Here is a 57,671-nt window from a genome sequence, read left to right on the forward strand (position 1 = left end):
CAGTTTGGTGGCACGAAAAAAGACCAGCAGCAACGCGAACGACACACTAACCAACATACCGAGCACGAAACTCGGAATCGCCAGCGCAAGGCTCGGGCCGATACGTTGGCGAATTTCATAGCCAATGTCTCGGCCCCCGTCGGAAAAGCCGAAATCGAATAGCAACAACGGTGCCGACCGTTCATAAAAAACGGTGTCCGTCAGTGTCCGCACGCCTTGAGCCGACGCGTTATAAAACAACGGTTTGTTATAGCCCCGTTCTTCTTTCCATTGTTCAATTGCATCTGGGCTTACGCGTTGACCGCCAATGGCCATGCGCGCCATGTCGTCGGGCGTGTTAACGGCAAAGAACAGCACGAACGTCAGCAAGTTCACGCCGATGAGCACAGCAACACCGTAAAACAAACGACGAACAATATAAGCAGTCATAAGCCACGCCTTCCTTTCATGTGATCCAGCGCGGTGGCACGTTCACGACGTTGAATAACCCGCCATGCCGGCCAGACACCTATTAGCAATACCGCCAGAAGCAGCCAAAGCGGCCACCAACGTGGCTCATTCCATTTTTTTACGCCGGCAACCCGCTGATCTGGATCCACCCGTAAATATTGCAGGGTATTACGAACCATTTGTGTGGGTTTGGCATTGGACACCCATGCCTGATACGCCCCGCCGGACTTCGGATAAAACCCGAACATCCAAGGCATATCGCGCTGCACAATTTCAACCATGCGTGCTACGACACGGTCTTTTTGCGGCCCATCATCAAGGAAACGCAATTGCTCAAACAAGTCGTCATATTCAGGGTTGTGATAATTGGCTGCATTTTCACCACCGGTTTTCGCTTTGGCATTCGCACCGTACAACAAGAACAAAAAGTTTTCCGCATCCGGGTAGTCGGCCACCCAACCCCACATAAACATTTGCGCGTTGCCCTGACGCATTTTGTCTTGAAAACGGTTGTAATCCGTGGCTCGAATCTCCAGCTCGACATTCAGTTTCTTCAGTTGCCGCCGCATCCAGTCGAGCGTGGCGTTTGACCCCATACCGGCAGCCGAATCAAAGTGCAAAATTAAAGGTTCACCGGTATCTGCGTCCCGCCCGTTTGGATAGCCCGCCTGGGCAAGCAACTCCCGGGCCTGCTCAATAGGTCGCCGAACCGCACGATCATCCTTCCAGGTATAAACGTGCTTGTTCAGCCCAGCCGGCAAAGGCTGATACCCCGGTACGCCTGGGGGTAACGGCCCCTGCGCCACCTGCCCCTGGTCGTTCAGGAAAATAGATACAAATTGCTCCCAGTCGAACGCAATACTAATCGCCTGACGCAACTTGCGGTTGCGCGCTTGCTGCTCGGGGGTGTCACCGCGCCCCACGACAGGATCGAGCCAATTAAATCCAAGATAGGTGATTTGCGGTTCGGTGGAAGATAACAACTGCAGCCCACGGTCGGCATAAAGTTCAGCTTTCTCGGCTGAATCACCCGCCGCCACTTGCATGGCCACGCCGTAACTGCCGCCGTCAACTTCGGGAACATCGTAATAACCCTGCAAGAATTTGCCCATTAAAGGCACGCTTTCCTTTTCCAAAGAAAATACAACGCGATCAATAAACGGGGTGGGCTTACCGCAATCAACCAGCAACCCCTGCGCTTTGTCTTGCGGCTCTCCCTCACAAGGATAGGGAGACGGCCTGAAATGCGGGTTGCGCACCATGACATGCTGTCGATTCTGAATTGATGTTTCCAGCATATAAGGCCCGGTGCCGGCAGGCCACGTATTCAACGACAAATTACGTTGTGCCATACCAGGTTGATGGTAAAAGCGATCGGCCTCCCACGGGACAGGCGCAGTGAAGGTCATGGCAAGCCAATACTTGAACTGCGGATATTTTCCTTTGACACGAATACGCAAGGTGTGGTCATCCAATGCCTGCACGCCATTAAACCCATATTCACGCAAATCAAGCCATTCCGGGCTGTTGCCTTGTTCCTCCCACTGTTTCTCCAAAGCTTGCAGCTCTTGGGCATATTCGCGCAAGCCTTCAATATGAGAAGACAAAACCCCAAACGCCGGCGAGACCACCCTGGGGCTGGCCAACCGCCGAATACCATAAACGTAATCATGTGCCGTTAATTCACGCGTGCCCACTTCGCTGAAATCCGTTAAGGCGTATTTATTCGCTAGCGCGCCCGGTTGCAAGGGCCAATAGTGATAATTGCCGTTCTTATTGCGGGCAAAAGCCGGATGAGGGGCGAACTGAATACCTTTCCTGATCGGAATGTCGTACACGCTCACTGCAATATTTTCCCCCGGCGCATTATCGGGCAAGACATTGCCATTTTCGTCATAATAACGGGGGCTGATCACCGATTCGGCGGTCCGGGGAATCAGTTGATAGGGGCGCTTTAAATAGTGGTAACCGTAAAGCGGCTCATAAATGGAATAGGTAAAAGGCGTTTCATCGGTGGAATAAGAACTGGCAGGGTCGAGATACTTGGGAGAACGCTGAGAAAACGCCGTAAACAGCGTGTTTTGCGCCAATGCGCCTTCCTCGTAGGGGCTATTTATGGGCTCCGGCGAGCAGCCGGCCAAAATAGCGGCAGCCCAAACAATTACCCACACTCCCACCATGTTCCGGAACCTGTTTTTCACGCAAATACCATTTCCCATATTGATTGAATCCGCCATCCGGTCGGATCCCGCTTGAGCGGGTTGCGGCTAACATGATATACAAATTGAACCAGCGCAGGCCATGCCTGCAAACCCGCAGGACAAAAAATGACGGAAAGACAACTTGTTATAGTAGGTGCGCTCATGATGTTGATTGGCGTGGGTGCAGGCGCGTTCGGTGCCCACGGCCTGAAACGCGTCCTTTCAGCCGACATGCTGGCCATATGGCAAACCGCAGTGCTGTACCAATTGATTCATGCGCTGGGCCTGTTGCTTATTGCCGCACTTAGCACCCGAATTGTCGGCCCCTTGCCGGGCTGGTCGGGCCTGATGATGCTTGCCGGCATCATCCTGTTCAGTGGCAGCCTTTACATTCTGGCGCTAAGCGGCGTGAAATGGCTGGGGGCAATTACCCCACTGGGCGGCGTAGCCTTCATTGTGGCTTGGGCCTTGTTAATGTTTGCCGCATGGCGTCATTTGTAATGCCGTACTTCGAAAAAGCACAACCTGGCCGCCAAACAAAACGCACTTAATTTGAATACTCTTTATTGCACCGGAATTAAAGTTGGAAAAGAAAATGATTGATCCGAAATTAAATGAATTTATTGTTGCTTTACCGAAAGCCGAATTGCATTTGCATATTGAAGGCACCTTGGAACCGGAACTCATTTTTGAGTTGGCCCGTCGCAATAACATTAAACTGAATTACGCATCGGAAGGCGAGCTGCGCCGGGCCTACGCCTTCAAAGACCTTCAGTCGTTCCTGGATCTGTACTATGCAGGTGCCAGTGTGCTCATTACCGAGCGTGATTTCTACGACATGACCATGGCCTACCTTAAGCGTGCGCAAGCCGACGGCGTATGCCATACCGAAATCATGTTCGATCCACAAACCCATACGGAACGTGGTGTTGCCATTGAAACCGTATTTGCAGGCATTGCCCGCGCCGTACGCGAAATGCAACAACAAGCCGGTCTCACCAGCTATTTACTCATGAGTTTTTTGCGTCATTTGTCGGAAGAGTCCGCATTCGAAACGCTGGAAGCCGCCTTGCCGCTGCGCGAGCAATACAAGGATATCTGGGTCGGCATTGGTCTTGATTCCGCCGAAGTAGGCAACCCACCGGATAAATTCCAACGTGTCTTTACCCGTTGCAAAGAGCTGGGGTTCCGTTTGGTGGCGCACGCAGGTGAAGAAGGCCCGCCACAATACGTGCGCGATGCGCTGGACCTATTGCACGTTGACCGCATTGACCATGGCGTGCGTAGCGAAGAAGACCCCGATCTGGTCAAACGCTTGATTCGTGAACAAATTCCGCTAACCGTTTGCCCGCTGTCGAACCTCAAACTTTGCGTGGTGGACGATATGCAAGACCACAACATTGCCCGGTTGCTGCGTCAGGGCTTGGTCGTGACGGTTAACTCCGATGACCCAGCCTATTTCGGCGGCTACGTAGGCGATAACTACCGTGCCATCGCGACGTCGCTTAAACTTTCCAAAGCGGAACTGGCCAAACTGGCAGACAATAGTCTGGTTGCTTCGTTCTTGCCCGGCTACCGCAAAAACCAATTACGTCAACAGCTTCAAGCCATGTTATGAACTTCAGGGGCACACAGTGCCCCTGCTGATTCCTCGCGCGGCTACTGCGCTTGCTCCCAATCCACCCAGGGTATGTTGTGTGTCCTCAAATAACTTGACACCGCAGCCAAGGCCCGCTCCTGGAACAACTCGGCATTGGCGAAAAACAATGGCGCATCCCAACGAAACAGCACCAACCCAGGTATTCGTCTGCCATGCGGATAACGGCTGACATCATGATAGCCCTTTAAGTTGTCCACCCTGACCAGCACAGCAGAATACGGACGCCAGCTTTCCCAAAGAAACGAGATCAGCGCCACCAGCACCGCCAGGCCAATTCCCTGTATCGGGCCCAACACCACAATGCCGGCCGAACATCCCAGCGACAACCAAAACTCCGCCGGTCGCATGCGATAAATTCGCCCCACAGAGCGAATTTCCATTAAACCGATCATCGAGGCAATGACAACGGCAGCCAACACGGTATCCGGGAGATAATGCAGCAATTCAGGTGCGTAAACCAACAAAACCAAAACCAACAAAGCGCCCACCACATTCGCCAACTGCGAGCGCGCGCCTGCGGCTTGCGCAACAGGCGTACGTGATGCGCTACTGCTGATGGGAAATCCCTGGAAAAATCCCGTTGCCAGATTGGCCATCCCCAGGCCCACCATTTCACGGTTGGCGCTCACCTTATCACCCGTTTTGGTGGCATAGGCCCGTGACAAAACGCTGGTTTCCGACACCGCGAGCAATGCCGCAACCACACCCCCGACAGCCACCTGAAGGACGTCCGAAACAGGTATCACAGGAAATGCAAACGACGGGAAGCCTTGCGGCAATAAGCCCAGCACCGCCACGCCGATCAGCAAAGACCAAAATTGAGTTTGGCCATTCAGCAAAGCCTGAAGAAATTCCCAGGCCCTGGTCGGCGTGCCACCACCATCCACCGTGAAACCAAACAGCACCGGCAATTGACTGACGATAACCACCAACGCAATCCCGTTCATGTACCCATAACGAATGGGCTTGGATAATAAATCGGTAATAAACCCCAGCCGTGCGAGTCCGGCCAGCAGGCAGGTGAACCCCGCCGCAACGGCCATAACCCCCGCCAGCGCAACCGCTTTTTCGGGACTGCCGCCCGACAAAGGCACGACAACCGCGAAAATCACCGCTGCCAAAGCCGAATCAGGCCCCAGCACCATAATACGACTGGGGCCAAACAAGGCATAAGCAAACAGCGGAATGATGGTGGCGTACAAACCATAGACGGGCGGCAAACCGGCGGCAACTGAATAAGCAATACCTACCGGCACCAGAATGGTGACTAATACAATGCCGGCAATAATATCGTCTTTAAGCCAATGTATCGGATACTGCCGCACAACACCCAAGCCGGGAATCCAAGCAACCGTCTTTGTCCACCAGGTCTTGGGAGCGTTGGGGTGTTCGACGGTGTCGGTATCATTATCGGCGTCCATGTCTGCGCATTACCCGTTCAACGGCCACACCCAGAGCAACATGGGTATCGCAGTGGCGATAACCAGCAGATCCAACGGCAGGCCCATACGCCAATAATCTCCGAAGCGAAATCCGCCCGGCCCTAAAATAAGCGTATTATTCTGATGCCCGATAGGCGTCAAAAACGCGCACGACGCGCCAATCGCCACCGCCATCAGGAAAGTATCGGGGTTCACATCGAGCTGATTCGCCACACCCAATGCAATGGGAGCCAGCACCGCCGCCGTGGCGGCATTATTCATTAGGTCGGTCAGTATCATGGTGGTTAACAAAATAACCACTAACGCGATCACCGCATTACCCTGCGCAAAATAGTCGAGCAGGAAACCGGCCACCAACCCCGCCGCTCCGGTTGACTGCATCACACCTGCCACCGGCAGCAACATCGCCAACAACACAATTACCGGCCAGTCGACCTGTTCATAAACCGACCTTAAATTCACGGTTCGCAATGCCATAGACGCCAACACGCCGGCGGCAAACGCCACCGCCGCCGACACCCAACCAGAGGCTGCCAGCAAAACAGCCCCCAACATAATGCCGGCAGACAAAATAACATTGCGCTGATCGGGAATACGCACCTTGCGTTCGGCCAGAGGCACTGCGCCCATGTTCGAACCAAAACTGGATAAAGCGTCGGGCGGCCCCTGCAAAAGCAAAAGGTCGCCCGGTCGTAACTTGATCGCCCTAAGCCGGGACATCAAGCGTTGCCCCTGGCGCGACACCGCCAGCAAATTAATGCCATAGCGTGTACGCAACAGCAGGTCGCTGGCCGACCGGTTTTCCAGAATGGACGACGGCATAATGGCTAATTCCTGCAATATGATTTCGTCGTTTGTTTCTTTGTCCGAATCAGATGTTGGCGCCTCCTCTTCTTCTTCGAGTTCAAGACCAAAAGTTGAAAGGACGTCCGCCAATGACTCAGCATCGGTTTCAATGACCAGAATATCGTTTGGGCGAATGACCCGGGCTGCGCTGGGCGCCATCATGCGTACCTCATTACGCACCAACCCTATAATTTGCGCGTCGAGCTCGTCCATTTCATCATCGAGCTCACGAAGCGAGCGGCCCACCAGCTTGCTATCTTCCGGCACTCGGGCTTCGGTCATGTAAGCTTCCGTCTCAAACCCTTCGATACCTGCTTTTTGGCGTGCCGGTACCAGCCGCCACCCAATCAAGGAAATAAATACCACCCCAACCAACGCAACGGCAACGCCGGTCGGCGTAAAGTCGAACATTCTGAACAGACCCAACCCAGCCGATTCACGAAAACCCGAAACAATCAGGTTGGGCGGTGTACCGATTAAAGTTGTGGTTCCACCCAGAATAGATCCGAACGCCAGAGGCATAAGTACCTTCCCGGCCGGCAAATCAAGCCTGCCGGCAATTTGAATGGCAACCGGCATTAGCAATGCCAGCGCCCCCACATTATTCATAAAGCCCGACAAAATAGCCGCCAAGGCCGTGAGCGCTGCAATACTTAATGTGGGGCCCGCTTTCGAGGGCAGAATAAATCGGGTCAGAACATCGACGGCGCCTGACGACTGTAAAGCACTGCTTAGTATCAAGACGCAAGCAACCGTAACCACCGCGTTATGGCCAAACCCCAGAAAAGCATCAACCGGCTGAATAAGCCCCACCGCCACACAAGCCAGCAACGCGGCGGCGGCAACCATATCATGACGCCACTTCCCCCAAAGAAACATGCCCACGGTGACAGCCAGAATGGCCAAAATCATTGTTTGTTCTAAATTCATGGAATGGGTCAATAAAGTAGAATCAAAGGAAATGTCGCGCCACTATAACGCCGCATTTATGCTATTTTTACACTTCACGCAAAGGAGTTACAGATGTCAAACGAAGGCTATCACGAACCCATATCAGAACTTTCAGATGAAACCCGCGACATGCATCGCGCCATTGTGTCGCTCATGGAAGAACTTGAAGCCGTCGACTGGTACAACCAACGCGTCGACGCCTGTAAAGACCCAGAGCTGAAATCCATTCTGGAACACAACCGCGACGAAGAAAAAGAGCACGCGGCCATGACGCTTGAGTGGATTCGACGCAAAGACCCCAAGTTCGACAAAGAACTGCGCGACTGGCTGTTTACCGACAAAAGCCTGGATCACCATTAAGCATTCACGGTTCATTCAGCGAAAAATCATCCCGGCGCCCGCCGGGATTTTTCATGCCCGACGCAAAATCGAGGCATCAACCTTGTTAATATCGTTATGACCGCAAAAAGCCATCGTTAAATCCAACTCTTTGGCCAACATTTGCAGGCATTTCGTTACCCCAGCCTCGCCGGCAGCCCCCAGGGAATACAGGAAAGAACGGCCAATTAACGTTCCTTTCGCCCCCAACGCAACCGCCCGCAGCACATCTTGCCCGGAACGAATGCCGCCGTCCATCCAGACTTCAATATCTTTACCCACTGCGCTGACAATGTCGGGCAACACCTTAATTGAAGACGGGGCGCCATCCAACTGACGCCCACCATGATTCGACACCACCAACGCATCTGCGCCCGATTCAGCCGCCATACGCGCATCCTCGGGCTCCATTACACCCTTAAGCACCAGCTTGCCGCCCCACAACTCTTTGATGCGTTTCACGTCATCCCAATTTAAGCGGGGGTCAAACTGCTCGGCCGTCCAGGCCGCCAATGAGGACACATCGGTCACACCCTGAGCATGACCGACAATATTGCGAAACGTACGCTTTTGTGTTTGAGCCATCTGCCAGCACCAATAGGGCTTTGTGGCCAGATTAAGCAAATTACCCAATGTAGGCTTGGGCGGCGCGCTTAGCCCGTTCTTGATATCGCGATGGCGCTGCCCCATCACCTGAAGGTCGAGCGTGACAACCAGGGCTGAACAGTTCGCCTGCTGCGCACGACGAATCAGATTCTCCATAAACGTTTTGTCGCGCATAACGTAGAGCTGAAACCAGAACGGTGCTTGTGTATGCTGGGCCACGTCTTCAATCGAGCAAATACTCATGGTAGACAACGTAAACGGTATCCCGAACTTCTTGGCTGCCATTGCCCCATGCATCTCGCCATTGGCATGCATCATTCCCGTAAGGCCGGTTGGTGCAATAGCGACAGGCATGGCAACGTCTTCGCCCAGCATACGTGTGCGAATAGAACGGTGCTCGATATCCACCGCCACACGCTGACGAAACAGCCATTCCTGTAAATCCTGCTCATTCGCGCGCAATGTCGATTCCGTCCAGGACCCGGAGGCCGCATAATCGTAAAACATACGCGGCATTCGGCGCCGGGCCAGCCGATGAAAGTCTTCGAAACACGTAATTTTGTTCAAATCAGCCAAACCCGGCCTCCTGTTGCAAAAATGAACCACTCAATGGGCTGTTATATTCAACTTCCCGCATTTGGCTGTCAACTGAACAATGAAAAATGACAACCAAAAATTTATGTGTTATAGTTCTGCTTCTTTACGCGGCTGTAGCTCAGTTGGATAGAGTACTTGGCTACGAACCAAGGGGTCGTGGGTTCGAATCCTGCCAGCCGCGCCAGATAAATCAAGGGGTTACAGCTCACAAGGTTGTAACCCCTTGTCCGTTTTGGAACGTCAGGGGTAAACAGCCCTACCGTTTTATCGTGTCACAATTAAACCGCCATTACTCGATACGGGTTTAGCAGGCGCTCATAGGTTGTGTTGGCATATAGTGGTCGCTCACCCTGTCGCTCACGATTCGCATACAAATCACCCACCTGAAGCAATATAGCCGCCTGTACGGGTGCCGGCACCGGGTTGGGCAATTCGTCCATGTTCAAGTAATCCAGTGCTGCCGCCGTTGCTGCATCAATCATTGCGGTAATGGCTGCATCTTCGTCGTCATGGTCAACACGCAAATGTAATTTGGCTTGCTCTAGAGTAATCATCCTTCATTCACTCCCGATTCACACATTAAAACGGTGGCTTCGGTTGTTGTTGGGCAAAATGGCTTTAATGTTAAACACCACGCCATCCCAAACGATTCGCCATTTTGGGGAAACGGTTTGGTAGTGCAAAGTAATACGCCATGTGGTTGCAGATTGTTCAGCGCTGGCCGCCAGAAATTCCCTGCCGTTCACACCCTCGACACTTGCCCATACTTCACGTAGCGCCACCCACTCTTTGGTAATCGCCCCTGTGTTGGGGTCTTGTATTTCTTGCTGTTCTTGCAACTCCAAGCGGTGTCGTAGTCGTCCTATTTTCATATCGCCCTCATTTAATTAGTGGTGGCCACCGATTTAATAAAGCCCTCAATCACTAAAAGAGCTTTATTCACCGCGCCACCTCTGGGGGTTTTGCTGAAACGGCGGCACTCACCCAGTAATCCGCCTCTGCCTATATCCGGTTTACCCGGCCCCTTGGCAGTCAGGGGTTCATACAAAATCAAATCAAAACTATCCACTACAAGCTCTTGGCTAAGTCGTCTTCTAGCCAGACGTCATAAAAATGTGGCGACGGTTGCATTGGCCAATAGAAATGCACGCATCGTCTGGGCCCTATTGGCACATGACAGGGAGTACCGGGCTGATTACGCTTGGACGTAATCAGCCCGGGCCAGAAAAACAAGGAGTTGATTAAAGTTAGCCTCACCGATTGCTAAAGCAATTAACGTTGATGGTCAACAGGTCAGACCGTGGTTGGCAAAGCCCGGAATCCCCCCTGCGTTTCAAGCGCGTTTTACTGATTGGGGCACCAACCAGCACATTCCATCAGGGACAGAGTTCAAAAGCTCGATGAAAGTCCGAATGTACGGGTGCAATCTTGACCTCAAGACTTCATGTGTTGAAAGCTTGGCAAACAGGGAGCGTCCATGTAGGGGGGATTACCCCTCCATCTCCGCCAAGTTAAAAACCGCTGACTTTTAATGGGCTATCCCTAAGTCAACGGTTTTTTTTTTGCGTGTGAACTATATGATTTGGCCTTTAAACACCGTTGCGACGCGAGGGTTGAAGCCAATTGCGTAGGCAAGGTCGCCAGGACGGTCGATGCGCCAAAGGGCGAAATCGGCTGAGTGCCCAATTTGCAGCGTACCTGTTTCCTGATGTAAGCCCAGGGCTTGCGCGGCCGTTCGCGTAACCCCGGTTAGGGCTTCCAGGGGAGTCATCCGGAACAGTGTACATGCCATGTTCATGGTGAGCAGCAACGACGTTAGTGGTGATGTACCGGGGTTGCAGTCGGTTGCCAGTGCAATTGGAACGCCATGCTCACGTAATTTATCCATAGGGGGTAAGCGGGTCTCCCTTAGATAATAAAAAGCACCTGGCAGCAGCACAGCAACGGTGCCGCTCTTGGCCATGGCATGAATGCCTTGCTCGGAGAGGTATTCGAGGTGGTCGGCAGAGAGCCCTTGGTATTGGGCAACCAAAGCACTGCCATCTTGGTCAGACAGTTGTTCGGCATGTAGTTTCACGGGCAGGTTGTGTTGCTTGGCTGCCCGAAATACGCGTTCGGTTTGTTCACGTGTAAAACCAATCCCTTCGCAAAAAGCATCAACCGCATCAACCAGTCCTTCTGCAACCAGGGCGTCAAGCATATCGTGGGCGACCAAGTTAATGTAGTCGTCGGTACGCCCTTTGAATTCGGGTGGAACAGCATGGGCACCGAGAAAGGTTGTTTTTACGCGGACTGGGCATTGCATTCCGATTCGTCGAGCAACACTGAGCATTTTTGCTTCAGTCTCAGTATCCAGCCCGTAGCCTGATTTAATCTCTAACGTGGTGACACCTTCATTCAATAGTGCTTGTACGCGCGGAAGACTCGCCTCAAAGAGTTCTGTTTCGGTGGCCTTGCGTGTGGCGTGTACTGTGGACACAATACCACCACCTTGACGCGCAATTTCCTCGTAAGGTACGCCATTGAGCCGTGCTTCAAATTCATTACTGCGATTCCCTGCGTAGACAATGTGCGTATGACAGTCAATAAGACCCGGCGTAAGCCAGCATCCTTGGCCATCGTGTTGACGTTTTACTTGTACTTTTTCAAGTAGTTCACTTTGTTTGCCCAGCCAAACGATTCGCCCGTTTTTTGTTGCGATCGCGCCGTTGCGAATCTCTCCATAGCCTTCACCGGAAACTAAGGTGGCCAAGTGAACATTGATCCAGAGATCGTCCCATTCTGGTTGTACGTTGCTTGTCATAAGGGTGCCTTCTGCTGCGCGTTGGATAGGGTGGGTCTTAATGATTTATTTAAGCTTATCAGCCCAATTCAACATTTCTGTCAAAAATGCTTTGAGTGTTGGCCTTACTTTTTGCGCCAAAGTTTCATCGAAGGGGTAGGGGTGGGTTTCTTGCATGTAGGTCGCTTCGGACAGTTCGAGCTGCACAGCATGAATGTTTTGTGAGGGTTGCCCATATTTACGCGTGATGTGCCCACCTTTAAAGCGGCCATTTACCGCCCAGGTATAACCCGATTTTTGGGCGATAGCTTGTAGCGCATTTTGCAGTTCCAGGTTGCACGAACTGCCGTTTGCGGTACCGATGTTGAGGTCGGGTAATGAGCCTTCAAAGAACCGCGGAACGCGCGAACAAATGGAATGGGCATCCCATAACGGGGCGACCCCGTGTGCTTGCTTTAGGCGATCTAGTTCAGCATTGAGTTGCTCGTGGTAGGGGGTCCAATAGGCTTGAACTCTACGGGAAATCTCATGGCTGTCGGGTTGGTAGCCATTTAAATAAACTGGATCGCGGTGGAAAGTGTCGATAGGGCATAAGCCCGTTGTGTCTTGCCCTGGATACAAATTGGCATTGTCTTTAGGGCGATTCAGGTCGATCACATAACGCGAGTGAGTTGCCACGATGACCGAGGCACCAAGCGCGTCAAGAAAGTCATAAAGTGTTTCAAGGTGCCAGTCAGTGTCTGGTAAGCGCAAAGCGGCTTCGCTCATATTCTCACGGATATCGTTGGGAATATGGATTCCCGTGTGAGGCATGGACACTAATAGCGGCGTGGTGCCGCGGCGAAATTTAAATAGGGGTTCTGAGGCGGTCATAGTTTGCTCGATGAAAACTGGTGTTAAGCCAGAAGGGAAGTCATGGCGGTTCTGTAGGCTTGGGCAATGTTGGCTTCTTGCTGATGCGCACCATTTTGAATACGCCATTGACCACCGACTAAAACGGATTGAATCAACGGATCGCCATGCCTTGAAAACACAAAGCTGTCGAGAATCTGGTTCTTTTGTTTGCCGAATAAATCAGGGTGTGATGCATTTAAAACCAAGGCGTCGGCACGTTGCCCGGGGGCGAAACCCCTGATTGGGCGCGCGCTGGCTTGTGCACCTCCAGCCAAGGCTTGCGTATAAAGGTAATGGCCTACCGAGCTTTCTGAATTAGACGCTAAAACATTGCGTTGTCGTCGCGAAAGCCTTTGCGAGTATTCGTAGAGTCGCAGTTCTTCAGCGACATCAACGGTAATATGGCTGTCGGACCCGATGCCCCATGCGCCATTGGCATTCAAATAATCAACGCCGTTGAAAATGCCATCACCCAGATTGGCTTCCGTACTTGGACAAATACCAACAATGGCCCCGCTTTTTGCGACGTTGCGGGTTTCCTGTGGGGTCATGTGTGTGGCATGAACCAGACACCAGCGCTCGTTAACATTGAAGTGGTTGAGTAACCATTCTACGGGTCGTTGATTCAGGTGCGTTAAACAATCTTCAACTTCTTTTGTTTGTTCTGCAATATGGATATGAATGGGCGCTTGAGCACTCCATTTTGTTAACGCATTAACGAGCGTTTGCAATGTAGGTTCACAAACCGCGCGCAAAGAGTGTGGGGCAACACCATAACGCAAGCCCGCATGTTGTGGAAATTGAGTTTGCAGACGATCCAGCAATGACATAATCCAATGCGGGTCATTGATAAATCGCTTTTGTCCTTCGTGCGGGGGTGTTTTTCCAAACCCACTATATTCATACATAACGGGTAAGAGGGTCAGGCCCATCCCCACCTCATTTGCCGCTTCAATAAGGCAGGTGGAAAGCGCTTCCGGTGTGGCGTAGGGCTGGCCGTTTGGTGCATGGTGGATATAGTGAAACTCGCATGTTGATGTGTAGCCCGCTTTCAACATTTCGAGATAAAGCTGGCTTGCTACAGCTTTCAGCAGTTCAGGATTGAGCTTTCGCGCGAAGGCATACATGAGCGTTCGCCAACTCCAGAAACTGTCTTCAGCTGAGGATCGATATTCTGTTAAGCCTGCCATAGCTCGCTGGAAAGCGTGCGAATGCAAGTTTGGCATGCCGGGGATCAATAACTCAACGGACGGCAGGTTTTCGGGTGCAGAGTGATTGTTCGCCGATACCTTGGTGAGTATGCCGGCAGCATCCCATTGCATGTGAACATTGTGCGCCCACCCGTTTGGTAAAAGTGCAACTTGAGCAAAGAGAGCATTCATTCTGTGTGGGCTCCTGGTTGAATGGTTGCGACCAATACGGCGCTGTCTGCGGTAACGGGCTTAAGCGATACTTGGGTTAACGACAAATCAAAACGCAGGTAGTCGAGCGCATTCAGTTCCCAAACGCTGCTTTGTTTATTGGTTTCGCTTTTAACTTGCCAATGCCCTGTTGGGCAGAATAGCCAGTAAAAACAGGTTGGGTCACACGCTATTTCTGTGGCTTCGCGTACGCTAATGAGAGAGCCAGACACATGCTTGCGGCTCATCATGAGGTTCAAGTCTCTGACACCACCCTGATGCAAAACGGCTTTCAACTTGTGCTCACCCTTGAATGGGAACGGCTCGAAGGGTTTCAGCAGGTGTTGTTGGCCATGATCGAAATTTAACGTTATGTCGTTGCCATGAATTAACGTAATAATGCGATCGACACCGTTGAACTCAGAAAAGTCTGCGTTTTCGTCGATGTCTGCCACACTAACCCGCCATGCAAAGTCTTCCAGTGTGGCAGATTCGGGCTAGATATCGAGTTCCCTCGTGTACCCACGCCCGTTCTTCCATTTGCTGGCAACGATTTGATCGGCGTTCAAGCGTTTCATATTTAAATCATAGGCAGTTTTAGGCCATGCTTTTTGGCGCAGGCAATTGCGGTTTCGTAGCCTGCATCAGCATGACGCATTACGCCTGAACCGCAATCGTTAATCAATACCCGAGCTAATCGTTTTTCTGCCGCATCGGTGCCGTCGGCAACGATCACCATGCCCGCGTGCTGGGAATAGCCCATGCCTACACCGCCGCCGTGATGGAAGGATACCCAGCTGGCCCCACCTGCGGTGTTGAGCAGAGCATTGAGTAATGGCCAGTCAGAAACGGCGTCAGTGCCATCTCGCATACTTTCCGTTTCCCGGTTCGGGCTAGCCACCGAGCCTGTGTCAAGGTGGTCTCGGCCAATGACAATAGGGGCTTTAAGCTCACCTTTACGAACCATTTCATTGAACGCAAGGCCCGCAAGGTTGCGTTCGCCCAACCCCAACCAGCAAATACGGGAGGGTAAGCCCTGAAAGGCAATACGCTCTTTGGCCATGTCGAGCCAGCGTGCGACCGATTTGTTTTCCGGAAAAAGTTCTTTGATTTTTGCGTCGGTTTTGTAAATATCTTCTGGGTCGCCTGAAAGTGCTACCCAACGGAATGGACCTTTGCCTTCACAGAAAAGTGGGCGAATGTAGGCAGGCACAAAGCCGGGAAAATCAAACGCATTTTTTACTCCGGCATCAAAAGCGACTTGGCGGATGTTATTGCCATAATCAACTGCGGGAATACCCATTGAGTGGAAGTCTAGTATGGCTTGTACATGATCTGCGCATGATTGGGTTGCCTGACGCGTTAATTCTGCATGTTGAGTGGGGTCTGCCTGAGCGGCTTTCCATTGTTCAACTGTCCAGCCTTTAGGCAGGTAACCATTCACAAGGTCATGAGCCGAAGTTTGGTCGGTGACCAGGTCAGGTTTGATTCCGCCCGCTTTTGCTCGACGCACAAGCTCTGGCAGAATGTCTGCAGCATTGCCTAATAACGCAATGGAAACGGCCTCCTTGCGTTCAGTGTGATGCTTCACCATGGCTAACGCTTCATCAAGGTCTTTGGCTTGTTTGTCGACATAGCGTGTACGCAAACGGAAGTCGATGCTGCTTTGTTGGCATTCGATGTTAAGCGATACGGCACCAGCCAAAGTGGCGGCTAAAGGTTGTGCACCACCCATACCTCCTAAGCCAGCCGTCAGAATCCAGCGCCCCGACCAGTCACCATTAAAGTGTTGGCGGCCTGCTTCGACGAAGGTTTCATAAGTGCCTTGAACAATGCCTTGACTACCAATGTAGATCCAGCTTCCAGCGGTCATTTGGCCATACATGAAAAGGCCTTTCCGGTCGAGCTCGTTGAAGTGTTCCCAATTTGCCCACTTCGGAACCAGGTTGGAGTTGGCTATCAATACACGGGGCGCATCGGGGTGCGTTTTAAAAATACCTACTGGTTTGCCAGATTGAATGAGTAATGACTCATCATCCTCGAGGTTTTTGAGAGAGTCTAAAATTTGATCGAAACAAGCCCAGTTTCGCGCCGCGCGACCAATACCACCATAAACAACCAGGTGTGTCGGATTCTCTGCTACCTCGGCATCAAGGTTATTTTGAATCATGCGGTACGCAGCTTCGGTTACCCAGCTTTTGCAAGTTTTTTCACTGCCGCGCGGTGCACGAATGACACGGCTTGGATCGATACGAGAATCTTGAGTCGCGAGAGGGGAGGTAATAGTATTCACGATGTTTGTCATCCCTTTTAGGTCACGTTGGTGGCGGACGATCGTTTAAAGAAAGTCACTTTTCCAGAAAAACACCTTTTGATTGTATATACAAGTCAAGTGACTTTCAATACAATTGAATAGAAAATTGGAACCCTTGATTCCTCATAACACCCTTATTCAAAATTTCTCTAATTAAGCGGGATGTCTATGACTACAAACACCATGATGAATGTTCAAAGCCCAAAATTATTTTCAGACCCTTATGTAGCACTAAATCATTGGGCCGCTGAACGACCCAACGACGAGGGCATGGTGTTCCCGTTGCCTGGAAAACGGTTAAGTTTTGCGCAATGGCTCGTCGAGTCGCAAAAGTTGGGTTCAGCTTTACAGGGTTTGGGGGTAAAGAGGGGAGACGCCGTTGCGATATGGGCGGAAAACCGTTACGAGTGGTTGGTGAGTCAGGTTGCTTTGGCGGCGATCGGGGCGGTAATGGTGCCAATTAATACGCATTTTCGCGAGAATGATGTTTCGTACGTGCTGGCACGTGGTGATGTGGTTGCTATTCTTCTATCTACAAAGTTCCGCGCTAATAAGTATTTGAACATGGTGCAGAGCCAGCGAGCTAATTTGCCTAGCTTAAAGCATGTTATTTCATTTGATTCATTTGACGATCATTTGACTAACCAGGGCGTGTTGAGCTATCAGGAACTGCTTGAATCGAGCCTCCTTCCCCTGGCTGAAAGTTCATTAGGGCCCCGTGAGGTTGCCAGCATTCAGTTTACGTCTGGAACAACTGGTAATCCCAAAGGCGCGCAGTTGTGCTACGAGGGGATGATGATGAACTCATATGCGACAGCGGTCAGGTTAGGCTTGAGCCCGCAAGACAAATGGACCTCAATTATTCCGTTGTTCCACTGCGCGGGCTGCATTATGAATGTGATGGGTTGCCTTTCGGCGGGTGCTACCTACGTGGGGGTGCCCGCGTTTGATGCTGAAAAAATGCTGCAAATTATCCAACAGGAGCGTTGTACGGCATTAACGGGCGTTCCAACCTCTTACCTGGCGATGCTTGATCATCCGAGCAGGGCCTCTTACGATCTAAGCACCTTGCGCACTGGTACTTGCGGTGGCGCCGACTGTGATCCGACTATTCTTGAGCGGTGCGCCGAACAGTTTCCGATGCCCGGTTTGGTGCAGGTTTATGGGCAAACGGAATCCAGCACACTGATTGCGCTTGATTGTCCTGATAGCCCCGCTAGGTGGGCAACAGCAGGCCTACCGCTGCCCGGTATGGAGGTGCGTATTACCGATCCTAATAACGGTGAGCCGGTTGGCGTTGACACTGTAGGCCAAATTGAGATTCGGGGGCCAATGGTGATGCTGGGCTATCACAATCAACCTGAAGAAACGGCTAGGGCGATTAGTAAAGATGGTTGGATGCAAAGCGGTGACTTGGGTTATTTGCGCGCAGATGGCAGGGTTGCGATTGCTGGCGGCCGTTTGCGAGACATGATCATTCGGGGCGGTGAAAACATTTATCCGGTGGAAATTGAGAATTTATTACGACAACATCCTGCGGTTGTCGAGATTGCTGTGTTTGGCGTGCCAGATCGCTATTATGGTGAAGTTGTCGCGGCTGCGGTTCAATTGCGGTCAAGTGCGACGGCCGCCGATTTACAGGCGTTTTGTCATGGCAAAATAGCCAAGTTCAAGCATCCGGTTAAGTTCTATCAGGTCAATGAATGGCCCCTTACATCAAGCGGAAAAATTAAAAAGCGAGACTTACAACAAGCGGTTAAAGAAACGGGGCTTGAGGAGTTGCTATGACAGAGATTCGAATTGGGTTAGAGGCCGAACATCGTGTCGTGCCGGGTAAAGCCGCCACCGCTGAAGCGATTGGCAACGATGGCGTTAACGTCGTTTCAACGCCTTATGTGATTAGTTTGCTGGAAGAAACTAGCCATCGGGCCATTCGTGACTATTTCCCACCAGGCCATGCCAGCGTGGGCACGAAAGTGGAGATCAGGCATCTTGCCCCAGCTTTCCCCGATACCGAGCTGGTCGGACGAAGTAAAGTGGTGAAAGTTGAAGGCAGGAAAATTGGCTTCGAAGTCACTGCGATGCAAGGCGAAAGCGTGATCATGGAGGGCTATCATGAGCGGGCGTTGGTTAACTTAGAAAAATTTCATCTGAGCAAGCCTGCTTTAGAGCCATCGCCAGCGTTAGGGACGATTGATTTTTATTTTGATTACCATAGCCCGTGGTGTTATTTGGCCGCTTTAAGAATAGAGGCTGTTGCGGCCAGATGTGGGCGAAGTGTTGTTTGGAAGCCTTTGCATTTAGCCAATTTGATCGAGCAAATTGATGGTCGTCGGCCGCTTGATGCCAACCCCGCTTTTGTGAGGTGGTTCAAGCAGGATATGCAAGATTGGGCTAATTTAATGGGTGTGCGCATTGCCTATCATCCTAATTTTCCGCTCAGGCCATCGCGTGCGCTCAGGGCGTCGGCCTATGCACAACAACAGGGGTGTGCGCCTGAGTTCGTTAAAGCAGTCATGAAAGCGTATTGGTCAGATAACCTTGATATTAGTGATTTGCAAGTTCTTGGTCAGATCGGTAATGAAGTGGGGTTGGAAAGTTCGAAGGTTGTTGAGGCAGCGGGCAGTGAAATGTTCAAACGTGTTATTGAAACGAATACGCAAGAGGCGATTGCCCGCAGTGTATTCGGTGCTCCAACGTTTATTGTGGATGATCAGTTGTTTTGGGGTAATGATCGAATCGACGTAATGGAAATGTTTTTGTCGGGCAAAATTGTTCGACGTGCCGTCGTGTAGAAAAGTCGGCTTGCACTGGCGAAAGCAACCATATCGTTAAAAAAGAAAGGGTGCGGCTCTTGAGAGCCGCACCCATTTGTTTTCAATCGGAACGATTGACTTAGGTCATGGCAGCGATCTGGATGTCCAGATCATGCCATATGTTGTCGAAATATTCGTTGAATTTGGGTGAGCGGCGCAGTGAGACTTCGTCGCCGTCGTCATGGCCGAGGTCAATGGTGTGAATTGATTTGACTGAGCCAGGACGATTGCTCAAGACTAATACCCGATCAGCCATGCTAATGGCCTCACCAATGTCGTGCGTTACCAAGATTGCCGATTTGCCGCGGCTGCGGATGATTCGTTTAACATCGGCTTGTAATATCAGGCGTGTTTGAAAGTCGAGCGCCGAGAACGGTTCGTCGAGCAACACAACTTTTGGGTCAAGCGCTAGCGTTCTCATGAAGGCAACGCGTTGACGCATACCACCAGACAGCGATTTTGGCTTGGCATTCTCAAAGCCCGCAAGACCATAAGTGCGAATCAAATCCATTGCCGTACTTTTAGCCTTTTGGGTGTCGTGCCCCTGAACTTCGAGGCCAAGCATGACGTTGTCGAGAACCGATCGCCAAGGCAGTAGAAGATCTTTCTGGAGCATGTAACCCACATGCCCCTCTGCGCCGCTGACAACGGTACCGTCAACATAAACAGCCCCCGATGTTGGGGTTAATAGGCCTGCGATGACGTTGAACAACGTGGACTTGCCGCACCCCGAAGGGCCCACAATTGCCAGTATTTCTCCAACATGAAGCTCGAAACTGATCTCGTTAAATGCGACGACTTCTTTGGATGTTCCTTGATTGAAAACCATGCCGACCTTGTCGGCAACCAAGGCATTCCCTTGATTGGCTGGGGTCTGATCAGCGCTTACCATTTGAACTTCTCCTCAACTTTGATCAGGATGTAATCAAGCAGCAGCGCAAGAAACATCAGACCGAATATACCGACGAAGACAGCGTTCAAATCATAGACTGCCCCAGCGTTGTAAATGAAATAACCAATACCCTGTTTGGCTGAAATGTACTCACCCACTACAGCACCGATCATGGCAAAACCAATATTTAGTCGCAACGTTGACATAATCCATGGCACCGACCCGGGGATAATGACTTTTTTCCATACCGTGCGGTTGCTGGCCCCTAACGAGCGCATCAGTTTGATGAGGTCAATGTCAATTTCCTTTGTGCCTTGATAAACCGTGATGAGCGCCACGATGAAAGTTAAGCTTGCCGCAATGGCAACTTTCGCGCCGATGCCCACGCCAAACCAGACCACAATCAAAGGAGCCAACGCAATTTTTGGAACGCCGTTAATTGCAACAATAATCGGACGAAAAATTCGGGCAGCCGTATCAGAGAGCCAAAGCGCCAAGCCACATAAACTACCGAGCGTCGTACCGATGATGAAGCCGGTAATTGCTTCAAAAGCTGTTAAGCCAAGATGAGTCAGTAGTTCGCCTTCTTGTAACAGGGTGATCGTTTTTGTGTAGATCCCGGATGGTTGACCATAAAGATAAACCGGAGCCCACTCCATGCTAACCGCCAGTTCCCAGACGGCAAAAAACCCGCAAATAAACAAAATTTGATAAACAAGAATACGCGACCGGGAGGCTGGGCCTGATGGTTTTGTGGCGGCGCTTGGTGCTGCATGGCTCACTGATTCGGTTGCCGACATGTTACCCCTCCAGCCCGAATTCTTTGGTTGCTTTTTCTGCGAACTGATTATCAACCATCTCTTCAAAGCTTAACGTCTTACGAACGGTGCCCGCCAGTTGGTCGTGCTCCATGATGGTGTCCCATTCTTGTTTCGTAATAATTGGGTTGATAGGTACAAACCCGGGGGTAGAGAGTAGGCGCTTGCAACCCGCATCAAGAACCGATTGTTCCAAGTTTGGAAACTCTTTCGCCATTGCTTTTACATAGACGCTATTGTCGTCGCGAATGAGTTTCATTGATTCGGCTAGTGCATTGCAGAATCGTTGAACGGTGTCGGCATTTTCTTTGGCATAGCTTTCTTTGACCATGACAGATGTCAGTAGCACTGGGCCCATTTGATCTGCGAAGGCATAGCTGATTTGCAAATCGTTTTGCGCGGTTGCAATACTTGCATCCCATTCAAATACAACGCCCACATCCGCGCGACCGTCACGCACCGCACCAATAATGGATCCTGGTGGGCCCTCGACAAACTCGACACCCGCTTCTTTCGCATCGATGTTGGCGAATTTTTTCATGGCAAATGTGGGCGACGTGACCGTGTTGGAGGGGAACCGCATGCTTGCGACGCGTTTGCCTTTGAAGTCGGCAAGGGAATCGAATTTTGTGCCTGGTTTGCTGATAATCCACATACCCAAAGCGCCGCACATCTTGGCAATGACTTTCATGCGGCCACCCTCGATGGTCGAGTTCACCGCCATCCCAGAGCCGGTAGCGGCAAATTGCCCGCGACCTGACAAGGCGATAGAAATGGGTTCAGCAACCGAGCCCCCAGTTTCAACGGCCATACTTAGCCCGTGTTTTTCGAAAAGCCCTTGTTGTGCTGCAACGTAGATAGGCCCATAGTTGGCAAGTTTCAGGCCGGTGGTCAGTACCACTTCGATGCTGGTTTTAGCGTATGCATCGCGAATGATTAAAGGTGATAGTACCGTCGACATTCCTACTAAACCTGCAGCTTTTAGTACTGAGCGACGCTGTTTGTTTGCCAGCCTGGACTTCATATCGATTCTCCTTAAGAATACCTGCAACGAACCGTTGCTTATTTAGCTGTTTTGCCTTTCTTTCCCAAGCGCCACCTGAAAGCCATTGAAAATAAAGGCTTTTAACTTGCTGGGTTGTATAGACAATTGAACATTAGCATATCAAAATATCGTTTACAAGCATGGAAAACACTGTATATCTTGGCCAGTCAGTTTATGGTTCGTGTCGTTGAATCACATGAGATAGCAATATGGCAAGCAATCTGAAAACCACAGCGCGTTATGCGCAGATGAAAGAAGAAATTAGAAAGTTCATTGTTTCAGGACAGTGGAAGCCTGGTCAGCGGGTGCCGTCTGAGCATGAGCTGACGGTGCAATACAACGTTTCCAGAATGACGGCGAACCGGGTGTTACGCGAACTGACAGCAGAGGGGTTTATTGAGCGTAAGCAGGGGGTTGGCTCGTTCGTTATTGAGCTTTATCCCATCTCTTCTTTTTTGCAGATACGAGATATTAAGGAAGAGATTCTGGAACGTGGGCACCAGCATGAAGCGAAGGTTTTAACGTTGCGTTCATTTCAATGCGATGCCAGCTTAGCAGAAGCGTTGCGACTAAAGCCTGGTGCCGATGTGTTTAGTACTGAGCTGATTCATTTTGAGAATCATCGGCCGATTCAGTTGGAGCATCGTTTTGTTAACCCAGCGGTCTGTCCGAATTTTTTGAGTCTTGATCTGAGCACGGCAACGCCTTCGCATTACCTTTTTGAACATGCTCCGCTTACCGAGGCAGAGCAGATTGTTGAAGCTATTTTGGCGTCGAAGGTTGTCGCGGAGGCACTGGAAATACGCCGAGGTGCCCCCTGTTTGCTAATTAACCGACGCACTTTCAGCGGTAAAGAAGTGGCTTCTGTGGCACGGCTGTATCATCCGGGTGACCGCTATCGTTTGATGGGTAAATTCAAGCCATAGTGGACTGACCAGTGAATTGCACGCACTTCTGGCCTATGATTGTGTCCACTTAAATATCGTGGACACGATCATCTCTTAGGTGGTGCGGCTAACTCAATGCGGGTTCACCGGACGGATACCGAATGTCCGCTGCTGGCCGATTGCAAACGTCTCGGTTATATCATGTAACATCTGGTCTGGCACTCCCCCTGCAAATGCAAGGATATTGGGTAGTAAGCAGTCAGACGCATTTCAAGGGCATCGAATGGGTAACATTCAGACCCGAAGCGGAGGTTCTGAGCCAGTTAACTTGATCAATGCGCCAGTTCAGAACGTCGGTGGCTCGACTTTAGGCGGCGGTTTGGTCGGCGTGACTGGTGAGGTAGTACAACTACCTGGGTATGAAAGTCCACGAATTGCTGTTGAAACGCGGACAATCAATGCAGCTTTTATGCCCGTCATAAATTTATAAACGCGATGCAGGTAATACTTATTGCTCGCACAATTTCAAGTTGGGATAATTGTGGACACCGTAAACGATTAATAACGTCTCTGAGAGTCGAGTAATTACAATCAATATGGAGAAGCAAATGGGAAATGATCAGCACTGCAACGAATGTCAAAACTACAAGCAACAGGGGCATAATTTTTGTCGCATGTGTGGGAATCACCTGACAAAAGGCTATGTCCCATACGCCCGGCTTGCTGCTGCGTACCAGGTCGGTGAGAGTTTTTGTGGTTACTGCGGCGGTCCGAAGCGCCAATGTGATTGTGTCAATGATTAATTAAGCATATAGCACTGCAAATGCGGTTGTTGGGTACGTATCAAGGGCATGCCCTTCAGGAGCATTATCACGGCGTCTGGCCGATTTCAAATCAAACTGCAGCAGGAGGTCTTGGAAGCTCGCTAAATACCAGTGGTACGCAACCATCAAATACAAACAAAATAGTTTCCGGCAACTCTTCAGAAGAAACCCGTTCTGTAAATACGGCGCTCTTGCCCACTATAAATTTATAACGGGCATGAATGCTGCATTGACTGAACGCGTTTCAACCGCAATCCTTGGGCTTTCATACCCAGGCAGTTGTACTACCTCACCAGTCACGCCGACCAAACCGCTGCCTAAAGTCGAGCCACCGACGTTCTGAACTGGCGCATTGATCAAGTTAACTGGATCAGAACCTCCGCCTCGGGTCTGAATGTTACCCATTCGATGCCCTTGAAATGCGTCTGACTGCTTACTACCCAATATCCTCGCATTTGCAGTGGAAGATACTCTGCAATTTGATACCTAATCACGTGTATGGTCCAGACTACTGTCGTTCTTACTTGAATCGATCTTTATTGTCCTGCAACCGAAGCCCAACACTCTTTGGCTGTTCAACATCGACAGTAAGTCGCTCCTTATTTAGTTCTGGAGCTACAAGGAAATACGTTCGATCGATACCATATGCGATAGAGAAATGGCCAATCATAGTCAAAAAGAGTAAAAATGCGATCCCGTTAAAGAGCGCGACCAACTAGGTAAGCGGCACGGCACTTGAGTAATTAGTGGACTTTTACAAGCGTTCACTGCTTTAACGACAAACCATGCCCAGGACACGGCCTGGCACGGAGCGTACCGTCGTTTTCACGGTCGGGCCACCCCTCGAATGCGTCTTCAACAATGGGGAACTCCTCCAGTAAAAGCACGCCATTGAAAGTTCCCGCCAAATGAACGAACAATCCTGGCAAGAAATGGGGCGCAACCGTTACGCCTTTGAGCGCGGCCATGTGCGCCACTTCCAGACACGGCGTTAAACCGCCTGCCATCGCAAGGTCGGGCTGAATCACCCCCGCAATCTCATCCTCCAGCGCCACCACAAAACGATCAAAACCCTGATAGTGCTCACCAGCAGCAATTTTCACTGCATTTTTTTGCCGGGCAAGTCGCCGATAACCCAAGACATCATCCGACGGCAGTGGCTCCTCGATGAAATCCAGGGTGTATTCAATTGCCTGGGCCAGCAATCGGGAAGCGGATTCAAGATTTCCTTTTTCATTGGCGTCGGCCATTAACCGGGCATCAGGCCCAATAGCGTCACGCACTGCGCGCAAAACCTGCTCATCACCGTCATCGGCATTAACGCGCGGCTTAACGCCGACATACCCCGACTCAACGTACTTCGCTGCAAGTTCTGCGCTTTGTTCGGGCGTAGCCTTGGGGCTGAAGCCACCGCTGGCATAAAGCGGCACTGAGCCAATGTCTCCCCCCAGGGTTCGCACCAGCGGCTCGTTATTGCGTCGCGCCGTCAAATCCCACAACGCCACATCCAATGCGGCAAGCGCCAGCATGTTCGGCCCATCGCCTGTTCGATTGAAGCTCTTCCTGATCTGCGCCCAATGAACGGCAGGCGCTTGCAATGGCTTGCCGTCGAGAAACCGGGCGGCTTGTGCTTGTGCAAGCTGTGCAATGATCGCGCCACCCCCGCCAATCACGTAGGAAAACCCCAAGCCCTGCGCACCATCCGTATCGCGTAAAGTGGCAACAATGATGTCCACTCCGGTTACACCGGAGCCACCAATAGGCTTGTCGAATTTCTTTTCAATCAGTTGAATTTGTGTTGATTTGATCTGCGTCATTGTGAAATAGCCGAAATCGCTTGGTTTAAAGAATCATGTCGCCATGTCCAGGAGATCACCAGAATATAATCGAGTACCTCTGCTCTTGCCATACTATCAATTGCGCAGATAAATATTCCTTCTATGAAAAAAAGCCGTCTCGTTTCACCTTCGAATCTGTGCCCTTGCGAAAGCGGAGCCGCCTACGAAGCTTGTTGCAAGCGCTGGCATCACGGTACGCAACACCTGATGGCGCCCGATGCGCCCACGCTGATGCGATCGCGATACAGCGCATTTGTGCTGAACGAACTGGGTTACCTGCTGGACACCTGGCACCCCGATACACGTCCACCCCATTTGGAACCCAACCCGCCAGGCTTGAAATGGCTGGGCCTTGAACTGCGCAATCATGCGCAACAAGACGCCGTTCATGCCACCGTGGAATTTATTGCGCGCTCGCGCTTGAACGGACAGGCAAACCGATTGCACGAAGTCAGCCGATTCGTACGTGAGAACAATCAATGGTTTTATGTAGACGGCTATTTCGTTCAAAAGCCCGGTAAAGAACGCTGATCACTCGCGTTTTGCACACCTGATTTAACCATCTGCAGGCACACCACAGGCAATATCCTTTACACTGATACTCACGCAGGGGTACTCGCCGGTTTTTTGGCGGGTTGAGAAAGTCCCTTCGTACCAGTACGGATAATGCCGATGCTGGGAGCGCACTCGCTGGCATCGTTTGGCCTCACGTCACCCGATACAGCGGGTTTCTTCCCTATCGGCTCCATAGTTATTTTTTTGGAGCACATCTTGAGTACCAATTCCACTTTTTCAGCAGCCCGCGCCGAAGTCGACGCCGCGGCCATCGCCCCTCTTCCCCGCTCACGAAAGGTTTATCAGCAAGGCTCGCGCCCCGATATTCGCGTGCCATTTCGCGAAATCTCGCAAGGCGATACACCCACCATGTTCGGTGGTGAAAAGAACCCGCCGCTGACCGTTTATGACACCAGCGGCCCCTACACCGACCCGTCGGTGAAAATCGACATCCGCAAGGGTCTGGCTGCCATGCGTGGCAGTTGGATCGCGGAACGCGACGACACGGAACAACTGGAGGGCGCCAGCAGCAAGTACGGCCAGGCCCGGCAAAAAGACGCCGCGCTTGACGCGTTGCGTTTCGAATTGAAGCGCCAGCCGCGCCGTGCCAAAGCAGGTAAGAACGTAACGCAAATGCATTACGCGCGCCGCGGCATTATTACGCCCGAAATGGAGTTTGTCGCGATCCGTGAAAACCTGCAGCGCGAACGCTACATCGAAATGTTGCGCGCAACGGGTCCCGACGGGGAAAAAATGGCGGCACGCTTGCTGCATCAGCATCCGGGCCAGTCATTCGGCGCCGCAATTCCGAACCTGATCACACCCGAGTTTGTACGCGACGAAATAGCCAGGGGCCGGGCGATTATTCCGGCAAACATCAATCACCCGGAAAGCGAACCCATGGCAATCGGCCGCAATTTCCTGGTCAAGATTAATGCCAATATCGGCAATTCGGCCCTAAGCTCAAACATCAGTGACGAAGTTGAAAAAATGACCTGGGCAATTCGCTGGGGTGGCGACACCGTAATGGACTTGTCGACCGGCAAGAACATCCATGAGACCCGGGAATGGATCATCCGAAACTCGCCGGTACCCATTGGCACCGTGCCTATTTATCAGGCACTGGAGAAAGTGGACGGCAAAGCCGAGGAACTGACTTGGGAGATATTTCGAGACACACTCATTGAGCAGGCCGAACAAGGCGTTGATTACTTTACGATTCATGCCGGTGTCAGACTCCCCTTCATTCCCATGACGGCCAACCGTTTAACAGGCATTGTGTCGCGCGGTGGGTCGATTATGGCGAAATGGTGTCTGGCACACCATAAAGAAAGCTTTATTTACGAACACTTCGAAGATATTTGCGACATCATGAAAGCGTATGACGTGAGCTTTTCCCTGGGCGACGGGTTAAGACCAGGATCGGGGTACGACGCCAATGACGAAGCCCAATTTGCCGAACTCCAAACGCTGGGGGAATTAACCCAAGTGGCCTGGAAACACGATGTGCAAGTGATGGTGGAAGGACCCGGCCATGTACCCATGCACCTCATCAAAGAAAACATGGACATGCAATTGAAGCATTGTCATGAAGCGCCCTTTTACACGTTGGGGCCGCTAACAACCGATATTGCGCCAGGCTACGATCACATTACGTCGGGCATCGGCGCCGCCCTGATCGGCTGGTACGGAACGGCCATGCTTTGCTACGTTACGCCCAAAGAACACTTGGGTCTACCCAACAAAAAAGATGTAAAAGACGGCATCATCACGTACAAAATTGCGGCACACGCGGCCGACCTGGCCAAGGGCCACCCGGGCGCCGCCATACGCGACAATGTGCTGTCCAAAGCGCGATTTGAGTTTCGTTGGGAAGACCAATTCAATTTGGGTCTTGACCCCGACACTGCCAAAGACTTTCACGACGAAACTCTGCCGAAAGACTCGATGAAAGTTGCCCACTTTTGTTCAATGTGCGGGCCGCATTTTTGCAGTATGAAAATTACGCAAGACGTACGGGAATATGCCAAACAAAATGGCTTGCAAGAAGCCGAAGCCTTGCAGCTGGGCATGCAAGAAAAAGCGATGGAATTTGTAAAGAAAGGGTCGCAAATTTACCACCAAAGGTAAATCGCTTGCCACGCTTCAAATGCTGAGCCCAGCCGGCGCAAGCCTTAAGCCTTGCGCCGGCTTAACTTACGCCCACCATACTCAGCCAAGCCAATACCTGCAAAAATCAACACAAGCGCCGCTGCGTGATACAGATGAAATGTTTCACCAACCAGCGTTACGGCCAGCAATGCGCCCCAAATCGGCAACAGATTAATGAACAGACTGGCCCGGTTCCCACCAATCAACTCCACCGCTCGAATGAAGAAAACCTGACCCAAAAGAGATGGGAAAATAATAATATAGGCAACCGCCAGCCAACCTTGGGCATCAGGCAGTTGGGTAGCCCCTTGTACGGCCTCAATAAACAACAAAGGCAATGAGGCTAATGTGGCGCCCAAACACAGCACGAACATCAGGCTTGTCCAGTGAATACTGGGTTTGCTGCGCAGTGCGGCTGTATAAACACCATAGGAAAGAATCGCAAGAAGCATCAGGGCGTCGCCAAAATTAATATTAAGCGCAAACAAATTGGCCGGCTCTCCCTGCACGGCAACAATAATTACCCCGATGAATGACAAAATAAATCCCAGTGCCTGTTCTTTAACAATACGGCTTGAGAACAAGATGAAACTGGCTGCAAACACAAATAGCGGTGTACCGCCCTGCATGATACTGGCGTTAACCGCGGTGGTATAGATAAGTGCATAAAACAACGCAACACTAAACCCGGTAAAGCCAATCGCCCCCAGAATCAACAAATACGACAGCCGCGGGCGAATCACCGCCCAATCGGCTGCAATTTGATCTTTCTTAAATAGATACAACGCCACCATCACGCTGGCCCAGCGAATCGTGACAATGATCATGGGGGAGACATGACCCACCGCGAACTTGCCTGCAATTGAATTCGCCGCCCAGAAAAGCGTTGCTAATGCCAGTAGTGCGTAAGCTTTATAAATAACCATTCCTTTTTAACGCTTTACCCAATTTCCCTGCGAATAATAACCCGGCAGTCCTTCCATCAGTTGCCGTCGCTTCCATAGTTCAGACCATAACGAAAACCGACACAACCTTATACCAAGCCAAACAACAAGGTCGAAATCAAGTTGTATCTGCTGCTAATCGAGATCAATTAACTGCTCCGCCCGCGTAAAGAAGCGCTTGCGATACCAAATGGTTACCAACACTGACGTAATCGCGGTGGCTGATGTGAGCATGAACATAACGATCAGTTGATAATGTACAGCTTGTGTCGGGTCGGCTCCCGCCAAAATTTGACCCGTCATCATGCCGGGCAACGACACAATCCCCACCACCGCCAAAGCATTAATAGTAGGAATCAAAGCCGCCGTCATCGCCAAACGAACCGCACGAGCTGACGCCTGTGCCGGGCTGGCGCCCAACGCCAGTCCAGCTTCGATCTCCTCTCGACGGCTTTCAAATTCCGAACGCACCCGCTCGGCCGCCAGCGCGGCACCATTCATGGCATTGCCGACAATCATCCCAAAAATAGGAATTAAGTAGCGCGGATCATACCAAGGGTCAATATTAACGACCACCAAATCGAGGTAGGCCATGGTAACTGCTGAACCAATTAGAATTGCGCCCCCGCACAAAAACCGAAGCGACATGCGCGAGCCAATTTGCTCGAGCCTATTCGTGGCTGCAAACGTAGCGGCAATCACCATTACCAGCAACACACCCAACACCAAATACCATTTATTGGTGGTGAACAACCACACCAATACCTGACCAATAAGCAATAGCTGCACGGTTGCACGCACAGCGCCGATAAACAGACTTTTTCCCAAACCCAAACGTTGCCACCACGACAAGGCCATGGCAACCATCACAAGCGGAACGGCCAGTGCCAGATTGAACCAGTCCAAGCTCAGCGCAGTTTCATTCGACATGAACGGCTCCGGTTTCATTGCCGGAAGTTGCATCGCGATGCTCAACCACGCGCCCCGCTTCGAACACAATGGTGTCTCCTCCCAGCGCTTCACCCTCCTCCAGCCGATGAGTCGCCATAATCACCGTCACCCCTGAATGAACCAATTTTTTCAAAGCCTCAACCAGACGCGCACCTGACTTGGGATCTAATGCCGATGTCGGTTCATCCAGCAAAAGCACCTCGGGCTTAGTCATTAAGGTGCGCGCCAAGGCAACGCGCTGTTTCTCTCCGCCCGAGAGCTGATCTGCCTCGCGGTCGGCGTAGCTTTCATTCAAGTCGGCCAGGATCAGCACTTCATTTACACGATCGTGATCAGCTTGAGTGATTTTGCCATTGGCAAAACGCGCCGCCGTCAGCAGGTTGTGGGATACCGTACCCTCGAACATCGCTGGTGCTTGAAACGCAAACCCCACCCATGTTCTAAGTTGGCGAACCGGGTACTGCTCAATCGGCCTGCCTTTAAACAGAATCTCGCCGGAAACCGGACTTTCCAGACGATTCAGCAAACGCAAAAACGAGGTTTTACCGCTGCCGCTGCTACCAATCAAACAGGTTGGCCGGCCCGCGCGCAACTTCAGCGTGATGTTGTGCAGTACGATCCGTTTCTGGCGTTCGTGCACCACATCACGCAATTCAAAAGCGAATTCACTCATGGAGTTACACGTTACGGCGCCGGGTTAGGGTATTTCAGGTGGATTGCGTCGATTTCGGCCAACACGTCGTCGGTTAAGGTCACGCTCAAGCTATCAATATTTTCCTTGAGCTGCCCCAGCGAAGTTGCACCCACCAAATTACTCACCGTAAACGGCCGCGTATTTACAAAAGCCAACGCCAATTGTGCCGGGGTCAAGCCCGCCTTCTTGGCCAACGCGACGTACGCCGAGGTCGCTGCAACTGCTTGCGGATTGGTGTAGCGAACAAAGCGCTCGAACAGAGTAATACGGGCCCCTTCCGGGCGTGCCCCACCCTCATACTTGCCGGTTAGCGTACCAAAGCCCAAAGGAGAATACGCCAATAGCCCCACTTTGTCGCGATGCGCAAATTCCGCCAGCCCCACTTCAAAAGTACGATTCAGCAGGTTATAGGGGTTCTGAATGGACACGATGCGTTCCAAACCAAGTCGTTCAGCCGCACTTAAGAACCGTGCCACGCCCCAGGGGGTTTCGTTGGACACCCCAATATGGCGAACCTTACCTTGTTTCACAAAATCACTGAGCACCTCAAGGGTTTCCTCAATGGGGACGGTATGGGGCTCATCCTCCCAAGGATACGTATGACGGCCGAAGGTAATGGTGCTGCGATCAGGCCAATGCAACTGATACAAGTCGACGTAATCTGTTTGCAAACGCTGCAAACTATCGTTCAGCGCCTCGGTTAAGTTGGGGCGGTCGAACTGGTTAGTCGCACCGCGAATGTGGCTGGGGCGCCCCGCCTGACGCGACGGCCCGGCAATTTTGGTTGCCAGAAAAATTTTGTCGCGTAAGCCTGTTTTCTTTAACCAAGTACCAATATAGCGCTCGGTGCTGCCCTGAGTATCAGCTTTGGGTGGGACAGGATACATCTCTGCCGTGTCGAACAAGTTCACGCCCTGTTCGAACGCATAATCCATTTGTTCGTGTGCCTGCGCTTCATTGTTCTGCTCGCCCCAGGTCATCGTACCCAGGCCGATTGCACTCACTTCAACATTTGTTTGTCCTAGCTTGCGATACTGCATTGCAACTCCCAAGAGAATAGTCATCTACAAAAAGATGCCAATGTTATAGCGCGTTCTGACCAAGCTTGCATGGGTCGTCCCATTCTTACACCCCTTAGATCCTGCCTTCAAACTGATATCGACTCCCGGGATACCACATTGTGGCAACTGATGCGACCTGATCTAATGCGTAGGTCGTTCGATAAAGCACCAAACATGCCTCGTCTTCTGGAACGGCCAAATACCGGGCAATTTCTGACGGTGCATTCACCGCCTCAATACTGTATTTAACCCCCTGCAAGGGCGCGACCCGCATTAAGTACTCATTTGGTGTCGATACCGAGAAATCCAGATCCATGTAACCAGGCGCCACCTTAGCGTTAACCCAACGATCCTCGTATTGAATGGGAACCTGATTATCGAAATGCACAATTATCGAATGAAATAACAAATGTCCGGGCTCGACTTCAAATTGCATTATGTGTGCATCACGTGCCTCACCGCGCTCAAGTCTTAATAATTTACTACTGTGCCGATGACCGCGCCCCCGAACCTCATCCGCAATATTTTTAATCGCCACCAGCGTGGCTTGATATTTACGAGGGGCAACATATGTGCCGGAGCCTTGAATGCGTTTCAGCACACTTTCCGCTGTCAGTTCCCTTACGGCCCGGTTAACCGTCATTCGGGAAGCACCAAATTGGCGCGCCAAAGCGTTCTCAGAGGGAATCACCTCCCCCTCTTTCCACCGACCATCCTGAATCTCCTTCAAGAGATAGTCTTTTATTTGTTGGTAAAGCGGCTGCGCAGTTTGCGGCATACAAATTACTCCGTCCCAAAGGGACACTCTCATCATGGAAAAGGCAAATGATTAACCAGAAACAATTTTCTGTGCAAATTCTCTTTGCAAAGTTGTATAGACATATTATGATATTAAAAAAAAGCAGCACAAGTACTTTTTATAACCAAGGAAACCAGCATGAAAAATCACGCCTTATCACATAAGTTTGCAGCAGCTTTTGCTATTTGCGCCGCTTTTGCCTCGGGCTCCGCTCTAGCCGACATAAAAATCGGTATAAACGTACCGCTCACGGGCTTTGCTGCGGCAGACGGCAATTCGGCACTTACAGGCGCAAAGCTGGCAGTCAAAAAGGCGAACGCAAATGGAGGCATTAACGGCGAACAAATCGAGCTCGTTATTTATGATGATCAAGCGTCGGCCAAAGATGCCATTCCGGCGGCAACAAAACTGATTGAAAAAGATGAGGTGGTCGGCGCAGTGTCCGGGTCCTACTCGGCTGCCACACGCGCCGCTGCAGGGGTTTTCCAAAATGCCCAGGTTCCCTACGTCGTTGCTTACTCGATCGACCCTAGCATCACCCGCACTGGTGACTATATGTTCCGAGTCTCTTCAATGGGTGAGGTGCAAGGTCGGGCCGGCGCCAAACTGGTCGACAACCTGGGGAAAAAGCGTGTTGTATTGGTTACGCTAAACAATGATTTCGGCCAGGCTCTGGCAAACGGTTTTAAAGATGCCGCACCGAAGTTTAATTTGGATATCATTAATGAATATGAGTACGGCATCAAAGATCGCCAGTTCGGGCCGTTAATTGCAAAAATCAAAAGCGACGACCCTGAAGTGATTTACGCTTCAGGATATTTTTTCAATGCAGGTCCTTTAGTTTCTCAAATTCGCGCTGCCGGGATCACCGTTCCAATTATTGGTCAGGAAGGTTACGACAGTGACAAATTCATTGAAATCGCCGGCCCGGCTGCCGAGGGCACACTTGTTACTACTTCACTCGATCGTGACTCGGAATCCAAAGTCACACAAGCTTTCCTGAAAGAATTTCGTGAAGAAGCAGGTTTCGGTGCTGATATGGTTGCCGCTTCGACCTACAGCGCGACGGCCATCCTGCTGGACGGCCTGCGTGAGACCGGGGGCAAAGGTGGCGCTGCTTTACGCGATGCCATTGCTAAGGGAACCTATGAAATGCCGATCGGCAAGCTCCAGTTCAACGATCTGCATGAAGTAAACAAAGATGTCCAAGTGCAAACGATTAAAGATGGCTACTGGGCTCGACACTCCGTTATTCACGACCCCGAATTGCTGGCGGCACCAACCAAAAACAGCAAATAAAGTGGTCGGCCCCATCGATCGGGTGGGGCCCCTTTCTTTTTTATTTTAGATACCGGAGTCAGCATGCTCTTTGTCGAGCTTGTCGCCCAAGGATTGGTGCAGGGCAGTCTTTACGCACTTATTGCACTCGGCCTTACGCTGGTCTATGGTTTACTGCGAATACTTCACGTTGCACATGCCGCATTGTTTACGTTAGGCGGCTATGTCAGCGTCCTGGTATACAACAGCACCGGTAGCCTGCCACTGGCATTTGTCGCCGCCATGGTGCTGGCCGGCCTGATCGGCGTGGCCATGTATCGCCTATGCTATGAACCGATTCTAAAGCAGCCACCCTATGTCGCATTGATTGCATCCATCGGTCTTTACATTGCATTCGAAGAAGCCTTTCGGATTCTTTTCGGAGCGATGGGCCTATCTTATGACTCTCCCCCACTGCAAGAACATGTTGCGCTTTTTGGCGGCCTGCAGTTCTCACAGGCGGAAATTCTGGCAACCATTAGTACCGTGGCCATTATCGGGGTATTAGGATTGTTGCAAATCAAAACACGTATTGGCGTGGCCTGCCAGGCTACCGTCTCAGACCCTCAAATGGCTGAATCTTTTGGAATCCGCCTCCGCACCGTACGCGATTTGAATTTTTTCGTCGGTTCTGCATTAGCCGGTTTTGCCGGCGTTTGGATGGGCATGCTAAACAATTTAGTGGAACCCACCATGGGTAGCGTGCCATCTTATAAAGGGTTGGCCATTATCGTGCTAGGCGGAATGGGATCGGTGCGGGGTACGTTATTAGCTTCATTGGTTTTGGGCGTCACGGAAGCGTTCGGCTCTATTTACCTCAGTCACTATATCGATCGCGATGCCATTGCATTCGCCTTCCTGATATTGGTTCTAATGCTGCGCCCCCAGGGCCTGTTTGCCAAACGCTAAGGAAACTAATATGGCTTACGAAATTTCCTTAATTACATCAATGGCAATCAGTGTACTGTTTGCCCTTTCGCTTAACCTCATCACCGGCTTTTGCGGGCAAATCAGCCTGGGACATTCCGCCTTTCTGGGTATTGGCGCTTATACATCCGTCATGCTGCTCAACGCAGGTGTCCCATTTTTAATCACTCTGCCCATCTCCATGCTCCTGGCGGGGATTATTGGCCTTATTGTTGGTTTGGCCAGCTTGCGCGTGCGCCATGACTTTCTTGCCATTACCACAATGGGAGTCGTATTTCTGTTCGTTGGCCTTGTTCGTAAACAAGACTGGTTAGGCGGGGAAATGGGGTTATCCGGCTTCCCCACCTCTGGCATGTCCAAACCACAATTCATGCTATTTGCCGTTTTTCTGGCTGCCTTGGTTGCCGTGTTCTGCATTTATATCAAACGGTCGTGGATGGGACGTGTTTTTAACGGTATTGCGGAAGATGAAGACACTATGCGTGTTTTAAGTATCGACGTCCCGCGCTACAAGCTTGTCGCTTTCGCTATGGGAACGAGCCTGGCAGGTCTGGCGGGGTGTCTTTATGCGCAACACTTTAACTATATCGGCCCCGACAGCTTCGGCTTTATCGAGTCGATCACGGTTCTTTCAATGGTGGTGTTCGGTGGGATCGGTTCGGTACCGGGGGTCATCTTCGGAGCAGCGGTCCTCTCCGCACTACCCGCTTGGTTTCAAATCATTGGCGACTACAAATTGCTGGTTTACGGAGGGCTCTTGTTTCTAATGATGCGTTTTTCTCCTAATGGCGTTGCCGGCATAGTGACTTCGGCAAAAGCACGTTGGCGCCGCCCCGCTCAAGGAGGAGCGTCATGAGCCCAGACAATGCGCTTCTTGAAGTCAACGATATTACCGTCCAGTTTGGCGGCCTGGTTGCCGTGGATCATGTCACATTCAGTATTAACAACGGTGAACTGTTAGGCTTAATCGGTCCGAATGGCGCTGGAAAAACCACCGTCATGCGCAGCATTACCGGCGTTGTCAAGCCCACCTCAGGCCGCGTAACACTCAACGGACAAGACATCAGCAATCTTGCTACTCATCAGCGAATTCGTCGGGGTTTATCACTGTCGCAACAACTCGTTCGCCCCTTCCGTGAAATATCTATTCTTGACAACGTGGCACTGGCCGCCGGCAACACTCATACAGTCTCTCCCCTCAAAGCCCTCATGCATGTCTCCATTCAGGAGGAGCGCAAAACAGCAATGCATATGCTGGAGCGGGTTGGCATAGCCCATTTAGCCAACCAAATGCCCGGAATCCAGCCTTTGGGCGTATTAAAGCGTATGGAAATGGCACGCGCCCTGGCGCTAGAGCCATCGTTACTGTTGCTCGACGAGCCCCTTGCAGGGCTTAATTCAAACGAAGCACGCACATTGGCCGACACTATCGCGGAAATTAATCAGCAAGGTGTCACCATCATATTAATTGAGCACAACCTCACAGAAGTATTACGCATCTGCCAACGGTTGGTCGTACTCGACAACGGACGAAAAATAGCCAGTGGACTGCCGCGCGAAGTGATGCAACAACCTAACGTCCGTGCAGCCTATCTGGGTATGGAACAATCCTCTGCACAGCCAATACAAACAGGAGATGCTTACGATGCTTGAAGTCAAAAACCTCTCTTGTGGCTATGGTGCGTTCGAAGCCGTCCACGGCATTTCTTTGTCTCTGCAGCCCGGTACCATTACCGGCTTGCTAGGCGCCAATGGCGCAGGCAAGTCATCAACCCTCATGTGCCTGGCGGGTCATGTCACGTTAAACAGCGGCCAAATTCTTTTTAATCAAGAGGACATCAGCCGGCTGCCCCCTTATGAGCGTGTCAGAAAAGGTTTGGCCATTTCCCCGGAAGGCCGACGCCTGTTCAAAGATCTCAGCGTAGAAGACAACCTGCGAGTGGGAGGGCTAACGCAACCAAAAGACAAATTCACAAAAGATCGCGACTATGTCCTTAGCCTGTTCCCACGTTTGGGTGAGCGCCTCCATTCATTGGCAGGCAATCTGTCAGGCGGCGAACAGCAAATGCTGGCCATTGGCCGAGCACTGATGGCGCAGCCCAAAGTCATTCTCATCGACGAGCTCTCGCTGGGCCTGATGCCTAAAGTTATTGATTTGTGCTACCAAGCGCTTGAGGCACTTAAAAACAAAGGATTAGCCATTCTTTTAGTAGAGCAGAACACCGACCGGGTGCTAAATATTGCCGACGATATCTGTGTCCTGGAGTCCGGTCGCACTGTCTGGCAGGGTACAGCCAAAGCCGCCGCCCAAGACCCGGATCTGGTTTCAGCCTATTTGGGCATGCACTAAGCAACGCTCATTGGCCAAAAAACAGTTTTTATCGATTCAGAAGGGACGCTTGAAATGACTACTTTCACCCACTCACAAACAGAACTCGACCCTCGCTTTGATCCTAATCGCATTATTCGTGCCCCGCGAGGTAGCGAAAAAACATGCAAGAACTGGGTCACCGAAGCAGCGTTCCGTATGATCCAGAACAATCTGGACGCCGAAGTCGCGGAAAACCCAACACACTTGGTGGTTTATGGCGGCATCGGTCGTGCAGCACGCAACTGGGCTTGCTTCGATCAAATTCTGGAATCGCTCAGGTCCCTTGAAGAAGACGAATCGCTGCTTATTCAATCCGGTAAACCGGTCGGTGTTTTCAAAACTCACCCCGACGCGCCGCGGGTGCTCATTGCCAATTCCAACCTGGTACCAAAATGGGCCAACTGGGAGCATTTCAACGAACTCGACCGAAAAGGCTTGTTCATGTATGGCCAAATGACAGCGGGCAGCTGGATCTACATTGGTAGCCAAGGCATCGTGCAAGGAACATACGAAACCTTTGTCGAGGCAGGCCGGCAGCATTACAAAGGTAACTGGGAGGGTCGCTGGATTCTAACGGCCGGCCTGGGTGGCATGGGCGGCGCCCAACCCCTGGCGGCAACGTTGGCCGGTGCCGTTTCGCTGAACATTGAATGCCAACAAAGCAGTATCGACTTTCGGCTAAGAACCCGCTACGTCGACAAACAGGCCAAAGACCTTGATGAGGCTTTGGACATGGTGAAACACCACACCGGAAAAAATGAGGCGGTTTCCATAGCGCTTCTTGGTAACGCCGCAGAAATTTTGCCTGAACTGGCCCGCCGTGCCAAAGCGGGGGAAATCAAGCCGGACCTGGTGACCGACCAAACATCTGCGCATGACCTCGTTAACGGATATTTGCCTAAAGGCTGGACAGTCGAAGAATGGAAGGCCGCCCAAAAAGATCCTGCTAAACATACCGAACTCACCCGGCAAGCCACGCGCTCCTGCGCAGAACATGTACAAGCCATGCTCGACTTCCATGCCATGGGCATTCCCGTGGTTGACTATGGCAACAATATCCGACAAGTGGCTTATGATGCCGGCGTCGAAAACGCCTTTGATTTTCCCGGTTTTGTACCAGCCTATATTCGCCCTTTATTCTGCGAAGGCAAAGGGCCGTTTCGTTGGGTTGCCCTTTCGGGAGATCCTGAAGACATCTATAAAACCGATGCCAAGATCAAGGAATTGTTCCCCGAAAACAAATCTGTCGCGCGGTGGCTCGACATGGCAAAAGAACGCATTGCGTTTCAGGGTTTACCGTCGCGCATATGCTGGCTGGGTCTGGGTGAACGCAACCTGGCAGGCCTGGCATTCAACGAAATGGTGCGCAATGGCGAGCTTAAAGCGCCAATTGTCATTGGTCGAGATCACCTGGATACAGGTTCGGTGGCAAGCCCCAACCGTGAAACTGAAAGCATGCGAGACGGCACGGACGCCGTATCCGATTGGCCGTTACTCAACGCCCTGCTCAATACCGCAGGCGGCGCCAGCTGGGTTTCTTTTCATCACGGTGGTGGGGTGGGAATGGGTTATTCACAGCATGCGGGAATGGTTATCGTGGCAGACGGTACAGACGCCGCTGAGAAACGTCTTGCCCGGGTACTCATCAACGATTGCGGTTCAGGCGTGATGCGCCATGCCGACGCCGGCTACGAAACAGCCATAGCATGCGCTAAGAAACATGGGCTCAAACTGCCAATGATTCAGGCATGAAACATGTAAATGCGGCTCAAGTCCCCGCCCACCTGTGGAAAAACGGGCGCGGCCGTACTCGGGAACTCGATATCTATCCCGAGTCGGCTGAGCTGGATAACTTCATTTGGCGCGTCAGCGTGGCCGACATTGATGAAGATGCCGACTTTTCAGAATTCAACAATATTGACCGAATCATTACCCTTATCCAGGGTGAAAGCGCCATTTTGCAATTTGATAATGGCCATCATCACACACTTGAGCCGTGCCGTCCGTTTCGCTTTCAAGGGGAGCAAAAAGTCAGGGCGACTCTGCCTCACGTGAGTGTGAAAGACTTGAATCTCATGATGGATCGTCGCCGTGCCTCGGGCTGCGTTCTATTCCAGTGCGAAGCAGCCGAAATTTCCTGTGACCCGGAGTCACTCTATTGGCTGTTTTGCCCGAACGGCCGATGGCACATTAAAACCCAAAATGCACAGTCAACAGACGTCTGGGAATTGGGATTGCATGACTATCTAAGGTTCGATCCGTCGCTAATACGTTTGTCTTTCAAGCCGGAAGTCACCGGCAGTACGCTTTTGATCGCCCAGGTTCAACACGGAGCCTCAGCCTTATGAACGCTGTCTTTGCCAAAATTGCGCTTTTACCAACAGGTTGGGCGAGCAATGTCTATCTGCAGTGGAACGATAAAGGAATCCTGACATCCGTCGCTGTAAATAAAACCCATCCATCCAACACGCCATCTGTTGAGCTGTTGCTCCCTGGAATGCCCAATCTCCATTCGCACGCCTTTCAACGTGCGATGGCCGGATTAACAGAGTATCGCTCATCAGTCGACGACAGTTTCTGGAGCTGGCGCACACTCATGTACGCATTCGCACAAAAACTGAATCCCGACTTGCTTAAAGCGGTTGCAAGCCAGTTGTACCTGGAAATGTTGAAGGCCGGTTATACATCAACCTGCGAATTCCATTACATTCATCATGACCAAAATGGGCGTCCCTACGCCCCAGTTGAAGCACTCTCAAGCTGTTTGATTGAAGCCGCCGAACAAGTTGGCATTGGCCTGACATTACTTCCAGTCATGTATGAATATAGTGGTTTTGGGCAAACACCGCCGCATGCCGGCCAAGCTCGATTCATCAATTCACCCGACTGGATACTGTCTCTATTGGACCGTCTGGCAAAACAGTTCCCGGAACATGAGGGTCTTCGCTACGGCGTCGCACCCCATTCCCTGCGTGCCGTTTGCGAACCCACGCTTAGAGAACTGCTTGAAAATTTAACCCACTGGAATCCGCTGGCACCGATTCACATCCACATTGCGGAACAAACCAAAGAAGTGGAAGACTGCCTGGCCCATTACGGTCAACGGCCAGTTGAATGGCTGTTGAATCATTTTGACGTTAACAAGCGCTGGTGCCTGGTGCACGCTACTCACATGACTCAACAAGAAACCATCGCTGTCGCAAACAGCGGTGCCGTGGTTGGCATATGCCCTTCTACCGAGGCGAACCTGGGCGACGGCATTTTCAATGGACCCGAATATTTGAAAGCAAACGGAACTTGGGGCATTGGGTCCGACAGCCACATTACGGTCGATGTTGCCGAAGAGCTACGTTTATATGAATACTCACAGCGGCTGGCACGACGCCAACGAAACATACTGGCTTCTGATTCACAGCATTCTGTAGGCCATTATTTATATACGCACGCCTTAGCCGGCGGCGCACAAGCCAGCGCACGCCCCATCACCGGACTGGCACCCGGGCAACGAGCGGATGCCCTGTCGTTGAACGTGTCACACCCCGACCTGATAGGGAAAGGCGGCCATCAAATACTCGACAGTTTTGTTTTTTCGCGCCACGGTGGCGCATTAATTGATTCCGTACTGGTTGCAGGACAATGGCGTGTTCAAAATGGCTTCCATGCGCAAGAAATCGCAATTCTGCAAGCCTATCAACGTGCCATGACAACCCTTTTGGCTTAAACGCCCCAAAGATCAAGGTTAAACCATGAGTTCACTTGAACCTGTTTTTAAATTTCATCGCGGTACCACCCCTTTACTGGTTTCCATGCCACACACGGGTGTGCATATTCCAGACGCCATTCGCGAAAACCTTACTGACGCTGCACTGCGTTTGCCCGACACAGACTGGCATCTTGAGATGTTGTACAACTTTCTTCACGAAATGGGTGCCTCCGTCATCATTGCAACACACTCTCGATACGTTATCGATTTGAACCGCCCAAGAGACAATGCAAATTTGTACCCAGGACAAGATACGACAGGCCTGTGTCCGCTTGACACCTTCCACCGCGATCCAATTTACATCAATCACGCCGAACCCGGTCCGGAAGAAATTTTGCAGCGCGTACAAAACTACTGGCTGCCCTATCATGAACAATTAAACGCCGAGTTAACGCGCTTGAAACAAACGCATGGCATCGCGCTGCTATGGGATGCGCACTCTATCTGCTCGCGCGTGCCGCGCTTTTTCGACGGTGTATTGCCGGATTTCAACATTGGAACCGCCAACGGCACATCATGTAACCCAGGCCTACAAGACGCGCTACAAAAAATCGCTGAAGAGTCCGGCTATACATGGGCGGTTAACGGCCGTTTCAAAGGTGGTCACATTACACGACATTATGGTCGCCCCGACCAACAAATCCACTCAGTTCAACTGGAATTATCGGAAGCAACATACATGCAAGAAGACTTTCCTTATTCTTTCGATAATACGCGCGCTGAACGCGTCCGCCCTGCGCTAAAGGCGTTCCTTGAGCAAATGGTTCAATGGGCAGGCAAACAATCAAAACGCACACAATAGCTACACCGTAGCCCTTAATTCCAGCATAACAAGGACTTCATATGACCGATGACACCAGACCCCAATGGGATGACCTATGGACCAACGTTCATCTGGCTACCCTTGCGCCAGGAACGGGCTATGGGGAAATCCGAAATGGCGCAATTGCGGTGAAAGACGGCCGCATCGCCTGGCTGGGCCCGCACGCAAATTTGCCGTCAAAAGCTCAGGTACAACGCGAACATAACGGGCAAAACTGTTGGCTCACACCGGGTTTAATCGACTGTCACACCCACATTGTTTACGCGGGTAACCGCAGCAATGAGTTTGAAGCCAGGCTTAACGGCGTGCCATATGAGGAGATTGCGCGCCAGGGTGGCGGCATCATCTCGACTGTTAAAGCAACACGGGAAGCCACCGAGGAAGCATTGCTTAAGTCCAGTCTGCCTCGTGTCCAGGCCTTGCTAAACGAGGGCGTAACAACATTGGAAATCAAGTCGGGGTATGGGCTAGATATAGCCACCGAATCGAAAATGCTACGCGTTGCAAGGAAAATTTCAACCCTGTTTCCTGTGCGCGTAAAAACCACCTTTCTGGGTGCACACGCTTTACCGCCCGAATACAAAGGCCGGGCAGACGACTATATTGATTTGGTCTGCTCGGAAATGCTCGACACGCTGGTTGGCGAAGAATTGGTTGATGCGGTGGATGCGTTCTGCGAAAACATCGGATTCACACGCGCACAAACCGAACGTGTTTTTCGCGCGGCACAAAAACACAAGCTTCCGGTGAAACTGCATGCCGAACAATTGTCCGACCAAGACGGCAGCTCACTAACCGCCCAGTATAACGGGCTCTCCGCTGATCACCTGGAGTACCTCTCAAGCAACGGTGTTCGTGCCATGGCCCAGGCGGGTACGGTGGCGGTTTTGCTGCCAGGCGCATTTTATTATTTGCGTGAAACACGGTTACCGCCCATTGAAGTACTACGACAGCACGGTGTTCCTATCGCAATATCCACTGACTGTAACCCCGGTACGTCACCGTTAACTTCGATTCTGTTAACAATGAACATGGCCTGCACCTTATTCCGTCTGACGCCGCTTGAAGCACTCACCGGTGTTACCCGGCATGCGGCTCAAGCACTAGGCTTACAGCACGAAACAGGATCTTTACAGCCTGGCTATTGGGCCGATTTTTCGTTATGGGCCATAGATCGTCCAGGGGATCTTGCCTACGCTATCGGTTTCAACCCACACTGCGCAACCGTGTTCAAAGGTCGCGTTGTTGACAAGAACTACAGACAAACTTAAGCAAAATTACCCCAAATCTTCTTCAACAAACGCTGAAACTCGTGTTGTTCCTCAATCGTTAACCCCTTCACTGAGCGCTCATAAATAGCCCAGGCCGGGGGCAAGACCTTGTGGAATTGCTGCTCTCCAGCCGACAGCAAATGAATTTCCAACACACGCTGGTCGGTTGCGCTGGGTTCCCGGCGCACATAGCCGGCCTTTTCCATCACAGTAAGCGCGCGCGACAAGGTCGCCTGATCCACGCCTGCCGCATTGGCCAGTGCACTAATACCCAAGCCATCGGTTTCACGCAAAAACGCCAGTACACGCCAGTGCAGCAGCGTCATGCCGTGCTCACGCAATAAAACCTGGAAATCGGCATTAACAGCACCCGTGGTGCGATTAAGCACATAGGGCATAAACGTTTCATGGCCCTGGTATGTTTGCGTAAAGTCTTGTTCTTGTTTCGTGGGTTTCACTTTCTTTGCCCGATTCTGATTATCCGCTACGGTCGACCACCCGTTGTAGCGTGCCAATCAGCCAGTTTAACGCCAAGCCTACAATACAAATCCACACCAACGGCACAAACATATCCAAAGTTCGATAAGCACGGGCGGCAACGGTTAGCATGTGTCCCAAGCCGTCGGTGGACGCAATCATTTCAGCCAGAAAAACCACCACACAAGCAATAACACCCGCGACGCGCACACCAGCCAGAACCGTTGGAACGATTGACGGTAGTGTCACCTTCCACAAACAAGCAAGGTTCGATGTCCCCGCAGCTCGGGCAGACCAAATCAATTTGCGATCGACCGCACGTGCCGCCGACCACGTTGCCATAAGAACGGGGAACAAGGCATCAGCAACAATCAGCGCCACTTTCGACGCATTTTCGAAACCGAAAATCAGGATAAGGGCCGGATACAGGGCAATCTTGGGAATGGGCGCCAGCAAACGCACCAAGGCGTCAAGCAATGCCGCACTAAAGCGCGATAATTGTGCCGCTAACCCCAGTACCACGCCCAACACAACCGCCAGACTTAATCCAATCGCCAGCCGGTACAAGGTAATACCAAAGTTGCCCCAAAACTCGGCGCTCGCTGCCTGCTCCAGCAAGCGAACGACAATATCGGACGGCGCAGGCAAGAGTTGCGGCTCAATCAGCCCCGCCCGACAAACAACTTCCCAGACGACCAGCACAAACAAGGGAGAAATGCATAAACGCCCCCAACCCATCATGGTTTGAGTCATGCGCCCCCCTCGTTTGAATCGGCCCAACGGGTTAAGTATCGCCGAACACGCTCGAAGAGCGCATCAAGCACAAAACCCAGTATCGCCAACACCAGGATGGCGGCATAAACCGTTGCATACTGCGCCATGTCCATGGATGTGAATAATAAATTCCCCACCCCTTCCTGGCGCGCAATCATTTCCGACGACACCATCACAATCAGGGCCATCACCACCCCAACCCGGCAACCAATCATGATTTCGGGTAACGCAGCCGGCAAAATCACCTTGAACAAGCGGGCCACCGGCCCCATTCCCATCGCTTGCGCAACCCACACCAATTTACGCTCAACACGGCATGCTCCCTGGTAACTGTGGTAAAGCACGGGCAAACTCACCCCCATGGCAATCACGAAAATTTTGGAAAAGCTACCCAAACCGAACCAAAGCATCAAAATAGGCATTAACGCCGCCTTGGGCATCGGGTAAGCCAATGAAACCAAAGGGTAGAAAATTTGATAAATGATTCGGCTGCGCCCCATTGCCAGACCCAGGGGAATCGCCACCAATAACGCCCACACATAACCTGCAAACATTCGGCCAACCGACTGCAGAATTGCCCACAAAGCAGCAGGGTCGGTAATTAAAAAACGCAGCTCTTTCACTGCCGCTATCGGGCCTGGAAACGACGTGAAACCCAAAAACCGTGATGCAGCCGACCACAGCACGCCAAGAAAAAGTATTGCCAGCACGATGCCGACAGCGGGATGCTCGTACCATCGTAACGAACGACCTGCGGCCTGCTTCACACTTGCTCCTTCTCGGTAAGCAAGTTTTCAAGATGAACGATGTAGTTCTGGTAATCGCGATTCAGCAGCAGCTCTGCACGTACACGTGGCCGCGGCAAGTCGATATCAATCACTTCCCGAACCGAGCCCGGACTGCCGGTTAAGACCACCACCCTATCGGACAAATACACCGCCTCATCAACCGCGTGGGTGACGAACAACACGGTATTGCGCAGTTGTTCCCACAGCGATAACAACTCGGCCTGCAACACCAGGCGCGTGTGCGCGTCCAATGCGCCGAACGGTTCGTCCATAAGCAAAATCGCAGGTTCATAAGCCAGCGTGCGTGCAATAGCGGCTCGCTGGCGCATGCCTCCAGACAACTCTCGCGGATAAAATCCGGCATATTTATCGAGGTTGACCTTCTCCAGCCACGACAAGGCGCGTGCTTGGGCCTGCGCTTTGGGTACACCCTGTTCACGCAAACCGTAAGCTACATTTCCCAGCACTGTTTTCCAGGGGAACAACGCATATTCCTGAAAAACCGGCCCGCGATCGGGGCCGGGTTGAACAATACGTTTGCCATCCACCTTAACTGCACCCTCGGTAGGTTGCTCGAAGCCGCCCACAATGTAGAGCAAGGTGCTTTTCCCGCAACCGCTTGGCCCAAGAATCGAGACAAACTGACCTGCGGGAATCTGCAAGTCGATATCCACCAAAGCCGGATGCGCCTTGCCGCGTGCCGTTTTAAACGTTTTATTCAGGTGCTCAATACTGATCATTTACTTTACCGGCGCAATAATATCGTCACGAACGAACTCTTTGATATCAAGCGATTCCTTCAAGAAACCGGCTTCATGGTAAAGGTCGAAAGTTTCCTGAATCGCATCGATATTAGGCTTCATATTCGGTTCGCGATGGAAGTCTTTTGGTGTCAGCAAATATTTGGAAAATACTGCCGCCGGTGCGCGGGTAATTTCCGAAGTCACCTCCGCAGCCAACGCAGGGTTTTCCTTTAACTTGGCCATGGCATTCTGCAAATCTTTAACATAGGCCTTGACCACTTCAGGATTGGCATCGGTATAAGCCTGGCTGCAACCTTCAAAAATCTGCACGTTAGGATTTTGTACATCCAGCAGTTTGAATAAAGGCCGCAAACCGCCTTTTTCCTCATTCAAAACCGTGAACGGCGGAACCATGGGGCCGGCGTCAACACGCCCTGAGCGAATGGCATCGGCAGAAGGAGGAAAGCCGGTTTCAACAATTTTCACGTCTTTTTCAGGATCAAGTCCATTTTCTTTTAGCCAAAGCAGCATGTGGTAATACACGCCGGAGCCATACGCATTTGTACCAATCACCTTGCCTTTCAAATCTTGGGCCGATTTAATCGGACTATCTTCCTTAACCGCCCAATACACCGAAAAACTACCGGGTTCTTCCGCCGCATGTTGTGCAACGATGTAAGGCTTCAAGCCGCTTTCAATATAACCTTGCGCCATCGACATAGGCGCCATCGTTGCGCAATCAAGTACATCGGCGCGCATGGCCTGAACCATCGGAGACGTTCCCTGAAACTGCGTCCATTTAATCGTGTACTTTTTACCTAAATCGGGGAAAAGTTCCGGACGCTTCATCATCAAATACTTTGATTCTTCAGCAGGAATTGTCCAGCCCACCCGCAGCTCCGGCACGTCGGCCGCTACGGCCGGCGCGTAAACAGTGGCGGCCAACGTAGCTGTTGCCGTTGCGGCCAGTAATGCTTTGACTTTAGTTTTCATCGCTTATTTCCTTAACAGTGGTGGAAGGAATGCTTTGGTCCAAACCAAAATGCCGTAGCATGCCCAAAGTACGTGCCAGCACATCACGCCGGTACGCGTTCAAGTCGACGCCCTCGTAAGACAAAAAACCATTTGCCGACCGCAAACCAATTTTCCCTTCATGCATATATCGTTTGATAATGTCTGGAGCGGCATATCGGGATGCGTCGAGGTTGTCGGAAAGATAGTGGCTGGCATGGTAAAGAATATCGTTCCCACCATAATCAATAAATTCCAGCACACCAATACTGGCGAAACGGAAACCCAAACCGTAGCGTGTCGCGCGGTCGATTTCTTCAACCGATGCAACGCCCTCTTCAACCATACGGGCCGCCTCGTTCATAATTAAAGTTTGCAGGCGTGGCACAATGAAACCGGGCGAGCAAGCGCACTGTACAGGCACTTTGCCAATGCCTGTGAGGCTCTCTTTCAATGCGTCCAGAGCTTCACCACTGGTTTGATCATGTGCACTGATTTCAACCAACGGAATAACGTAGGCGGGATTCAACCAGTGCGCATTCATGAAACGCTGCGGGTGCGTCACCATACCGGCAAGTTCCGAAGCAAGCATGGTGGAGGTCGTGGACGCAATAATGGCCGTGTCCGGCGCGCCCTCACATATACGTTTCAAGGCATCGCGTTTAGCCTCCAGCGTTTCGGGCACGCCTTCATAAATAATTCCGGCGGTTTTCAATACGTCGCCGGAATGAGCCAAATCTACAATATCAATACGCCGTCGAATTGAGGCGACTTGATCTACACTAAATAATTCAAGATCGGCTAATTGTTGCAAGGCCGTAATCAGTTCTTGGTCGATCTCCTCAGACAAGGCCTGAAATTGCCCTGCATCACGCGGCTTGAAATCCACAACGGCGACACTTTGCCCACGAATGGCATAGGCCAGGGCAATTCCCCTGCCCATGCGCCCCGCACCAATTGCAATAATAGATGCTGCCATATTCAGTGCTTTCCGGTAACCAGCATTTCACGCAAATCATCTTTACCCAGACTTGCCAAACCCAGCGTTGCAAGCGAACGCGGCCCTTTGCGCAGATCTTGCCCGACAATGCCGCCGGCAATAGCCAGCAACCCTTGGCTAATCGGCGCATCGATATTGGCCCAGTCTCCCACTGAAGCCTGAAATGACAAACCCAGCATCGTGTCTTCGGTCATGTAACGATGGTGGTGTAAGTCGATATGTTCACGCCAATCGCCGCTTTTCACCAACTTTTTATGCACATTCCCATACATCCATTTGTCACTGTTGTAATGATCGGCCAAAGGGAAATGAGGTGCGCCGTAACCCAGCGCTTCGCGAATGGCAATGCGCTCCAGATCGAGCTTGTCGGTTACTGACCGGACCGCAGGTTGCGTTCCTTCGTTATGAATGTCCCACGCTTCGAAATGCTGCAAAGGCGCTGCGTTCATCAGGATAAGTGGAGGATGAATAATAGGGCCTGCGTTCATCAATGCCCCCGACATCGCATCTTCACACGGTTCGATCACCGGGAACGCCTCGCGAATGACGCTTAAACCATGCTCGGTTCGAGCGGCTGGGTACACACCGGTAGGCAGCCGCGTTGCCCGTGTTGTAATCGCAACCGTGTTCGGACCATGTTTACGAACCAGCCAGGGCAATGTGCCTGTTTCCGCCCAGGTTACTTCGGCCTTGTTACCTGCCGCTTTCACCGCTTCCGCCATAATGAAGCTGCCGAACGTGCCGGGCGGCAGGTACACAACCTGCCCATCGGTTAAATGGGGCGCCATCGCATGGGCGATATCCAGTTGAGCAAGAGCCGGGGTGGGAATAACGATGAGCTGCGCGCCTTTCAATGCCTCAGAAATATCCGTGCATACATGCGCGATTCTGATATCACGCTGGCCCTCTTCGTCTTTTACAGTAATGCAACCACTGTCAATAACGGGTTGCAACGCGGCGGTATCCCGCCGCCAGAAACTGACCTCGTGCCCAGCTTCGCTTAGGTCTGCGGCAGCCGCATAACAACCATGACCACCCCCCAAAACCGCTACTTTCATTCCAACTCCCTGTTAGCAAAATATATGCAGATGCATACAATGAGTTAACAGTAAGGGATTTGGAATCTAACCAACAATAAGGGTTAGTGCGGATTTTGCCGAAAAACGGGATGGGGATTTCCCGAGGCGGGAAAACGGTGACCTGTTAATACATTGACGCAACGACAACAATAACCAGACCCAGGACCATATTGACGGTAACCCATTTGCGTACCCGAGACAGTGCCGCAGCAGCCGATGGCCAATCTGCCGTGGAGACAGCCTCAACCATGGGCGGATAAAGCCTGAAACGAATCACAAAAAAGATAACAACCATGACAACGCCCAACGTAGCCATAATTGTCCAGGCCAAGGGCATATTAAACTCCATGCCTGCCTGCACCATAACTTTGGCTGCCCTGCCAATCATCCATAACCCCGTAGCCAACACAATCAAGGCAGCCCAAAGTACATGGCCAAAAAACCGTTTTAAGACACTGCACATAAGCGCGAGCCGGGTGGGCGGATCAAATTCAGTCAAGGACGGGCGCAAATAAAAATGCGCAAACACCATACCGCCAACCCATAGAACCACTGCCAGAACATGCAGCGTTTTTAATAATGCGTCTAAAACCATGTGGCCACCTCTTTAAGCGTTAGGGTCTAGCGTACCAAAAGAAAAACCCGCAAGGGCAATTACCTTTGCGGATTCTTAAAAATTAAATGCCAGAACGTTCTGGCGGCGATAAATGAAATTCTTCAAGTAAATTCCGAATCCACTGTTAGCTTAGTTGGTGGAAATATTGAATTCCCATATGCACTAAATCTACTCCTAAGTGGGGTAGTTAAATATCGATATTCATTCTACTTCCCCGATGGAGAATGGAAACGTAACCTCATACCTGATTTGAGAGAAGTTCTGCGTACTGTCCCCCATTACCAAATCACCATTGCAAGGACAATCGATAGCAAGAGGAGCAAGAAACGCCTTAGAGACGCTGAACCACAAATCTATTTAATGACTTTCAGTTATGGACGGATTGACTACAAATCCTATCCGCAAGTTGCCGAGTTTCTTCGCAAGAATGATGTAAAGCTTAAAAAAGATGGATTTCCTATGAGGGAAGAAAGGATTTGGTTTTTCGCTAAAAGGCTCCGTGACAACCCCCTGGATGATTTCAATTCTTACCTAGGAGATGATCACAATTTAAAGAGGCTAACTGAGCTAAACAAGGCTCAGAGGCCAAGCCCAGTAGTCCCTCTACCTCGTTTACCAAGGAAAAATGCAAAAAATCAATCCTGGCCTAAAGGTGCTGAAGATGACGAGAACGAGCTGGACATCAATTTTTGACGCCAACCCTTGAACACACAAGCTTTAGTAGCTAGATATTTGCAAAAAATGGCATTTTCTACCCCTCTACAGCCACTAGGCGCTAAGCGCTGTAGCCCTATATACAAGGCTTGTAAAACAGGCCCTGAATCAGAGAATAGATCGTTCTGACTTTTACAGTCCAAGCCAAGGCTGAAACTGATGCAATTAAGAGTTTGAAGCGACGACGACGCGAAGCCTTAGTGACACCACTACATCAAAGCCGCACCTGCGTAACGCATGTTCACTCTGGGAGCTTTAGAATAGGAGAATATAGCCACATGATTGGGTAGAAAACCTGGGTAGAATCGAACAAAAAAAATCCTCGTAACCCGTTGAGTTACAAGGACTTTTCAATATTGGCGGAGATGGAGGGATTCGAACCCTCGATACGGGTATAAGCCGTATGCTCCCTTAGCAGGGGAGTACCTTCAACCACTCGGCCACATCTCCAGTTAAGCTCAATATTCTAGCATAAGAATACGCACTTAATTCATGCCTTAGAGGTGAAACTACTTAAGTTTCGTCAGTTTCATCCACCACAGGAATATCGCCGTCTTGGTCGAGCCCAAAAGCTTTGTGCAAAGCACGCACGGCCAATTCCATGTATTTATCGCTGATCACCACCGACGTTTTGATCTCGCTGGTACTGATCATTTGAATATTAATGCCCTCTTCACTTAGCGTGCGGAACATAAGGCTGGCAATACCGACGTGGCTGCGCATACCAATACCCACCACCGATACCTTGCAGACTTTTTCGTCGGCCTGAACTTCGCGTGCACCAACGGCAGGCGCGACCTGGTTCTTCAACACTTCAAGCGCACGAGGGAAGTCGTTGCGGTTTACGGTAAATGAAAAGTCGGTTGTGCCATGAACCGATTGGTTCTGCAGGATTACATCGACGTTGATATTGGCCGCGGCAACAGGACCAAGAATTGAGTAGGCAACGCCCGGCTTATCCGGAACCGCCAATAGCGTCAGTTTGGCCTCATCACGGCTGAAGGCAATGCCCGAAACAACGGCTGCTTCCATTTTCTGGTCATCCTCAAAAGTAATTAGAGTGCCTGAATTCATTTCCTCTTCAAGCGGCATCAGGGGGTCGGTAAGCGACGACAACACACGCACTGGAATGCGGTATTTACCGGCAAACTCAACTGAACGAATTTGCAGCACCTTGGAACCCAGCGACGCCATTTCCAGCATTTCCTCAAAGGAAATAACGTTTAACCGACGGGCCTGGGGTACAACACGCGGGTCGGTGGTATAAACGCCATCGACATCGGTGTAAATCAAACATTCCTCAGCACCAATGGCAGCGGCAATGGCCACCGCCGAGGTATCCGAGCCGCCCCGCCCCAACGTGGTGATATGACCTTCGTCGTTGATGCCTTGGAAACCTGTTACGACGACTACACGACCTTCGGACAGGTCGCCTTTAATGCGGGTGTCGTCGATAGAGGTAATACGCGCTTTCGTATAGGCGGCATCGGTTTTCACAGGAACCTGCCAACCGGTATAACTGCGGGCCGGAACGCCCTGCGCCATTAACGCCATCGCCAGCAGTGCGCTACTGGCTTGCTCGCCGGTTGCAGCCAGCATGTCTTGCTCGCGCTCATTCGGCTGCGGGGAAATTTCCTTGGCCAAGCCGAGCAAACGATTCGTTTCACCCGACATGGCGGAAGGCACCACTACAACCTGGTGCCCCGCTGCATGCCACTTGGCCACCCGCTTGGCCACGTTCTGGATGCGCTCAACCGAGCCCATCGAAGTACCGCCATATTTATGAACTATCAGGGACATCTTTTCCTCTGAATTGTGTGTGTGTTGTCGCTAATGTCCGACAAATAAAACCATCAATTGTAACATCAGCAGCCGGTTTTGCCGACCCCCTGCAGGCATACCCGACCTTTTTCGCAACTGATAATATGGCCTGCATGACGCAAACGCATATGGCGATCATGCCCCAAGGCGTGCAGATTGCGCAGCTGTTTGATGAGCTCATTCAAGCGTGCCTCGGAAGGCATCGGCAAGCCATGAAACTGAAGCCAATAACGTAAAACATGCGATTGGCGGGCCGGGCTTAATGCGCGCCACCGCGCCAGGGCAAAACTGGTTTTATCCGCCGAAGGTTCCAGTGTGTCGAAATCGTTTAACGCGACTTCCTGAAGAATTTCACGGGCTTGCGCGCTTTGCCGCGCATGGCGCACGACATTTGCCCGCCAAGCCGGCCAACGCTCATCGAGTTCCGGCACTAAACGGCCTCGCAACGCGCTACGGGTATAGTGATCTTGGTGGTTACTGGGGTCGGCAACCGGATACCAGCCGGTTTGCGCAGCATATTCATCCGCCACTGCCTCAAGGGTTTTACGTGGCACATCAAGCCACGGGCGAATCAGACATAAATCACCCCGCGTAGACACAGGCGACATGGCAGCCAGGCCATGCGGGCCGGCACCACGCAACAACCGTAATAAAACCGTTTCCGCCTGGTCGTTTTGATGATGGCCCAGCAATAAATGCGAAACCTGCACTTTGTCGGCAAGCTGCGCGAGCGCGCGGTAACGACCTTCGCGCGCCGCCGCCTCTATACCCTTTCCGCCTTTTAATTCAATGCCGATGCGAATACTGTGACAGGGCATTTGAAGTTGGTGCGCCAGATCGTGCACGCGGTGCTGCCATTGATCGGCCGCATCGTGTAACCCATGATGAACGTGAAACAGGTGCAATGTTATGCCATGGGCACGCGCCCAATAGCAAGCATGTACTGCCAACATAGATGAGTCGACACCACCACTGACGGCCACACCCAGCGACCTCTTCGACGACGGCGCCTGGGCTACAGCTTTCTTTATGAGGTCGACCAGGCCTGGATCAGGAAACATGGTGCCCTGGCACGCAACGGATTAAGCGCGCGCCTCTTGGTAGCGGCCATACGACATCAACCGCTGTAAACGATGCTCAAGCATTTGTTCGGTCGTCATGTTGGCCACCTGACGATACGCGTCGGCCAGCGCACGCCCAAGGCTGCGCGCCATGGCGACCGGATCGCGATGGGCACCGCCAACCGGCTCTTCAACCACCTGATCGACCAGGCCCAACTCTTTCAAGCGGGGAGCCGTAATAGCCAAAGCTTCAGCCGCTATGGGGGCCTTGTCGGCACTGCGCCACAAAATGGAAGCACAGCCTTCAGGAGAAATAACGGCATACGTGGCGTACTGCAGCATCATGACGGCATCGCCCACCGCGATGGCCAAAGCGCCACCCGAGCCGCCTTCCCCGATAATGGTCGTAATAATCGGTACACGCAACTCAGCCATTGCATACAAGTTATGCCCGATGGCCTCGGATTGACCACGCTCTTCAGCACCGATCCCGGGATAAGCGCCCGGTGTATCCACGAACGTAAATACCGGCAAACGGAATTTTTCCGCCAAGCGCATCAAACGCATGGCTTTGCGATAGCCTTCCGGACGCGGCATGCCAAAATTACGCATTGACCGCTCTTTGGTGTCGCGCCCTTTCTGGTGGCCAATCACCATACAAGGTGTCCCATTGAAGCGCGCCAAACCACCTACGATTGACTGGTCGTCGGCGTACATGCGGTCGCCGTGCAACTCGTGAAAATCGGTAAAAAGCTCGCGGATGTAATCAAACGTGTACGGCCGTTGCGGATGACGGGCAACCAGCGCGGTTTGCCAAGGTGTCAGTTTTGCGTAGATACTTTTTGCAAGCGTCTGGCTTTTCTGTTGCAGGCGCCCCACTTCGTCTGAAATATCCACTGCCGAGTCGGCCTGCACGTAGCGCAATTGCTCGATCTTGTGCTCCAGCTCGGCCAGAGGCTGTTCGAATTCGAGAAAGGTATTTCGCATAAGTACTTTGTTTTCCAGTTTGGTTTTACGACTTTAGTGCGACTGGGCACCGGAATCAAGGCTGCGCCACATATACCATGTTGCAACCGTACGCCAGGGTGCCCACGCCTGCGCTACCTCGCGGGCCTCAAAGCGCGAAACAGGCTCACCACTAAAGTAGTGTAAAGAAATTGCCTTAATCAAACCAGCGTCGTCCAGCGGCAATACGTTGGGTCGCTGTAAATTGAAAATCAAAAACATTTCAGCCGTCCAGCGTCCGATGCCCCGAATCGTGCACAACGAAGCGATGACCTCTTCATCATCCATCCCGGCCCAGGCGGCAGGGCGAACTTTCCGTTCAGCAAACCGCACGGCCAAATCGGATACGTACTCCGCCTTACGCCGAGACAACCCGACACTGCGCAATGTATCGAGATCGTGCTTCAAAACGGCGGCCGGCGAAGGGCGGCGGCCGCATAAGCCCGTGAACCTGCCCCATATACTATCAGCAGCCTTGGTTGACACCTGCTGACTAATGATGGCCCGTGCCAATGTCATGAAAGGCGGGAAAGGCGGCTTTAAACTATCACTTTGGTAAGCCGGAATAATTTTACGAAGAATTCGGTCTCGTCGCATTAATTGCTTCGATGCCTCATCCCAAAATTCCGGTTTATGTGCAGGGACTTCCAATTGATTGGACATAAAGTTGTTCAGCTACCTATTCTATGCCCGCCGCCACTGGGTGACACCACCCGGCTTATCCTCAAGCTCAACCCCGGCCTGGCGTAATTGTTCGCGAATCATGTCTGCGCGGGCAAAATCACGCGCCTTTTTAGCTGCGCTACGTTCCTCAACCAACGCGTCGATGCGCGAATCATCGAACGTTTCGAATGATTCAGACTGGCCAATATAGCGGCTTGCGCAGCGCGAATAAACCGCCGGATCCACCTGTAACAGCCCCAGAACCGCACCCAACGCCTTCAACAAACCCGCAACGCGCGATGAACCCGTGCGATTCACCTCGCCGGCCAGTTCGAATAAAACAGCTACCGCACCCGACGTGTTGAAGTCATCGTTCATTGCATCGCGAAAACCCGACACTTCGGGTGCCGACCAATCGATTTCAACGTCTTCCGGCGCAACATTCAATAGCGTTTGATACAACCGGTCGAGCGCATTTTGGGCATCGCGCAGATTATCGGGGGTGTAATTCTGAATACTACGATAATGATTGCGCACGATGAAAAAGCGCAACATTTCAGCTTCGCGCGCATTGGCTTGATACTGCGCAGCACTCTCATGGATAGCGCTGGCCGCGGCGATGGTGTCGCGAATCGTACGGAAGTTACCCAGCGACTTCGACATTTTGTCGGCATCCACCATCAACGGACCGCAATGCATCCAGGTATTGGCCAGTTGTGTACCGAAAGCCCCTTCGGACTGGGCTATTTCGTTTTCATGGTGCGGAAATTTCAGGTCGGGCCCACCACCGTGAATATCCAGTGGAATTCCCAGCAAAGCGCGACTCATGGCCGAACACTCGATGTGCCACCCCGGGCGCCCCAGACCATAGGGCGACGACCACTTCGACTCTTCCGGCTCATCTGGTTTGGCCGACTTCCACAGCACAAAATCAAGCGGATCCCGTTTATCGGAATCAACGGCAACCCGTTCACCGGCCCGCAAATCATCAAGCGACTTGCCCGACAACTTGCCATACCCTTTAAAGCTTCGTACAGCGTAATTCACATCGCCACTGTTTGCGCGGTATGCCAAGCCTTTTTCTTCAAGGCGACCGATAATATCGAGCATGGCACCCACGTGCTCCGTCGCCAGAGGCTCGGAATCGGGTGGCTGCACGCCCAATGCCGCCTCGTCGGCGTGCATGGCATCTATGTAGTAAGACGTCACCTCGCCCAGCCGCTGTCCTGTTTGCACCGCTTTGCGAATGATCTTGTCGTCGATATCGGTAATATTGCGCACATAATGTACGTCGTAACCTAACACGCGCAGCCAACGTTGAATAACGTCGAAACTAACCAGCATGCGGGCGTGCCCCAGATGGCAGTAGTCGTACACGGTCATGCCGCATACATACATGCGGACACGGCCTGGTTCTACAGGTTGGAAAGGCTCTTTACGCCGGGAAAGGGTGTTATAAATGTGCAGCATCTGCGCTATGGCTCGCGTTTGAGTTTCAAGCAAGGCTAAAATGGCGGTCGATAAGTATAGCAATTCCACATGGAACCGGCTTTTGTGGCTGGATACCTTTTTTTCACAGGACACATCAGTGCGTCAAATTATTGGTCGAATTTGTTTATCTGTCATTCTGGCACTGCCCGTATTTGCGGTTCCATCGCAAGCCATCGCCCAAACAACGGACAATGCAGATGAGAAACTTTTTAACGACCCGCCTGCCGCCGATAAGGGCTGGCAGGGGCTGGCCAACGTCCTCGAAGCGCTCTCACCGGGCGTGGACACCTCGCTACCGCTAACGCCTTCTCAAATTACCGACCGCATTGAACAAATGATTAACCAGGGGCGAGCGCAAGAAGCATTGGAAATTATCCAGAAACGCAAAGCCCAACGCGCAGAATCGCAAGCGCTGGGCGAAGATGTGCAACTCATGTTTCTTCACGCGCGGGCCCTGGCTGCCACCGGGCGCGAAAATGAGGCTGAACAAATCTATCGCGACATGACCATCACCTACCCTGAGCTGCCTGAGCCTTGGAATAACCTTGCTTCAATTTACATTAAGCAAAAACAGCTTGATCGGGCCCAGGACGCGCTCTCAATGGCACTTTCCGCCTTCCCCGAGTACGATTTGGCCCGATACAATTTAGGCCAGGTGCAGCTTATGCAAGCCTACGAGTCTTTCTCCCAGGCGAGGCAATCAGGTATTGCAGATGCAGCCCAGAAAGCACAAGAAATCCAACGCATCCTGGAATAAGCATCAGTGCCGACATTGGCTTTGGCCAACTGCATCCGCAGGCCCGATTCATTTCCGCATCAAATGACAACCGTCTTTAATCGTTTTTTTGCCGCTTTCGCCGCCATGACGCAATTTACAAAAAACCTGTTTCGCAACGCTTTCTTTCTTTTGTTCCTAATGGCGTTTGCCACGTTTCTGAGTAGCGCGACAGCTGCCAATTCCAATAATCACTCAACACAAGGTGAGTCCATGAGCAACCAACCTCAAGTTCGCATACAAACCAATCACGGTGAAATGCTGATTCAGCTAAACGCCGAAAAAGCCCCAAAAACCGTTGAAAACTTCCTGACGTACGTACGCGAAGGCTTCTACGACGGCACAGTTTTCCATCGTGTCATCAATAATTTCATGATTCAGGGCG

The 57,671-nt window shown here is 51.7% G+C and carries 54 protein-coding genes, 2 tRNA genes and 2 pseudogenes (2 of these 58 running past the window's edge); 22 read left to right on the forward strand and 36 right to left on the reverse strand.

What is annotated here, in order from left to right; genetic code table 11:
- Together CJO09_RS09080 and CJO09_RS09085 are read right to left on the reverse strand one after the other, a co-directional pair.
- Positions 1-429, reverse strand: the 5' end (the start) of a protein-coding gene (locus CJO09_RS09080; RefSeq protein ID WP_119442079.1) for an ABC transporter permease. Its footprint begins 549 nt before the window's first position; the window shows 429 of its 978 coding nt (coding positions 1-429); the start codon lies at positions 427-429; its stop codon lies off the left edge, out of view.
- Positions 426-2,630: an ABC transporter substrate-binding protein gene (locus CJO09_RS09085; RefSeq protein ID WP_119442264.1), complete on the reverse strand. Its 2,205-nt coding sequence runs from the start codon at positions 2,628-2,630 to the stop codon at positions 426-428. The genes CJO09_RS09080 and CJO09_RS09085 overlap by 4 nt, the downstream gene beginning before the upstream one ends.
- A 147-nt stretch (positions 2,631-2,777) precedes the next feature.
- Between CJO09_RS09085 and CJO09_RS09090 the strand changes: the two genes are divergently transcribed.
- The gene (locus CJO09_RS09090; protein ID WP_119442080.1) at positions 2,778-3,152 is read left to right on the forward strand and encodes a DUF423 domain-containing protein; all 375 of its coding nucleotides are present in this window, start codon (positions 2,778-2,780) and stop codon (positions 3,150-3,152) included.
- A gap of 94 nt (positions 3,153-3,246) precedes the next feature.
- Positions 3,247-4,269 (forward strand): adenosine deaminase, encoded by a 1,023-nt coding sequence (locus CJO09_RS09095; RefSeq protein WP_119442081.1) that lies wholly within the window; start codon positions 3,247-3,249, stop codon positions 4,267-4,269.
- A 41-nt stretch (positions 4,270-4,310) separates the two neighbouring features.
- Here the strand turns inward: CJO09_RS09095 and CJO09_RS09100 are convergent, their stop codons facing one another.
- Both CJO09_RS09100 and CJO09_RS09105 read right to left on the reverse strand, forming a co-directional pair.
- Entirely contained in the window at positions 4,311-5,732 is a 1,422-nt protein-coding gene (locus CJO09_RS09100) for a SulP family inorganic anion transporter (RefSeq protein ID WP_119442082.1), read from the reverse strand.
- 9 nt (positions 5,733-5,741) lie between these two features.
- Entirely contained in the window at positions 5,742-7,529 is a 1,788-nt protein-coding gene (locus CJO09_RS09105) for an SLC13 family permease (RefSeq protein WP_119442083.1), read from the reverse strand.
- A 93-nt stretch (positions 7,530-7,622) separates the two neighbouring features.
- On the opposite strand from CJO09_RS09105, the gene CJO09_RS09110 reads away from it, so the two are divergent.
- Positions 7,623-7,910 (forward strand): encapsulin-associated ferritin-like protein, encoded by a 288-nt coding sequence (locus CJO09_RS09110; RefSeq protein WP_114421790.1) that lies wholly within the window; start codon positions 7,623-7,625, stop codon positions 7,908-7,910.
- Between the two features lie 51 nt (positions 7,911-7,961).
- Here CJO09_RS09110 and CJO09_RS09115 read toward each other — a convergent pair whose 3' ends face one another.
- Positions 7,962-9,110 (reverse strand): alpha-hydroxy acid oxidase, encoded by a 1,149-nt coding sequence (locus CJO09_RS09115; RefSeq protein ID WP_119442084.1) that lies wholly within the window; start codon positions 9,108-9,110, stop codon positions 7,962-7,964.
- A 128-nt stretch (positions 9,111-9,238) separates the two neighbouring features.
- Here CJO09_RS09115 and CJO09_RS09120 point away from each other — a divergent pair.
- Positions 9,239-9,315, forward strand: a tRNA-Arg gene (locus tag CJO09_RS09120).
- 94 nt (positions 9,316-9,409) lie between these two features.
- Here CJO09_RS09120 and CJO09_RS09125 read toward each other — a convergent pair.
- The 3 genes from CJO09_RS09125 to CJO09_RS15650 are packed head-to-tail and all read right to left on the reverse strand — an operon-like array spanning position 9,410 to position 10,200.
- Complete coding sequence (locus CJO09_RS09125) at positions 9,410-9,685, reverse strand: head-tail connector protein (RefSeq protein WP_119442085.1); 276 nt, start codon at positions 9,683-9,685, stop codon at positions 9,410-9,412.
- Positions 9,686-9,703: 18 nt separating this feature from the next.
- Positions 9,704-10,003, reverse strand: coding sequence for a phage head closure protein (locus tag CJO09_RS09130; protein ID WP_119442086.1), 300 nt, complete (start codon positions 10,001-10,003; stop codon positions 9,704-9,706).
- Between the two features lie 11 nt (positions 10,004-10,014).
- Positions 10,015-10,200, reverse strand: a complete 186-nt coding sequence (locus tag CJO09_RS15650; RefSeq protein WP_179950528.1) for a hypothetical protein — start codon at positions 10,198-10,200, stop codon at positions 10,015-10,017.
- A 1-nt stretch (position 10,201) separates the two neighbouring features.
- On the opposite strand from CJO09_RS15650, the pseudogene CJO09_RS09135 reads away from it, so the two are divergent.
- Positions 10,202-10,342 (forward strand): annotated as a pseudogene (locus CJO09_RS09135) (IS110 family transposase); the annotation flags it as partial.
- Positions 10,343-10,704: 362 nt separating this feature from the next.
- Here CJO09_RS09135 and hutI (CJO09_RS09140) read toward each other — a convergent pair.
- From hutI (CJO09_RS09140) to hutU (CJO09_RS09160), 5 genes and pseudogenes are all read right to left on the reverse strand, one after another.
- Entirely contained in the window at positions 10,705-11,934 is a 1,230-nt protein-coding gene (gene hutI, locus CJO09_RS09140; protein ID WP_119442087.1) for an imidazolonepropionase, read from the reverse strand.
- A 45-nt stretch (positions 11,935-11,979) separates the two neighbouring features.
- Entirely contained in the window at positions 11,980-12,786 is an 807-nt protein-coding gene (gene hutG / locus CJO09_RS09145; protein ID WP_119442088.1) for an N-formylglutamate deformylase, read from the reverse strand.
- A gap of 23 nt (positions 12,787-12,809) precedes the next feature.
- Positions 12,810-14,189: a formimidoylglutamate deiminase gene (locus CJO09_RS09150; protein ID WP_119442089.1), complete on the reverse strand. Its 1,380-nt coding sequence runs from the start codon at positions 14,187-14,189 to the stop codon at positions 12,810-12,812.
- Positions 14,186-14,692 (reverse strand): annotated as a pseudogene (locus CJO09_RS09155) (HutD/Ves family protein); the annotation flags it as partial. The pseudogene CJO09_RS09155 and the gene CJO09_RS09150, both read right to left, overlap by 4 nt.
- A gap of 95 nt (positions 14,693-14,787) precedes the next feature.
- The gene (gene hutU / locus CJO09_RS09160; protein WP_391523642.1) at positions 14,788-16,500 is read right to left on the reverse strand and encodes a urocanate hydratase; all 1,713 of its coding nucleotides are present in this window, start codon (positions 16,498-16,500) and stop codon (positions 14,788-14,790) included.
- A 189-nt stretch (positions 16,501-16,689) separates the two neighbouring features.
- On the opposite strand from hutU (CJO09_RS09160), the gene CJO09_RS09165 reads away from it, so the two are divergent.
- Together CJO09_RS09165 and CJO09_RS09170 are read left to right on the forward strand one after the other, a co-directional pair.
- Complete coding sequence (locus CJO09_RS09165; protein WP_218961055.1) at positions 16,690-18,309, forward strand: AMP-binding protein; 1,620 nt, start codon at positions 16,690-16,692, stop codon at positions 18,307-18,309.
- Entirely contained in the window at positions 18,306-19,316 is a 1,011-nt protein-coding gene (locus CJO09_RS09170; RefSeq protein WP_119442092.1) for a thioesterase, FlK family, read from the forward strand. Before CJO09_RS09165 ends, CJO09_RS09170 begins: the two co-directional genes overlap by 4 nt.
- Positions 19,317-19,416: 100 nt before the next feature.
- On the opposite strand, the gene CJO09_RS09175 is transcribed toward CJO09_RS09170, so the two are convergent.
- The 3 genes from CJO09_RS09175 to CJO09_RS09185 all read right to left on the reverse strand — a co-directional run bounded on the left by CJO09_RS09175 (position 19,417) and on the right by CJO09_RS09185 (position 22,071).
- Positions 19,417-20,229: an ABC transporter ATP-binding protein gene (locus CJO09_RS09175; RefSeq protein WP_119442093.1), complete on the reverse strand. Its 813-nt coding sequence runs from the start codon at positions 20,227-20,229 to the stop codon at positions 19,417-19,419.
- A complete protein-coding gene (locus CJO09_RS09180; protein WP_218961056.1) occupies positions 20,223-20,888 on the reverse strand; it encodes an ABC transporter permease in 666 nt (221 codons plus the stop codon). Before CJO09_RS09180 ends, CJO09_RS09175 begins: the two co-directional genes overlap by 7 nt.
- Before the next feature lie 142 nt (positions 20,889-21,030).
- A complete protein-coding gene (locus CJO09_RS09185; protein WP_119442095.1) occupies positions 21,031-22,071 on the reverse strand; it encodes an ABC transporter substrate-binding protein in 1,041 nt (346 codons plus the stop codon).
- A gap of 230 nt (positions 22,072-22,301) precedes the next feature.
- Here CJO09_RS09185 and hutC (CJO09_RS09190) point away from each other — a divergent pair, with 230 nt between their 5' ends.
- Positions 22,302-23,018, forward strand: a complete 717-nt coding sequence (gene hutC / locus CJO09_RS09190; protein ID WP_119442096.1) for a histidine utilization transcriptional repressor HutC — start codon at positions 22,302-22,304, stop codon at positions 23,016-23,018.
- A gap of 1,549 nt (positions 23,019-24,567) precedes the next feature.
- On the opposite strand, the gene CJO09_RS09195 is transcribed toward hutC (CJO09_RS09190), so the two are convergent.
- Positions 24,568-25,620 carry an enolase C-terminal domain-like protein gene (locus CJO09_RS09195; RefSeq protein ID WP_119442097.1) on the reverse strand — a complete coding sequence of 351 codons (1,053 nt, stop codon included), beginning with the start codon at positions 25,618-25,620 and terminating at the stop codon, positions 24,568-24,570.
- 123 nt (positions 25,621-25,743) lie between these two features.
- Between CJO09_RS09195 and CJO09_RS09200 the strand changes: the two genes are divergently transcribed.
- Together CJO09_RS09200 and thiC are read left to right on the forward strand one after the other, a co-directional pair.
- Positions 25,744-26,172: a YchJ family protein gene (locus CJO09_RS09200; RefSeq protein ID WP_119442098.1), complete on the forward strand. Its 429-nt coding sequence runs from the start codon at positions 25,744-25,746 to the stop codon at positions 26,170-26,172.
- A 240-nt stretch (positions 26,173-26,412) separates the two neighbouring features.
- Positions 26,413-28,326, forward strand: coding sequence for a phosphomethylpyrimidine synthase ThiC (gene thiC / locus CJO09_RS09205; RefSeq protein ID WP_119442266.1), 1,914 nt, complete (start codon positions 26,413-26,415; stop codon positions 28,324-28,326).
- Between the two features lie 44 nt (positions 28,327-28,370).
- On the opposite strand, the gene CJO09_RS09210 is transcribed toward thiC, so the two are convergent.
- From CJO09_RS09210 to hutC (CJO09_RS09230), 5 genes are all read right to left on the reverse strand, one after another.
- Positions 28,371-29,273, reverse strand: coding sequence for a DMT family transporter (locus tag CJO09_RS09210; RefSeq protein ID WP_119442099.1), 903 nt, complete (start codon positions 29,271-29,273; stop codon positions 28,371-28,373).
- A gap of 153 nt (positions 29,274-29,426) precedes the next feature.
- Positions 29,427-30,221, reverse strand: coding sequence for an ABC transporter permease (locus CJO09_RS09215; RefSeq protein ID WP_158582743.1), 795 nt, complete (start codon positions 30,219-30,221; stop codon positions 29,427-29,429).
- Entirely contained in the window at positions 30,211-30,915 is a 705-nt protein-coding gene (locus CJO09_RS09220; protein WP_119442101.1) for an ABC transporter ATP-binding protein, read from the reverse strand. The genes CJO09_RS09215 and CJO09_RS09220 overlap by 11 nt, the downstream gene beginning before the upstream one ends.
- 11 nt (positions 30,916-30,926) lie before the next feature.
- Positions 30,927-31,976 (reverse strand): NADP(H)-dependent aldo-keto reductase, encoded by a 1,050-nt coding sequence (locus CJO09_RS09225; protein ID WP_119442102.1) that lies wholly within the window; start codon positions 31,974-31,976, stop codon positions 30,927-30,929.
- A gap of 94 nt (positions 31,977-32,070) precedes the next feature.
- The gene (gene hutC, locus CJO09_RS09230; protein ID WP_119442103.1) at positions 32,071-32,775 is read right to left on the reverse strand and encodes a histidine utilization transcriptional repressor HutC; all 705 of its coding nucleotides are present in this window, start codon (positions 32,773-32,775) and stop codon (positions 32,071-32,073) included.
- A 159-nt stretch (positions 32,776-32,934) separates the two neighbouring features.
- Here hutC (CJO09_RS09230) and CJO09_RS09235 point away from each other — a divergent pair, with 159 nt between their 5' ends.
- The 10 genes from CJO09_RS09235 to hutI (CJO09_RS09280) all read left to right on the forward strand — a co-directional run bounded on the left by CJO09_RS09235 (position 32,935) and on the right by hutI (CJO09_RS09280) (position 43,268).
- Entirely contained in the window at positions 32,935-34,095 is a 1,161-nt protein-coding gene (locus CJO09_RS09235) for an ABC transporter substrate-binding protein (protein ID WP_119442104.1), read from the forward strand.
- A 63-nt stretch (positions 34,096-34,158) separates the two neighbouring features.
- On the forward strand, positions 34,159-35,022 hold the full coding sequence (locus CJO09_RS09240; RefSeq protein ID WP_119442105.1) for a branched-chain amino acid ABC transporter permease: 864 nt from the start codon (positions 34,159-34,161) through the stop codon (positions 35,020-35,022).
- A 10-nt stretch (positions 35,023-35,032) separates the two neighbouring features.
- Positions 35,033-35,896, forward strand: coding sequence for a branched-chain amino acid ABC transporter permease (locus tag CJO09_RS09245; protein ID WP_245961277.1), 864 nt, complete (start codon positions 35,033-35,035; stop codon positions 35,894-35,896).
- Entirely contained in the window at positions 35,893-36,693 is an 801-nt protein-coding gene (locus CJO09_RS09250) for an ABC transporter ATP-binding protein (protein WP_119442106.1), read from the forward strand. Before CJO09_RS09245 ends, CJO09_RS09250 begins: the two co-directional genes overlap by 4 nt.
- Positions 36,686-37,390: an ABC transporter ATP-binding protein gene (locus CJO09_RS09255; RefSeq protein ID WP_119442107.1), complete on the forward strand. Its 705-nt coding sequence runs from the start codon at positions 36,686-36,688 to the stop codon at positions 37,388-37,390. Before CJO09_RS09250 ends, CJO09_RS09255 begins: the two co-directional genes overlap by 8 nt.
- Before the next feature lie 54 nt (positions 37,391-37,444).
- Positions 37,445-39,163, forward strand: coding sequence for a urocanate hydratase (gene hutU / locus CJO09_RS09260; RefSeq protein WP_119442108.1), 1,719 nt, complete (start codon positions 37,445-37,447; stop codon positions 39,161-39,163).
- Positions 39,160-39,759, forward strand: coding sequence for a HutD/Ves family protein (locus CJO09_RS09265; RefSeq protein ID WP_119442109.1), 600 nt, complete (start codon positions 39,160-39,162; stop codon positions 39,757-39,759). Before hutU (CJO09_RS09260) ends, CJO09_RS09265 begins: the two co-directional genes overlap by 4 nt.
- On the forward strand, positions 39,756-41,132 hold the full coding sequence (locus CJO09_RS09270; RefSeq protein WP_119442110.1) for a formimidoylglutamate deiminase: 1,377 nt from the start codon (positions 39,756-39,758) through the stop codon (positions 41,130-41,132). The genes CJO09_RS09265 and CJO09_RS09270 overlap by 4 nt, the downstream gene beginning before the upstream one ends.
- Before the next feature lie 25 nt (positions 41,133-41,157).
- The gene (hutG, locus tag CJO09_RS09275) at positions 41,158-41,976 is read left to right on the forward strand and encodes an N-formylglutamate deformylase (protein WP_119442111.1); all 819 of its coding nucleotides are present in this window, start codon (positions 41,158-41,160) and stop codon (positions 41,974-41,976) included.
- Between the two features lie 41 nt (positions 41,977-42,017).
- On the forward strand, positions 42,018-43,268 hold the full coding sequence (gene hutI / locus CJO09_RS09280; RefSeq protein ID WP_119442112.1) for an imidazolonepropionase: 1,251 nt from the start codon (positions 42,018-42,020) through the stop codon (positions 43,266-43,268).
- Here hutI (CJO09_RS09280) and CJO09_RS09285 read toward each other — a convergent pair.
- The 14 genes from CJO09_RS09285 to cysS all read right to left on the reverse strand — a co-directional run bounded on the left by CJO09_RS09285 (position 43,265) and on the right by cysS (position 56,490).
- A complete protein-coding gene (locus CJO09_RS09285; protein ID WP_245961278.1) occupies positions 43,265-43,726 on the reverse strand; it encodes a MarR family winged helix-turn-helix transcriptional regulator in 462 nt (153 codons plus the stop codon). The genes hutI (CJO09_RS09280) and CJO09_RS09285 overlap by 4 nt on opposite strands.
- Before the next feature lie 19 nt (positions 43,727-43,745).
- Positions 43,746-44,498, reverse strand: coding sequence for an ABC transporter permease (locus CJO09_RS09290; RefSeq protein WP_245961279.1), 753 nt, complete (start codon positions 44,496-44,498; stop codon positions 43,746-43,748).
- Complete coding sequence (locus CJO09_RS09295) at positions 44,495-45,286, reverse strand: ABC transporter permease (RefSeq protein WP_119442113.1); 792 nt, start codon at positions 45,284-45,286, stop codon at positions 44,495-44,497. Before CJO09_RS09295 ends, CJO09_RS09290 begins: the two co-directional genes overlap by 4 nt.
- Positions 45,283-46,047, reverse strand: a complete 765-nt coding sequence (locus CJO09_RS09300; RefSeq protein WP_119442114.1) for an ABC transporter ATP-binding protein — start codon at positions 46,045-46,047, stop codon at positions 45,283-45,285. The genes CJO09_RS09295 and CJO09_RS09300 overlap by 4 nt, the downstream gene beginning before the upstream one ends.
- Entirely contained in the window at positions 46,048-47,043 is a 996-nt protein-coding gene (locus CJO09_RS09305; protein WP_119442115.1) for an ABC transporter substrate-binding protein, read from the reverse strand.
- Positions 47,033-48,040 carry a 3-hydroxybutyryl-CoA dehydrogenase gene (locus CJO09_RS09310; RefSeq protein WP_119442116.1) on the reverse strand — a complete coding sequence of 336 codons (1,008 nt, stop codon included), beginning with the start codon at positions 48,038-48,040 and terminating at the stop codon, positions 47,033-47,035. The genes CJO09_RS09305 and CJO09_RS09310 overlap by 11 nt, the downstream gene beginning before the upstream one ends.
- A gap of 2 nt (positions 48,041-48,042) precedes the next feature.
- Entirely contained in the window at positions 48,043-49,119 is a 1,077-nt protein-coding gene (locus tag CJO09_RS09315) for an NAD/NADP-dependent octopine/nopaline dehydrogenase family protein (RefSeq protein WP_119442117.1), read from the reverse strand.
- Positions 49,120-49,264: 145 nt separating this feature from the next.
- Entirely contained in the window at positions 49,265-49,735 is a 471-nt protein-coding gene (locus CJO09_RS09320; RefSeq protein ID WP_119442118.1) for a CopD family protein, read from the reverse strand.
- Between the two features lie 1,092 nt (positions 49,736-50,827).
- Positions 50,828-50,920 (reverse strand) — tRNA-Ser (locus CJO09_RS09330).
- Positions 50,921-50,983: 63 nt separating this feature from the next.
- Positions 50,984-52,270 (reverse strand): aspartate kinase, encoded by a 1,287-nt coding sequence (locus tag CJO09_RS09335; protein ID WP_119442120.1) that lies wholly within the window; start codon positions 52,268-52,270, stop codon positions 50,984-50,986.
- Positions 52,271-52,335: 65 nt separating this feature from the next.
- Positions 52,336-53,352, reverse strand: coding sequence for a tRNA lysidine(34) synthetase TilS (gene tilS, locus CJO09_RS09340; RefSeq protein WP_119442121.1), 1,017 nt, complete (start codon positions 53,350-53,352; stop codon positions 52,336-52,338).
- Between the two features lie 21 nt (positions 53,353-53,373).
- Positions 53,374-54,339 carry an acetyl-CoA carboxylase carboxyltransferase subunit alpha gene (locus CJO09_RS09345; RefSeq protein WP_119442122.1) on the reverse strand — a complete coding sequence of 322 codons (966 nt, stop codon included), beginning with the start codon at positions 54,337-54,339 and terminating at the stop codon, positions 53,374-53,376.
- A gap of 33 nt (positions 54,340-54,372) precedes the next feature.
- Positions 54,373-55,020 (reverse strand): DNA-3-methyladenine glycosylase family protein, encoded by a 648-nt coding sequence (locus CJO09_RS09350; RefSeq protein ID WP_119442123.1) that lies wholly within the window; start codon positions 55,018-55,020, stop codon positions 54,373-54,375.
- Positions 55,021-55,041: 21 nt separating this feature from the next.
- Positions 55,042-56,490: a cysteine--tRNA ligase gene (gene cysS, locus CJO09_RS09355; RefSeq protein ID WP_119442124.1), complete on the reverse strand. Its 1,449-nt coding sequence runs from the start codon at positions 56,488-56,490 to the stop codon at positions 55,042-55,044.
- A gap of 118 nt (positions 56,491-56,608) precedes the next feature.
- Here cysS and CJO09_RS09360 point away from each other — a divergent pair, with 118 nt between their 5' ends.
- Positions 56,609-57,268, forward strand: coding sequence for a tetratricopeptide repeat protein (locus tag CJO09_RS09360; RefSeq protein ID WP_147404914.1), 660 nt, complete (start codon positions 56,609-56,611; stop codon positions 57,266-57,268).
- A gap of 231 nt (positions 57,269-57,499) precedes the next feature.
- On the forward strand, positions 57,500-57,671 hold the start of the coding sequence (locus CJO09_RS09365) for a peptidylprolyl isomerase (protein WP_179950531.1). 338 nt of this gene lie beyond the right edge of the window; only the first 172 of its 510 coding nucleotides appear in the window; the start codon lies at positions 57,500-57,502; the stop codon falls past the right edge of the window.

Origin of the sequence: Neopusillimonas maritima (assembly GCF_003576595.1) — a bacterium.
Taxonomy (GTDB): Bacteria; Pseudomonadota; Gammaproteobacteria; order Burkholderiales; family Burkholderiaceae_B; genus Neopusillimonas; species Neopusillimonas maritima.

What these genes read in the sequence shown, in the direction of transcription:
- CJO09_RS09180 (WP_218961056.1), bottom strand. Translation starts at nt 20,888, where the DNA reads ATGGAGTGGGCTCCGGTTTATCTTTATGGTCAACCATCCGGGATCTAC.
- CJO09_RS09315 (WP_119442117.1), bottom strand. Translation starts at nt 49,119, where the DNA reads ATGAAAGTAGCGGTTTTGGGGGGTGGTCATGGTTGTTATGCGGCTGCC.
- CJO09_RS09305 (WP_119442115.1), bottom strand. Translation starts at nt 47,043, where the DNA reads ATGAAAACTAAAGTCAAAGCATTACTGGCCGCAACGGCAACAGCTACG.
- CJO09_RS09270 (WP_119442110.1), top strand. Translation starts at nt 39,756, where the DNA reads ATGAACGCTGTCTTTGCCAAAATTGCGCTTTTACCAACAGGTTGGGCG.
- CJO09_RS09350 (WP_119442123.1), bottom strand. Translation starts at nt 55,020, where the DNA reads ATGTCCAATCAATTGGAAGTCCCTGCACATAAACCGGAATTTTGGGAT.
- CJO09_RS09200 (WP_119442098.1), top strand. Translation starts at nt 25,744, where the DNA reads ATGAAAAAAAGCCGTCTCGTTTCACCTTCGAATCTGTGCCCTTGCGAA.
- CJO09_RS09240 (WP_119442105.1), top strand. Translation starts at nt 34,159, where the DNA reads ATGCTCTTTGTCGAGCTTGTCGCCCAAGGATTGGTGCAGGGCAGTCTT.
- CJO09_RS09130 (WP_119442086.1), bottom strand. Translation starts at nt 10,003, where the DNA reads ATGAAAATAGGACGACTACGACACCGCTTGGAGTTGCAAGAACAGCAA.
- CJO09_RS09125 (WP_119442085.1), bottom strand. Translation starts at nt 9,685, where the DNA reads ATGATTACTCTAGAGCAAGCCAAATTACATTTGCGTGTTGACCATGAC.
- CJO09_RS09090 (WP_119442080.1), top strand. Translation starts at nt 2,778, where the DNA reads ATGACGGAAAGACAACTTGTTATAGTAGGTGCGCTCATGATGTTGATT.
- CJO09_RS09215 (WP_158582743.1), bottom strand. Translation starts at nt 30,221, where the DNA reads ATGTCGAATGAAACTGCGCTGAGCTTGGACTGGTTCAATCTGGCACTG.
- CJO09_RS09235 (WP_119442104.1), top strand. Translation starts at nt 32,935, where the DNA reads ATGAAAAATCACGCCTTATCACATAAGTTTGCAGCAGCTTTTGCTATT.
- CJO09_RS09250 (WP_119442106.1), top strand. Translation starts at nt 35,893, where the DNA reads ATGAGCCCAGACAATGCGCTTCTTGAAGTCAACGATATTACCGTCCAG.
- CJO09_RS09320 (WP_119442118.1), bottom strand. Translation starts at nt 49,735, where the DNA reads ATGGTTTTAGACGCATTATTAAAAACGCTGCATGTTCTGGCAGTGGTT.
- hutC (WP_119442103.1), bottom strand. Translation starts at nt 32,775, where the DNA reads ATGCCGCAAACTGCGCAGCCGCTTTACCAACAAATAAAAGACTATCTC.
- CJO09_RS09095 (WP_119442081.1), top strand. Translation starts at nt 3,247, where the DNA reads ATGATTGATCCGAAATTAAATGAATTTATTGTTGCTTTACCGAAAGCC.
- CJO09_RS09210 (WP_119442099.1), bottom strand. Translation starts at nt 29,273, where the DNA reads ATGGTTATTTATAAAGCTTACGCACTACTGGCATTAGCAACGCTTTTC.
- CJO09_RS09195 (WP_119442097.1), bottom strand. Translation starts at nt 25,620, where the DNA reads ATGACGCAGATCAAATCAACACAAATTCAACTGATTGAAAAGAAATTC.
- CJO09_RS09225 (WP_119442102.1), bottom strand. Translation starts at nt 31,976, where the DNA reads ATGCAGTATCGCAAGCTAGGACAAACAAATGTTGAAGTGAGTGCAATC.
- CJO09_RS09105 (WP_119442083.1), bottom strand. Translation starts at nt 7,529, where the DNA reads ATGAATTTAGAACAAACAATGATTTTGGCCATTCTGGCTGTCACCGTG.
- hutI (WP_119442087.1), bottom strand. Translation starts at nt 11,934, where the DNA reads ATGACAAGCAACGTACAACCAGAATGGGACGATCTCTGGATCAATGTT.
- hutI (WP_119442112.1), top strand. Translation starts at nt 42,018, where the DNA reads ATGACCGATGACACCAGACCCCAATGGGATGACCTATGGACCAACGTT.
- CJO09_RS09220 (WP_119442101.1), bottom strand. Translation starts at nt 30,915, where the DNA reads ATGAGTGAATTCGCTTTTGAATTGCGTGATGTGGTGCACGAACGCCAG.
- CJO09_RS09175 (WP_119442093.1), bottom strand. Translation starts at nt 20,229, where the DNA reads ATGGTAAGCGCTGATCAGACCCCAGCCAATCAAGGGAATGCCTTGGTT.
- CJO09_RS09290 (WP_245961279.1), bottom strand. Translation starts at nt 44,498, where the DNA reads ATGACTCAAACCATGATGGGTTGGGGGCGTTTATGCATTTCTCCCTTG.
- CJO09_RS09255 (WP_119442107.1), top strand. Translation starts at nt 36,686, where the DNA reads ATGCTTGAAGTCAAAAACCTCTCTTGTGGCTATGGTGCGTTCGAAGCC.
- hutC (WP_119442096.1), top strand. Translation starts at nt 22,302, where the DNA reads ATGGCAAGCAATCTGAAAACCACAGCGCGTTATGCGCAGATGAAAGAA.
- CJO09_RS09310 (WP_119442116.1), bottom strand. Translation starts at nt 48,040, where the DNA reads ATGGCAGCATCTATTATTGCAATTGGTGCGGGGCGCATGGGCAGGGGA.
- CJO09_RS09165 (WP_218961055.1), top strand. Translation starts at nt 16,690, where the DNA reads ATGACTACAAACACCATGATGAATGTTCAAAGCCCAAAATTATTTTCA.
- hutG (WP_119442111.1), top strand. Translation starts at nt 41,158, where the DNA reads ATGAGTTCACTTGAACCTGTTTTTAAATTTCATCGCGGTACCACCCCT.
- hutG (WP_119442088.1), bottom strand. Translation starts at nt 12,786, where the DNA reads ATGACCGCCTCAGAACCCCTATTTAAATTTCGCCGCGGCACCACGCCG.
- tilS (WP_119442121.1), bottom strand. Translation starts at nt 53,352, where the DNA reads ATGTTTCCTGATCCAGGCCTGGTCGACCTCATAAAGAAAGCTGTAGCC.
- CJO09_RS09110 (WP_114421790.1), top strand. Translation starts at nt 7,623, where the DNA reads ATGTCAAACGAAGGCTATCACGAACCCATATCAGAACTTTCAGATGAA.
- CJO09_RS09170 (WP_119442092.1), top strand. Translation starts at nt 18,306, where the DNA reads ATGACAGAGATTCGAATTGGGTTAGAGGCCGAACATCGTGTCGTGCCG.
- CJO09_RS09335 (WP_119442120.1), bottom strand. Translation starts at nt 52,270, where the DNA reads ATGTCCCTGATAGTTCATAAATATGGCGGTACTTCGATGGGCTCGGTT.
- cysS (WP_119442124.1), bottom strand. Translation starts at nt 56,490, where the DNA reads ATGCTGCACATTTATAACACCCTTTCCCGGCGTAAAGAGCCTTTCCAA.
- CJO09_RS09300 (WP_119442114.1), bottom strand. Translation starts at nt 46,047, where the DNA reads ATGATCAGTATTGAGCACCTGAATAAAACGTTTAAAACGGCACGCGGC.
- hutU (WP_119442108.1), top strand. Translation starts at nt 37,445, where the DNA reads ATGACTACTTTCACCCACTCACAAACAGAACTCGACCCTCGCTTTGAT.
- CJO09_RS09085 (WP_119442264.1), bottom strand. Translation starts at nt 2,630, where the DNA reads ATGGTGGGAGTGTGGGTAATTGTTTGGGCTGCCGCTATTTTGGCCGGC.
- CJO09_RS09245 (WP_245961277.1), top strand. Translation starts at nt 35,033, where the DNA reads ATGGCTTACGAAATTTCCTTAATTACATCAATGGCAATCAGTGTACTG.
- CJO09_RS09150 (WP_119442089.1), bottom strand. Translation starts at nt 14,189, where the DNA reads ATGAATGCTCTCTTTGCTCAAGTTGCACTTTTACCAAACGGGTGGGCG.
- CJO09_RS09345 (WP_119442122.1), bottom strand. Translation starts at nt 54,339, where the DNA reads ATGCGAAATACCTTTCTCGAATTCGAACAGCCTCTGGCCGAGCTGGAG.
- CJO09_RS09100 (WP_119442082.1), bottom strand. Translation starts at nt 5,732, where the DNA reads ATGGACGCCGATAATGATACCGACACCGTCGAACACCCCAACGCTCCC.
- CJO09_RS09185 (WP_119442095.1), bottom strand. Translation starts at nt 22,071, where the DNA reads ATGAAGTCCAGGCTGGCAAACAAACAGCGTCGCTCAGTACTAAAAGCT.
- CJO09_RS09265 (WP_119442109.1), top strand. Translation starts at nt 39,160, where the DNA reads ATGAAACATGTAAATGCGGCTCAAGTCCCCGCCCACCTGTGGAAAAAC.